This is a genomic window from Mesorhizobium sp. M6A.T.Ce.TU.016.01.1.1, assembly GCF_003997065.1.
Classification (GTDB): domain Bacteria; phylum Pseudomonadota; class Alphaproteobacteria; order Rhizobiales; family Rhizobiaceae; genus Mesorhizobium; species Mesorhizobium mediterraneum.
The window spans coordinates 477,085-534,755 of the sequence record NZ_RZTJ01000001.1 but is presented as its reverse complement, the minus strand read 5'-3'; the positions used below and the strand labels follow the sequence as shown (position 1 = coordinate 534,755).

Here is a 57,671-nt window from a genome sequence, read left to right as displayed (position 1 = left end):
CGGATCCGCCACGACAGTTTTGGCGGCTGCGAGGCCTCGATGGGCGCAGGAAGCCCGCTGCCGCACGGCCCGTCCGGATCGTTCAGCTCGACCGCAAGGGCTACCGTGGTTTATGGACCTGGGGGCAGCGAGGATCGTCGTGGCCCGCCCACATAGTCCCCAAGCCAAGGCACCAAGTTGAGTGGGAAGGGAAAAGACGACGGGATCTTTGGCTCCTAGTCAGGGCTGGAGCGTTGCGAGCACCTGCAATTGGTTGCTGAAGCTGATGCGTGCGGGTCCGTCGAGGCGTTCTCGCGCCAGCTAGGCCTGTCGGTGTAGCGGCTCGAACAGTGGTGGCAGAGGACCGAAGTGACGTTCGATGGGCGCTGAGAATCGGCAAGGCCAAGAAGATTCCGCGCCTCGGCCGCTTTGATCATTTTTCTTCGCCGCACAAGGCTCTTCCAATCGCACCCAACACGCCCATATCCTGACCAAGGTCGATCGCCTCGACCGCGGCGCCATCAATGTCAGCATCACGACCAAGGCGTAGGCCGAATGAGCAGAGGCGCGATGTGCGTGACGATCTTGCCATAGGAAAGAGCGTTTCAGCCACCGCCAGGAAATTCGCTAAAAGGTGGCGGACCACAATGCGCGTCAGACAAGAAGGTTCGCAACCCGTTCGGACTTGGCATGTCGAGGAAGGAGATAACGCAAGAAGTCCCGCCGCTGGGGCGTGCAAGCATGCTGGCCGGCATTTAACTTATGCTGGATACATGCCGCCGAGCGCTCCAGTGGCCGAGACCTTGCGATGCTAAAAACTTGGTAGTCGCCAATCGACGAGTTCGACTGCCAACGGCAAGTTGGTTGCGACGGCCACAGCCGCGACGAATGGGCCGGCTATGTCCAGATTTCGCAGGGTAATTTCTGGAACCCCAAGCGTCAGGCCGCTCATTGAAACCATCAGGCCATCCCCCGTGCACTTGAGGATGGCCTCCTTCGAGGTCCACAGCTGGTAAAACCCTGCAGCGTCGCGGATGGTGCCGCGCTCTGCAGGAGACTCGATGTGGCGGCTGAGCGCGACGTGGTCGAAGCAGGGATCCACCTCTTGGATGTCGGCGCCGCACTCAGGACCGCTCGTGGCTGCCACGAGGACTGCGGACCCGGAATGGCTGATCGACACCGAATGGCCGCCCCTGGGGTGCATGGCTCGTGGCTTGCCGTGCTCGGCTGAACCGCAGTGCCGACAGTGCGAGACGACGCTAACCTCATTGGGTTCGACGCTCGCGAGCTCCGCGACAAGAGTCTTTACCATCGCGCGTCCCGTGGCGAACCGGTTCCGGTCAGCGTCACGCCGGAATCTGGCGGCCCTCATCCGCTCCGACGCGTCGAGGAGGTCATCGTCCTGTTCGTTCGGCGACATCACCCGGATCACGCAAGTTATCATCCGATCACGTCGAAGCGATAGCTTAGCCCGACCAAACAGGCAGCCTTATCTAGGGTATATGCGGAGCTTGCCGTGTCTATCGCGCTCTTGCTTCGATGCGCTCTCATGTCATGCGACTGTGCCTTTATCCGGTGACCTTACTTCACCTCGCGGCCGTTTTCCATACGGTGTCGGCAATTTGATGGAAGACCTTCCGCCAACACCCATCCTCAAGACGCTTAAAAACAGATCTTCGGAGCGTCGCCTCCCAGGGTCGATCCTTGCCAAGCCATCGACATCGATCCAGCTTGTGGTCGCTAGTCCTTGTCGCTTTGCCGCGAGCGCCGCGTCGATACATGCTCCGTCCGCGATGCTGTTCATTTTGGTGGGGAAGGTCGTAAACAACCTTCAGCAACATACTCAGATACTCGACTATTGCTACGGCGTCAGAAATTGATGTTGCCGCTGCACCAGGTGTCGGGTGAGCGTTAGTGTTTCCAATTTCTCTAACTTTCGTGCGCCCACTCCACCATTATGGGAGCTAAGATTCCTTTAGATCCACGGTCTTTGATCTCGTTAAAAAGGCTGTCTCCTTCGGCTTTTGATAGCGAAGAATCAATTGCACCGCACTTCGCGCCATCGTGGTCATGCTTCGGAGTCTGAACATGCATGGCATGGCCCATGCCATGGGCGAGCTGAACGAGCAGGGAGCGCCAGCCTTTGCAGCCGCCCGTCCGATCCTGGCGCAGCTTCTGAAAGCGGAGTTCGCCGAGCGTGCGGTTCGCGCCACCGCCCATCAGCTCAAGGTGGCTCGCTTCCCGGCGTATCGTGACCTCAATGGCTTCGAGTCCGCCGGCAGCGAGGCCAACGAGGCGCTGGTGCGTCAATTGCACGAATGCACCTTCCTCGAAAAGGCGCACAACGTCGTGCTGATCGGAGGGCCCGGAACCGGCAACACCCATACGCCACTGCGCTCGGAGTGCAGGCAATCGAACATCATTCCAAACGGGCGCGCTTCTTCTCGACGGTGGACCTCGTCAACGCCCTGGAACAGGAGAAGCTGCACGACAAGCCGGGCCGGATCGCCAACAGCCTCGCCAGATGCGATCTGATCATTCTAGATGAGCTCGGCTATCTGCCGTTCAGTGCCTCGGGCGGGGCGCTGCCGTTCCATCTGCTCAGCAAACTCTACGAACAGACAAGTGTCGCGATTACGACCAATCTGAGCTTCGGCGAATGGGCGACCATCTTTGGCGACGCCAAGATGACCACGGCCCTTCTCGACCGGCTCACCCACCATTGCCACATCGTCGAGACCGGCCACGACAGCTTCCGCTTCAAGGAGAGCTCGATGACGAGTGACGTTGCCCCCGATCAGCCCTCGCTCATAACTGGACTCTGTTCTCCTTGTGCTCAGGTCCCATTCTCTGGACCGCCGGAAGGTAGAGTTTCCCGGCCATTTGACGTGAGACCCGATTTTGGACCGCCCGGCTGGAGGATTTTCCGGGCTAAAGCTCACGGCGGATGGGATGCGCCGGAGCCATTCATGAGCGATATCGGCGGCTTGTTGCCGATGGCGCTGTGAGGACGAACCTCGTTGTAGTCTCGACGCCAATGCTCCATCTTCCGGCGGGCGTCGTCAAGCGTCAGGAACCACTGGGCGTTCAGACATTCCGCCCGGAACTTGCCGTTGAAGGACTCGATGAACGAGTTGTCGGTCGGCTTGCCGGGCCGAGAGAAGTCGAGCACGACGTCCCTCTGGTAGGCCCACAGGTCGAGGTCGCGGGAGATGAACTCCGAGCCCTGGTCGACACGGATCGATTGCGGATAGCCGTGCTCCCGGCACACCCTTTCGAGCGTGGCGACGACGTCCTCGCCGCGATAGCTGAAGCGGGGATCGACGGCCGGCGAGAATCGCGACCAGGTGTCGATGATGGTGAGAACACGCAGCTTCCTGCCCGTCGCCAGCTGATCGTGCACGAAGTCCATCGCCCAGGTCTGGTTGCATCTCGTCGCCCCGGTTCGATCGTCCCTGAGCTTCGCCTTCACGCGCCGCTTCGGTGTCTTGTTGCGGAGCTGAAGCCCTAATTCGTTGCAAAGCCTGCGTGTTCGCTTCATGTTGATGGCCCAGCCCTCGCGAACCAGGAGAACGTGGACGCGCCGGTAGCCGTAGCGCACCCGCGTCTCGCAGATCTCCTTGATCCGCTGCTTTAATCCGGCCTGCTCGCCGCGCCTGGACTTGTAGGTGTAGAGGGAGCGGTCGACCCGCAGGGCTTGGCACGCCTTGCGAACCGACACCTTCCAGGCCTCCTGCACCTGATCGACAAGCTGGTGACGGCGGGCAGGACTCAGAGCTTTTTTTGCAGCACGTCTTGCAGCATGGCCTTATCCAACGACAGGTCGCCACGATCCGCTTCAGCTTGGCGTTCTCCTCCTCGAGCTGACGCAGCCGCTTCACCTCGGACGGCATCAGACCGGCATATCGCCCGCGCCAGTTGTACAACGTCGCCTCCGATATCCCGGCCTTCCGGCCGACCTCGCCCACCGCCGTGCCGTCCTCAGCCTGCTTCAAAACGAAGGCAATCTGCGCCTCCGAGAACTTCGACGCCTTCATGGAACTCTCCTTCTCCCCATCCAGGGATCATAAGTGGAAAATTCCAGCCAAGAACGGTCCGATTCAGCGGGGGCACGTCAGAGCCCCAAACCAACACGAAGAGGGCCTAGGAACCTTGACCTGACAATCGCAGACTGACCATCATCCCACCGGGTTACTTCTCAATGGAAAACCCGGGTCAGATCTGGACGGAAAACGACATAATATGTTTGGACACGCCGACATCCTGGAACATTTTGGCAACATCCCCTACGGCAATTTTCGCAGATCGCATTGGAGGTGGGGATAATGTTGAAAAGCCGGAAGTACTGCAAAAAGACCCCGAGCTTCATTTCCGTATGCGGGATGAATTCCTGGCTCTTGTTGCAAAGGGGCATTCTGTGATTGACGCCCGGAGCCTCGTTGTAAGGTCCGTTTTCAGGAAATCGAGCTTTAGTTCCGAATGGCCGAATGCAGGCGCGAAGCAGCCATTACCCGCGGTATGTCCGGTGGAATGTAGCGAGTGCGCCGCCACTAGTCCTTGCCGCTCATCAGCCCATCGAGGATGCGCCTGGCCGGGAGCTCGGGCCAGGCAGAAGAACGGCGCTGCGATTCGTTTTGCCGCGAACGCCCGGCCTCAAGTATCCGTTGTGAGATGGCCTCCTGCTGCTGGCGCAGGTGGTCGCTCAGCAGCTTGTTGCGTGTGATGTAGCCCGCGTTAACGCCCGGAATCGAGTGGTTCATCAGAAGGTGCACGTCAAGCTCGGCAACGCCTGCGGCCTGCGCGATTGTGCGGAAAGTCTGCCGCAGGTCATTCCCCCATTTCGACAGATCGCTGCGCTTTTCCTTGTGCTCGATGATGTGACCGCTTTCGCTCTCAGCTGGGAAGAGCCACTCACGCGATTGCTCGCCATAGAGGGCCCTACCGATGCGTATGACACGAACCAGACAGCGGATCATGGTCCGCGAAAGTGGTATGTCAAACGCCTTGACCTCACCACCCTTCGGCGTGGGTATGTGCAGGACACGAGCGCGAAAGTCGACATGCTCGACCCGGGCCTTCCTGATAGCTTCAGGGCGATGGCCCGAAAGCAGCATGAAGAGATGCAATTCTCGCCGAACCGGGTTCTTCAATGCCGTGAGCTGGACGAACCATTCCTCCAGATCCGAAAGCCCGAGCGCGGTGTTGCGCCGATGTTCGGCATTCCAGTCAATGGCCGAGACCGGGTTGTCCGCCGGGAGCGTGCGGGCGGCCTTGCGGGCATGATTGTAGACGGCGCGCAGCGTTCGCATGCACCCATTGGCGATGTATGCGCCGTTTTCCTTGGTCAGTTTCTCGTGCCGTGCCGTTACCAAGGCAGGATCATTGCCGAACTTGGAAAGCGGTTCGTCAAGCCAGTCAGCCAACAGCCGCTCGACATGATCGCGGTAGTTGTTGATCGTCCCTTCGCTCCTGCCCTTCTTCTTCATATGCCCGTCCCGGTAGCGCTCCCAGGCAATGCGCAGCGTGGGGTTCCCTATCGACGGCAGATCCACGACGGCGGCATCAGACTCCGGCTTATGCCTCGCTGGGCGAGGATCCACGCCACTGGCAATCTTCCCTAGAATGTCCTTTGCCTTCGCCCGAGCCGCTCGCGTCGTGAGGTCTCCGACTTCAGCAACCTTCATTCGGACGGAAAGGCGCTTTCCCGCCTTCCTCCGCTCACCCTGGACGACGAATGTCTTTCGACGTTTGCCGACAAGCACCATGAAACCCGGCAGATCGGTGTCCCGGGCAAAATACTGCCCTGAAGTCGCGGCCTGAAGGCTCGCGACGGCACGGTCGTTGAGGGAGAGACGAAGGTCTGTCATTACGATTAGTACGGCATTAGTACGGGGATTGCGCTGCGTTCGATCTGTTGGTATCTCTACGCTACGATAGCCGCGCAGCACGAAAAACGCAACCGGATTAGCCGCTTATGGGAAGTTGAGTCGTACGGCGGCGTGCAACGAGAAACAACAGGAAAGGCCGTCTGACAAATTCCTAATCTGTAGGTCACAGGTTCGATTCCTGTCGGGATCACCACCATTCTGACCAGCAACGAAACGCGCTGTTAACGCCGTTCGCGGGTGACAGGATGTAGGCCGCAGTTCGAAAGTGTAGCCTGCATTTCGCTGTCAGCCGCGGAGGCGGAAATGAAGTTGCTTCGGATTGCGCTCCTGTGCACGGCCATGATCGGCCTTGGAATGCCGCCCGTTCGAGCTGAGGATCAGCCGGCTCCGCCCAACGGCGAAGCAGCAACAGAGCAGCCGCCAGTTCATTGCGAGGGGCAAAACTGTCTCCCGCCGGCGGATAACCCTGTGCAGGAATGCACCGGACAAGATTGCATGCCAGCTCCGCCGACTGAACCGGGTGCGGAGATTGAGCAGGTCGAGTGAGCAGCATCAGCGGACGATCTCTCTTTTGGCAGGGATACGGCTCGTTGGTTCCCGCCCTTCCGGCCAGCAGCGCCACCACTGGCGTTCCAGCCTGTGCCAACCAAATCGACGCCTAGGCTGCACGTTCGCGAACAGCCGGAACCAACGGTGACGACAAGCGGTTTACCAATCGAAGGGACTACAATGGATGCAGGATAATGGAATTTCTGGATTTGGAATTGGCGAGAGCCCGACAGCGGCTCAGCCGAGCGGAGCTTTCCCTTAGGCGTGCGAATGAAATGCTGGATGAAGACTGCGGTGTCGGCATCAATATTGCGTTGTGCAGCAGGATACGGGCTGCGCAACGTCGCGTGGCCGAGGCCAGATCGCGGTTGATGAAGATCGATCCAACCAGCGCTGGCGGTTTTCGCACGGGTTGAACCATCCCGCCCGTCGACGCCGTGATAGGTCGGGGTTCATGCGGCATTACCTCCTGGCCGCTGCCCGTGCCCACTTCGCAAGCAAAGCTCGCGCTGAACAGCGTCATGAAACGCTCGCAGTTCGCGGTTGATGATATCCCGATCGAACCCGGCACGTTGCGTCTGTCCGCCCAAGGCGCAACCACCTGCTTCCAGTAGTTCGTCGCAGCGGCGCCGCGCTTGACCGAAAGTACCTCGGCAACACGTCGAACTTTGCCGACACGCTTCGCCATCGGGAAGGCGATCACCAGACAGGGCGGGTTCCAATCGAGAACTTCGAGCTGCTTCATGCAACCCTCCTCTTGCCCCCGCAGAGGCTCAAAGCCGCCCTCCGTCCCGCTTCGCAGTGCGTCACCGAAATACGTGTCGTCATAGGAAGGGGCCAGGTGCGCCCAGAAGGCTTCGTGCGCCTTCGTGGAAGTCGTTTGATGGGGGGGCTTTCAATCGGAACCTGCGCAGCACTGGCTCTTCCGCCGCTTCCAATCTGAAATTGCCGCTTTCCAGCAGGCCGGCGATCCACTCGAGGAACTTGCCAAGGGATTCCGCAAGCACCGCCTTCACGTCTTCGTCGCGCCCAAAGAGGATGACCTGGCCGACGCGACCGCTGGGCCAGGGATCGAAATCGAGACCAATATGATTGCCTGAGCCATCATGGGTCAGCGGTATCCAGCGCGGATTGATATAGGCCGGGTCAACCGCGTGTTCAGGCCACGCCCCTCCGGGAATTTCATAGCGATTGCCGCCGAAATCCGCGAGCACATCGACCCAGGCTTTCCATTGCGCCCCTGCCTGATGCAGCGGTAGCAGCGGATGCCCATAGATATGGCCCCGACGGTCGTCGTTTTCGCCGTCGTGCCATCGGTATAGGTCGCGATAGGCGCGCGGCATCTTGAGGCCGATCAGGCGCTCGAACGCATCCAGTTGCGCGTCCGTGGCCGGCGGATTGAACACATATTTGTCTGGCGGCAGATGGACAGCATACCAGGCATGAAGGCGCGCAAGCACCGGCGCGATATCTTCCTCCAGCAACGGCTTCGCCTGTCCCGGCGGCCGTTTGGGACGGCTGGTTTCGGCCATGGGGGATTTTGTCCTGATTTGCCGCATTGCGCACATGGTAGGAAGCAGCCCCGCAAGGCTCAGGGCTCCGAAGATAGACGCACCGATCAGCACATTGCGCCTGCTCCGATCCATCACGGACATTCCGGCGCGATTGATCGGCGCCGCCACACAAGCCAGAAGGCATCGCAGGTCTCGGCCCGAATTCGTTTGCCGCCATTCAAGACCGTCGTTTCCTAACGGTTAACGTGAAACGGTCTTTGGGCGTCATTGAACGGAACCTACTGCTCATCGACCTCAACACTGGCGTCTGACGCGAGCCGCTTGAGAACATAGACGCCCGAGATGTACAGCCAAGCAGTTGCGGCAATTCCTGTCTGGTCAGATCGCCGGACCGGAATGGGACATCAAGGTGACGTAGATCACGAATCCTATCGTGCAGATCGCTGCGAGCGAGATCGGCACGCCAAACGGCACGACGCCTTTGTGGTCCAGGCGCTGAACATACAGGCGAAAGACGCCCGCGGGCAGCATGAACGGGTTTTTGACGATCAACGCCGTGGCGAGAGCGAAAACCAGCAGCAGCACGGAAAACACCAGGAGCCCGCTGCCGCCGATCAGCAACGGTACCACCGCCATCAGCTTGACGTCGCCGGCCCCGATCTTGCGCAGGGCCCAGAACGGAAAGAGCGCAACAAACAGCAAAAGACCGGCGATTGCGCTCAGGCCCATGTCCCACCACGACCCGGATTGAACCGACAGGAGTTGCAGCGAGCCCAAACCCAGGCAAAGCAGCAGCAGCACATTCTGGTTGGATATCTTCTGGGTGGTGAAGTCGAGCCAGGCGATCCTTGCCAGCAAAGGAATGGCTAGCCCCTTCAGCAGCAGCGATGCGGCGAGCAACATGCTGTCGCCTTACCGCTCGAGATTCTTCACGCTGGACGACAGGAGCTTCAGATTGTTGGCCACGGTCGGATCGTTGGGCGCCAGCTCATAGGCCTTGAGGAAACTGCTGCGCGCGTCCTGCAGCTTGCCGCGCAGCAGATAGGAATAGCCGACATTGTTGTAATATTCGGGCGTCCCGCCGACCAGTCGGAAGGCCTGGCGATAGGCCAGGTCGGAGAGGTCGAAGCGGCGGATGCGATCGCTGGAGGCGGCCAGGCCCATCCAGGCACCACCATCATTGGGTGCCAGCTGCGTCGCCTTGTAGAACAGGGCGCCGGCATTGCCGTAGTTTTCCGCGCGGAACTGGTTCTTGGCTTCGGCAACAGCCTGGTCCGAGGCATAGTACTCGACGTCGCTGACCGTCTTCAGCCCGTCGAAGGCATCGCCAAAGGCTGTCACGTCACCTTTCGAGGGCTCGTTGGTGCGGACGACGCCGTTGGTATCAGCCGTCTGACAGCCGGAAAGCACGATCAGCAGCAGACTGGCTGCGGCTGCGAGGCGCATTGGCCCTGTCATTTCGTCCCCCAAAAGAGTTCTCCGACTCTGTATTTCGACCAAAGCACAGACGTGCCTAGAAGAAAACACCCCTCATGCGAATGATCACCGGTAACATGATGACCATCATCACCACCGGGAAGATGCACAGCCCCAACGGAATCATCATTTTGACCGGCAGCGAATTGGCGCGCTCTTCTGCGTTCAGAATTCTCTGGCTGCGCATTTCGTCGCTATAGACGCGCAAGGCGTCGGTCAGGCTGGTGCCGAGTTCTTCCGATTGCCTGAAAAGGACAGCCAGCGCCCGCGCCTCGTCAAGACCGATACGGTCAGCGAGTTCGCGCAGTGCCTCCCGTAGCGGCTTGCCGGCACGCAGCTGCAAATTCATGATCGCAAGCTGGATGCCGAGCCATTTATGGGTGCCGGCCAGTTCACCGCTAACACGCTCGACTGCCGCCTCAAGGCTCATACCTGCGTCGGCGCAGGTTATCATCATGTCCATGAAATCGGGAAAGCCGCGGCGATAGATTTCCTTCTGCGCATTCTCGAAGCGATCGAGCATGACGCTTGGAATCACGATGCAGGCGAGCCCGAACAAACCAGCTCCGGCAAAGGCTACGAAACCGGGCAAGGAAGGCGGGAGCACTCGGGTCAGGAGCGCATAGACAGCTAGAAAGCCGACACAGACCGCGCCAAGCCGCGACAAGGTGTAAATGAGTGGAGCGCTTGACTGGTAAAAGCCGGCGCGAAAGAGCTTCGCGTCCAAGGCGCTGGGTTCGTCCCGCTCCTTTTCGATCGATCGAAAATATGCGTCGACTGGCCGCTGCGCTGCGATCTTGGCAAGCTGCTCCTGTCCAATGAGCGAACGGCGATCGGCAATACCTTCGTTCATCAGGCTTTGTGCAACCAGCTTGCGCGTCTGCAGCGCCGGCAAGAAGACGAGCGCGCCGAACAGAAAAAGCGCCGCGGCCGCTAGGAAGACGGCGACGGAGACCAGAGTGCTGAGATCCTGAATAGCCGAAAACAACTTTATGCCTCACTCCCGTCAGAAATCGAAACTGACCATTCGATACATGATGAAGTCTCCCAACAACGCCCATAGCCCGAAAATCAAAAACACCGGCATGATCAGTGGGTCGTGCCACACTTTGCCGTAGTAGGCTGGGGCAGTAAGCTGAAGGATCAGGAACATCAGGAGCGGGAACAGTGAGATGATCCATGCGGACACCCGGCCCTCGGCCGAAAGCGCCTTGATCTTCAATCTGAGTTTCTGCCTTTCACGCAGCACCGACGAAAGATTGGAAAGGATCCCGGTCAAATTGCCGCCGGTCTTGGCCTGGATGGACAGCGATACCGACAATAGATGAAGCCCGTCGAAGCCGACACGCTGCGACAGCTTTCGCACGGCTTGTTCCATGCTGAGGCCAAAGGTAATCTCGTCGGAAACAATGCCGAATTCGGTGCCGAGCGGATCGGGCATTTCGCGCGCGACCAGACCAACCGCCACCGAAGCTGGATGCCCGGCGCGCAGCGATCGAACGATCATGTCGAGTGCGTCCGGGAGCTGTTTGGCGAATTTCTGGATCCGCTTGTTGCGAGCGCGGCGAAGAACCAGAAGCGGCAGCACAAGTCCGACCGCCAGAAAAACGATGAGCGACACCAAGGTCGAGAAGCCCAGAAGGAACGACAGCAGCAACGCCAGTGCCAGCCCTGCTAGAAGGAATGTCGAGGCGAAAGACAGCGGGTTCCCGGTAATGCCGGATTGGGTATAGAGCCTGTTCAGCCAGACTAGCCCAAAAAGAAAGTCACCCGACTCTGTCAACCCGCGTTCGCGCAGCAATCCTTGCAAGGTCCGTTCGGCCGGAACGTCATCAGTCAGCCGTCTCAGCCGATGGTTGATGGCGCCAGTCCGTGACCGGCTCTTGGCAAAGGAAAGATACATGGCCTCGGCGGCGAGAATAACCGATGCCGCCGCCAGCACGTAAATAAAGTAGAGCAAAGCCTGACCGGTCGGCATCAGAGGGCAACCTGCGGATTAAAAGCATCCTTGACGAAATGAAGGCCCAGCGTTGCTGCCTCCGGTGCAAAGCGTGGACGGATGCCGGTGGCGCGAAACTCTCCGATGATCTTGCCTTCCGGTGTCACCTCGCGACGGACGAAATTGTAGATTTCCTGGAGCTGGACGACGTTGCCTTCCATGCCGGTCAGCTCCGATATGGAGACGACTCGCCTGCCGCCGTCCGCAAGACGCTGCGTCTGCACGATGATGTCGATGGCCGACGCGATTTGCGCCCGAATGGACTCATGGGTCATCGGCATACCGGCCATGCCGACCATCTGTTCCAGGCGGGACAGCGCGTCGCGCGGCGTGTTGGCATGGATGGTGGTCATCGAGCCCTCGTGGCCGGTGTTCATGGCTTGCAGCATGTCGAAGGCTTCCTCGCCGCGAACCTCGCCGACGATAATGCGGTCGGGCCGCATGCGCAGCGCGTTCTTCAGCAGTTCGCGCTGACGAACCTCGCCCTTGCCCTCGACATTCGGGGGGCGCGTCTCCAGCCGGCCGACATGCGGCTGCTGCAATTGCAGTTCCGCGGCGTCCTCGATGGTGATCAGGCGCTCCCTGGCCGGGATGTAGCTTGACAAGGCATTGAGCAAAGTCGTCTTGCCGCTGCCGGTACCGCCCGAAACCAGGATCGATTTGCGCGCCTGCACCGCAATACGCAGCAGATCGATCATCGGTTGGCGGATCGAGTTGAGCACCATCAGGCGTTCGAGCGAATAGGGATTCTTGGAGAATTTGCGGATCGACACCAGTGGGCCATCCACCGAGATCGGCCGCACCGCGATGTTGACGCGCGAGCCGTCTTCCAGCCGCGCATCCACCATCGGCGCCGATTCATCGACGCGCCTGCCGATGGCCGAAACGATCTTGTTGATGACACGCAGCAGATGCGCCTCGTCGCGGAAGCGAATCGATGTCTCCTCAATCACGCCGCGCCGTTCGATGAAGACGCGCTTATGGGTGTTGATCAGGATGTCGGTTATGGAGTCGTCCTTGAGCAGCGGTTCGATCGGCCCCAGCCCAAGCATCTCATCGGCGGTCTCGCTGGTCAGGCGGTCGAGCTCACGCGCATTCAGCGGCACGGCGCGAGCGCGCACGAACTCGCGCACGATCGGCCGGATCTCGTTAAGAATTTCGTCCTTCGACGCGGTTTCAAGTGTGGCAAGATTGAACCGGTCGATCAGGTGACTGTGCAGTTCAACCTTGAGCGTCAGGAAATGGTCGCCGTCAGATTCGATGTCGGCTGCAGGGGAAAGCGCCGGCGCAGTAGGCAATACAGCAACCGGCTCAAGCTTTGGCTCGACCCGCGGTTCGCTTGGCCCCTTGGTGAATCGGCCCAACATGATGCTTTTTCCCGGTTTAATCCCCACGCTGAAACTAAGCGTTAACCACAGATGGCACAAGCGCCAGCCGCACACCATGCAATTTAATACTTCAGACATAGTTAAGATCACACATCAGAAAACGCGACGTTTATTTGGTCAGCGACGCTGCCCTAATGGAACACGAGGATCGCTTCTCAATGCCAAGTGCCTTTTTTGCCACAAAGGCGTCACGGAACCCACCTAAGGCCTTAGATATAAAGGAATATGCGGTATCGCTAATGCCGCCCCACCCGCGGCCAAATTGTGAACGAATGGTTAAGACGGGTTGAAAAACGAGCCGAATCAATGTTTTGGTCCGCTTCAGATCGGAAATATTCTTGCCAAACCATGTATAGGAAAGTTAAGAAACCCTTAATCCCGTTTGACTCTGATTTTCGTCGGGACTTAGATCGAGATGACGGGGGATGCTTGGGTATGGATTTCATCCTTGGCTCGTCTCGTCGGGTTCAAACCTCCAAAGGGAGAAATTGGCATGAAGAAGCTCATGACGATGACCCGGCAGTTCCGCGACGACGAAAACGGCGCTGCCATGGTCGAATATTCTATCCTCATCGGCATTATCGCCACAGCGTCGATCCTGGTTGTTCTCGGGATCGGAGTTTGGGTCACAGACTCGTTCACATCGCTTTGCGACAGTCTGATCGCCGTAGGTGATATCGCGGCCTGCGATGGTGACGGTGCTTGATCTCTGAATTTCAGGCCCGGGTCGTCTGACCCGGGCCTGAAAACCGATCGCGGCGGGCGAATTCCCGCATTATAGGCTTGGGGCTTGGGTCTATGCGCGCCAATACACTTATCATGATCGTGCTCGCTGGCGTGTTCGGCGTTCTGGCGGTGGTGCTCGCCAATATCTGGCTGGCCAGCCAGCGCAGCGCCATGGCGAAGGGAGATGTGCAACGCGACACGGTCGTCGTGGCTGCCGTCGCGTTGAAATTCGGCGACACGCTCACCGCCGACAAGCTGCGCGAGATCGCTTGGCCGGCAGGTGCGGTTCCAACGGGCGCCTTTAAGACGACCAAAGAAGCCCTGGCCGGCGACGGCACAAAACAGGCGCTGCAGGCGATCGGCACTAACGAGCCGGTTCTCGCAACCAAGATCACCGGTCCTGGCCAGCGCGCCACGCTTTCGGCGGTGCTCGGCGAAGGCATGAAGGCCGTCTCCATCAGGGTCAACGACGTGCTTGGCGTCGCCGGGTTTGTCTTTCCGGGCGATCGTGTCGATGTGCTGCTGACCCGCACCGCCCGCGGCGAAGGCGCGGACAGAAGTTTTGTCGACGTGTTGTTGCAGAGCATGAAGGTGCTCGCCGTCGACCAGGTTGCCGACGAGAGCAAGGACAGCCCGACAGTGGTGAAATCGGTCACGCTCGAAGCCAGCACCAGGGACGCACAGAAGCTGACTTTGGCCGCTGGCGCCGGCCAGTTGTCCCTGGCGCTTCGCCAGGCAGCCGCCAGCGAGGGCGAGACGACAGAACGCGTCACGCTTTCCGACCTGACCGGCGACACGCCGGCTGACGACGCCGCCAGGCAGGCCGAACTCGCCAAGCAGGCAATAGCCGAGGCTGAGGCTGCAGCCGAGCGCAAGCGCGCGGACGACAAGATCAATGGGCTGACCCAGGCCGTGGAACGGGTGGGAAGCAGGCTCGACCTGTTGAGCAAGGCAAAACCTGCTCCGGCAGTGGCCTCAGCGCCCCAGGTGCAAGAAGTGGTTAAGGAAGTGATCAAATTTGTGCAGCCGGAGCCGCCGGCGCGTGCGACAATCGGCGTGTTTAGGGGTGTAAAGCTCGAATCCTACGACGTGCCGCGACAAAAATAACGCTAGGGTATTGCCGAAACGAATCGGCAAGGGGGTAGTCTGAATGCGTATGTTCCGGGGACCACTGGCGGCTGCCGCGCTGGCCTGTTCGGTCATGCTACTGCCGATCGGCCCTGCTGCTCAGGCGGCCGACCGCCGGATCGACGTATCGAACCCCAGCGTCCACCGGATTTTCCTGCCGATGTCGCAGTCGGTAACGATCCAGGTGAACGCCACTCTCGGCGACATCGTCGTCGGCGACGAGAAGATCGCCGACGCCCAGCCAATGACCGACCGCACGCTCTATGTCATCGGCAAGAGCGCCGGCACCACCACCGTCAACCTCTTTTCAGAAGACAAGCGCTCGCTTGGCGTGATCCAGATCGAGGTCGGCGTCGACGTCAGCGACATGGCGCAAGCGATCCGGCAGGTCGCGCCCAGGTCGCGCATCGATATCGGTTCGATCAACGGCAAGATCAGGCTTGGCGGCCATGTCAAGGACGGCGCCACGCTGGCGGCGATCATGCAGGTCGCCCAGCAATATGGCCCCGATGCGATCATAAACGCGGTGACAGTCGACGACAGCCAGCAAGTAAACCTCGAAGTGCGGGTGCTGGAGGCTAAGCGCAATGCCGGCCGCGACCTTGGCGTCTCGATCAGGAGCACCAATGGCAGCGGCACGACCCGCACAGGCACGGGCATAGCCGCCGTCGACGAGGACAATGTGGTGCTGGGGCCGGGCAACCTGGTCAGCGGCATCCTGTCGAATACCAACCCATTCGGGGCGCTGATCGCCCGCGTCATTGACAGCAACATCAAGGTCGACCTGATCATCGAGGCGCTCGAGGCCAAGGGCGTGGTGCGCACGCTTGCCGAACCCAACCTCACCACTCTTTCCGGTGAGGTTGCCAGCTTCAATGCCGGCGGCGAAGTACCTATCCGCGTCGACGACGGTGATGGCGAGATCAGTATCGAATACAAACAGTTCGGCGTTAATCTGCTGTTCACGCCGGTCGTGCTCAGCGACGACAAGATCAACATCAGGCTGGCGCCGGAAGTCAGCGACCTGACCGGTTTCACCACCGCCGGCGACCCGATCTTCACCAACCGCAAGCTGTCGACCGTCGTCGAACTGCGCGACGGCCAGAGCTTCGCTGTCGGCGGACTTTTGTCCAGCAAGAACACCAAGATCCAGAGGCAGGTGCCGTGGCTCGGCCAGGTGCCGATCGTCGGGACGCTGTTCCGGAATTCGAGCAACCAGAAGGAAGAGACCGAACTGGTCGTGATCGTGACGCCGCGTATCGTGCGGCCGGTAAAGCCTGGCGAGCAGCTGGCGACGCCGTTCGACAAGACGCGGCCCGCCAACGACCCGGAGCTCTTCATCCTCGGTCAGCTCGAAGTGACCAAGGACATGGTGCGCAAATATGAACTGGGCGAAGGCGTCGTCGGCCCCTACGGCCACATGCTCGACCTGAAATCCAAGGACAAGATGATCTATGTCAAGAAATAGAACCTTGCTCCTGCTGTTGTGCGCCGGCGCGCTGACGGGCTGCGCTACCGACTACCTGAACAATTACGAGACGGTGACGTTGGCGGCGGGCGACACGCAGAAATACAATTCGCTGCTGCAGACGGTCGATCCGCTCAATCCGGCGTCGAAGAACACGGCGATCGAAGGCGACGGCGCGCGCGCTGCGGCTGTTGCCCAGAGTTACAAATTTCCACCGCCGCCGCCGCCACCACCGGCCATAACGGTCAATGTCGGCAACACCGGGGATTAAACAGAAGGGTGCAGGTTCAGCGTCAGGCAAAGCGACTGGCGTCAGGGGAGCAAGGGCCATGCTGCGGATTGTTCGCGCGTTCTGGCACGATCAAAGGGGAATAGCGCTGATACTGGTCAGCATCACGCTGCCGGCAATCATCGGCTTTTCCCTGCTGGCGATCGACATGAGCCGGGTCAACAATTTGCACAATGACTTGCAGAAGGGGGCGGACAGCTTTGCGCTGGCGGCGGCGGCCGAACTCGACGGAAGCAGCGGTTCCTGGGCGCGAGCAGAGCGCGCCATGGCGACGCTCGTAGACAATGAAAGCAATTTCTCCACGGCAGGCAGGTTCACTCTGACCTCCGATCAGCCGGGAGGCACGCAGCCCTGCAACAATGCTGGCCACATTTCCTGGTGCTTCCTCAAAGCGATCCCTGCCAACGACGGAACCAAGATTACAACCGCCAATCAGGCCAACTATCTTGCAGATGCCAACCAGGCTGTCGGAGAGGCGGAAACGCGGTTCATCCAGGTGACGGTCGTTCCCCAAGGGTTTGCCGCGATCTTCCCGGTCTCCTTCATAACACCCGGCGCAAGCGGCAGCTTCAACGTCGGGGCAGTCGCGGTAGCGGGCTTCACCTCCGGCGTCTGCGATTTCACACCGGTGTACATCTGTAACCCGTATGAAAATACGGCCGACAGTCTCTATGACGTTGTGGCCGACCCAACAAGACGCCGACGTCTGATTGAGTTGCGCCAGCAGGGCGGCAATTCGGCGCAGAACTCGCCTGGAAACTATGGATTCCTGCAGCCGCCGGGTGGTTCTGGCGGCGCAAACGCCATCAGGGATATGATCGCCAAGACAAAATCGCAGGCATGTTACAATTCACGCGGTGTACTCCTGCGCCCCGGCTTCATTGCGACGGTTCGTGATGCTCTGAACGTTCGATTTGACGTCTACGATGGACCGATGAACGGCAACAGAAACGATCCCGATTATGCGCCCGGTGAAAACGTGCGGAAGGGCTACGAAACCCAAGGCAATGCATGCAATGCCGATGCCGTCAGTCCGGCGCAGCCGACCAATTTCCAATCCTTGCCACGCGACAACTGCTTTGCAACCGGCTGCTCCATAGCCAACGGACGCGTCGGCGACGGGGATTGGAACTTCGACCAATATTGGAATACCAATTTCAACACCACGACAAACCCGGTGAGCGTCCCAAGGCCAATCGGAGCAGACGGTATAAACCCTGCCAGTAACGCAAATCAGCCAACCCGCTACGACGTCTATCGCTACGAGATTTCGCAGGGCATCGTAGACCACGCCTCGAATGGTGGCGAGCGCGGTACGCCAGCGTGCTCGGCGAACAGTGTCTCCGATCCCGACCGACGACTCATCTACGGCGCCATCTTGAACTGTCAGGCACTGGTAGCAGCCGGATTGATGACAGGAGGTAACTCCTCACCGCCCTTGCCGGTCGAGGCATTCGGCAGCTTCTTCATCACAGAAACGGTCGAAAGCGGCCCAGATCAGACCATTAGGGTCGAACTGGTCGACGTAACCGGCGGTGCCGGCCAGGGTACGCTAGACAACTTCCTTCGCGACGAAGCCCAGCTCTACCGGTGATGGCGATGATCGGGGCGCTGTACCATCATCTCCAAAGATTTCGACGCGAGCAGCGCGGCACGGCTCTCGTAGAAATGGCGCTGATCGCGCCGCTGATGCTGATCCTGTCGGCGGGCGTTTTCGAGTTTGGCAATCTGATCCACCAAAAGCTGCTGATGGAGGCCGGGCTTTCGGACGGCGCGCGCTTTGCCGCGCGATGCAACACTCAGTTGTATGCCAACGCCGGGCTGGTGATCGACTGCGACGACATCGCCACCAACATTGCAGTGTTCGGCAATGCGGCGGGAACTGGCAGCGCTCGCATCAGCGGCTGGCAGAAAGCGGATGTCACGGTGACCGTTGCCGATCCGGTCTCCAATCCACTCGATTGTCGCAACGCGGTGGATTCCGCCGGTGTCACCCAATATCGCTCCACCACCCCGCAGGTCTGCATCGTCAGGGCAGCGGGCACTTTGGCATACATTGACATCGGGATGCTGTCGATCATCGGCATAGGCCCGATCACCCTCAACGGCTCTCACGAGGAGAGGTTGATCCGGTTCTGATCATGATCAAGCGTTTCGCAAAATCGGAAGACGGCGCGGCGATGGTGGAGATGACCATTGTAATGACGCTGATGTTTACCCTTGTCCTCGGCTTCGTCGATTTCGGTTACGCCCTCTATCAGTGGAACGCCGCCACCAAGGCCGTGCAGCTCGGCGCACGTCTGGCCTCGATTTCCGATCCGGTTGCCACCGCGCTAACGACAGCCGCGCCGACGACGACACCGGGCGCTCCGGTCATTGCCGCGGCCTACGGACCATTCGCCTGCACCTATACTGCCGGCACAGGGGCCTGCACCAATGGCGGTGCGTTCGACGCCACCAACACCAATTTCAGCCGCATCTTTCGCGGCGATACGGCAAACACCAATGACGACGCCTGTCCGATAATCACCCCAGCCCAGCGACCCACCACGCGGCCTGGAATGTGTCATTTCTTTCCTGGCCTCAGGCGCGACAACGTCGTCATCACCTATTCCGCCACTGGCCTGGGCTACCAGACCCGGCTGGGCGGACCGGTGCCGACAATCACCGTCAGCCTTCAGAACCGGACCTTCCAGTTCTTCTTCCTGGGCGGCCTGCTCGGATTCGGAGACCTCACCATGCCCTCGATGCTCAGCACGGTCACGGGCGAAGACCTGAGAAGTACCTCGCCATGAACGCCATCAACACCAAGGTTCTCCCGACCAAACGAAAGCAGGTCGCCCTGTTCTCGTCGGATCCGCAATTCAAGCGCGAGGTGGCGACGCGGCTCGACGCGCTGGCCATCTACGATGTCAGGATTTCGGAGACGGGTGACTTCCTCAAGGGCCCGCCCGCCGAGACGCGCCCGGGCATCGTCATCCTCGACCTGGCCAATGGCGAGATGCTCGATAATACGGGGATAGTCGCGGCGCGCGCGTTGTGGGCGACCGTGCCGCTGATCGCGGTCTCTGGCGAATTGACGTCGGAACGGACGCGCGTTCTCGTGCGCATGAACGCTTCGGACTGGCTGCACAAGCCGCTCGACGCTAAGGAACTGCTGAACGCGGTCACCTTCCACGACACCGGCAACCAGGGCACCAAGAGCCGCATCATCACTTTCATCAGCGCCAGCGGCGGCGCCGGCGCCACGACGCTCGCTCTGTCGGCGGCAGAGTTCCTGGCGTCGAAATCCACCGAACGCGCGGCTTCGACCTGCCTCGTCGACCTCGATTTCCAGAGCGCCAATTGTGGCGCTTATCTCAACCTGTTCAACCAGTTCGACCTGGCCGGCATCATCGGCCAGCCAGAAAGGCTCGACGTCGAATTGATGGACGTCATCAAGCTCTCGCGCCCGTCCGGCCTGACACTCTATTCCTTCGAGAGGCCGCAACTGCCGTTTGAGCCGCAGGGCGGCGATTTCGTGTTCCGGCTGCTGGACCTCGTCGCCTACCGGTTCGACGACATCGTCATCGACCTGCCGAATATCGAAACCCCCTGGCAGAATTCCGTGCTTTCGACGAGCGACGAGATCTTCATCGTCTTCGAGCTCAACGTCGCCTCGCTGCGGCAGGGCAAACGGCTCTACACGAAGATCCGCGAGCTGCGCGGCAATTCGGTGAGCATCACGCTGGTCGCCAACAAGCATAAGCGCAAATGGTTCGGCAACCACTTTTCGCGCAGCGAACTCGAGAAGATCTTCAAGGCGCCGCACATCAAGTCGGTCGGCCTGGACAATGCGCTGCTGACCGACGCGCTGAACCGGGCCATCCTGCCTTCCGAAGTGGATGGGCGGGCGCGCTTCAACAAGGACCTGAAGCGGATGTTCAAAGAGCGGCTCGATGACCCAGCCCGGTAGATACCGCATCGTCCCGAGGCTTGCCGGCGCCTGCATCATCGGCCTGGCCTTGGGGATGCCGGCCTGGGAATTCGCCCATGCCCGATCCGCGCTGTCGGACCGGCCGCCGCTGCCGGCAATGGGCCCCAGCCTGCGCAAGGCGGTTGCTCTCCAAACCGCGGAACGGGCCGGCACGATCATCATCCGCAAGGACGAGAAGGCGCTTTATCTGGTGACCCGGCAGGGCCACGCGCTGCGCTACCAGATCAGCGTCGGACGAGACGGCTTTGGCTGGACTGGCATCGTCAAGGTCGGGGCGAAAACGGAATGGCCGGAATGGCGCCCGCCCAGGGAAATGCGCGCCCGCCAGCCGGAGCTGCCGGAAATGGTGCCCGCCGGTCCCTACAATCCACTCGGCGCCAGGGCACTCTATCTGCTGCGGGACGGGCGCGACACGCTCTACCGCATCCACGGCACCAACGATCCCAAGGGCATCGGCTTCGACGGAACATCGGGATGTTTCCGTCTTACCAACACCGATGTGATCGATCTCTTCAAGCGCGTCTCGGTCGGCGCAAAGGTGGTGGTCCAATGACGATGATCAGCGACCCGGATATACCGGCAATCGACATTGGGCCGGCAACCCACACTGAAGAGCAAGCTGCAGTTGGGAAACCGAGCAATGCAAGGATGCTCGGCGTTGTCGCCGTCGGCGCCTTGCTGATCACGGCGGTGAACATAGCGGCCGCGGTCTATTTCTACCGCGGCATCAACGATCTGCGCCTTGTCGAACGGCGGCTGGAACAGCTCGGATCATTCGAGCAACGGATCGCGGCCCGGCTCGATACGGTCAACAACGGCTTCCAAAGCCGGTTTGAAAAACTGGACAGTCAACTGCAGGGCAGCTTCAACGAAGTCAAAGGCAGCATTGCCCGGCTTGAACAGGAGCTGCCCCTGGACAGTGACGACGACATGTCGAGCATCGCGGAGCCTTCCGTGATCACGACCAGCACCATGGCGGAAGCAGCCACCGATCTCGAAGAAGCGACCGAACCCAGTATCGTCGAAGCGCCGCGCCCGCCCAAAAAGAGGATCGCGGCGCCGCCCCCTCCCCCAAACTCGTCCTACCAGCGCATCGTGCAGCCTGACGGCAAGGTCCATTACAAGAAAATCAACTAGTTCCTCTGCACAGAGGATTTGGTTCTTAGCCTGAAAGCGACCGTGGACGGTCGCTGTAGGCCAGCCTTCAGCCGCGTTCTCTGACGCTGGCGATTAGCCGTAAGCCCCCGCGCCTTCCTCATCCTAGGGCGAAGCAAGGAGCGAAGCGACGCGGCGCAGACCCTAGGATCCATGCCGTTACCTCTGCCGAACAATGCAACGGCTCAGAACGGCGCATGTATCCGCAACTGCGCTCGTTACCCTTCAGCCATGACCGGCTATGCCTATATGACCGCGAGCCAGAAGCGCGGCACGATCTACATCGGCGTCACCAATGATCTCGGCCGCCGCATGCCGGAGCACAAATCCGGCCAAGGCTCGCGCTTCACCAGCCGCTACGGCGTGCAGCGGCTGGTCTGGTACGAGGAACATTTCGACATTCGCGACGCCATCCAGCGCGAGAAGTCGCTGAAGCGCTGGCCGCGCCAATGGAAGATCGAGCTGATCGAGAAGACCAATCCAGAGTGGTTCGAGCTTTTTCGCGGAACGGGGTGGTAGGGTTCGGTTCTGGGCCGCTGCATTCTTCGGCTGATGTCACGGAATGGATCCCAGGGTCTGCGCCGCGTCGCTTCGCTCCTTGCTCCGCCCTAGGATGACGAAGTGGAGGGAAGGTTCGGCTAATCGAGAAGGCACCGGCGTGCCCCGGGTCCTACAAATCCCGCTGCAGAGCAATAAGCCGTACGGCGAGGGCTCGGGAACGCTGTCGCGCTTCGCCGAGAAACGCAACATGACAGTAGGCGCAGGCTGCAGTGCCCAGAAACAGTACCAGGCTGTTCTGCCAGGTGAAATCGAGGATCAGCGAGAATGGGTGGCCGCTGGGTGCGGTGAATGCCGCAATCGTGCTCGCCGTTTCAGAATGGCTGCTCGAAGCCATCATCAACCCGGCGAAAAGCAGAGCGGCGTGGTTGGCAAGGAAGAAGAACGCGGCCGATTTTCGCGTCCGGCAAGCCATCCAGCTGAGGATCGATGCGGCGGTCAGGATGGCGGCATCAAGGACCATTGAACCGCCCAGATAAAGGTCGACCTGCTGCCAGAACATCGTCGCCAAAGGGCGCAGTTCAAGCCAGATCCGCCACATGGCAGGGCTGGCCGGATAGCTTCCCAGCAGGAACGTCGCGGCTCGCTCCCCTGCCAGAATGAGAAGAATGAGAGCCGGAAAGGCAAAAAGCAGTAGCGGCTTGCGCGTCATGTTCCCTCGCCAATCGATAAGCAGAATAGGCTGCAAAGATTGCGCGAAGCTTAAGGAAGGCGGCGAACAGCATTGATCACAGGCGCAGGCGCAGCCCACAACCGTGGCGAGCCGCCCGTTTATGTGCCATTTTTGCTACATCCCCGAAACTTTATGGCCCAGACCCTATTTAAAGCCGGTGCTAAATCAATAAACACTCACGTATTCGAAGAATTTATCGGATAACTTGTCAAAGCTTCGGTGAGAAGGCTTGGCCGTTCAAAAAGTACCAGGCAAGAAGCGTGGGTGGGGTAGACCATGAATACGACAATCAAAGTGGCCATTGGCAAGCGCCTTGGCCTGCTCTTCACATTTTCGATGCTGGCTTGCGGGAGCGCTAGTGCCCTCACGCTCAAGGAAGCGATGGCCGTAGCCGTCGAGTCCAATCCGGAGATCGGCCAAGCGATCGAAAACCGCGAAGCAATCGAATTCGAACTGCGTCAAGCGAAAGGGCTCTATCTTCCCAGCATCGATCTCGAGGCATCTGCGGGAGCCCGTCGCCTCGACAATTCGTCCCGACGAGCGCTCTCCACAGAGGATGACGCGCTCTATCCGGCGGAAGCGGGTGTCGTGATATCGCAAACGCTCTATGACAGTGGAGCACGACGGGCCGAACTGAACCATCAGGCGTCGCGGGTCGATGGGGCTTCTTTCAGGGTACTGGAGCGATCTGAATTCATCGGGCTCTCCGTCGTTCAGGATTATCTTGAATACATGCTGCAGGCCTCGATCGTTTCAGAGGCGAAAAAGAACCTGGGCTTCCATCAGGGGATTCTCGGCGATATCCGGCAAGGCATCGCGGGTGGTGCGTTGAACGAGGCCGATCGGCAACAGGCCGAGGAGCGCCTCTTCGCCGCCAAGGCACGCATGCAGGAAGCCACCGAAGAGCTGGAACAGGCCAAAATACGGTTCTTCAAGACCGTCGGCAAGCCGCTGACGAACGCCTCAAGGCCAGGGAGTGTTGGCGGCGCGCTGCCAAGGTCGCTTGATGAGGCGCTGGGACTGGCGCGCGAGAACAATCCGCGCGTTCACATGGCCAGCAGCGATATAGATGCCGCTGCTTCACTGGTGGATGCAGCCCGGGCCAAATTCGGACCCGCTATCGTTGCGGAAGGCCGTGCGCGGGCCGGATATGATATTGATGGCGACGACGGCGACGCCAGCGACCTGCAAGCGCGGCTCGTGCTGCGCTGGAACCTCTATCGCGGAGGTATCGACAAGGCCAACGAACAAGAACAGATCCGCCGCACCAGCGAACAGCGACTTGGATTGCATCAGGTCCTGCGTGAAATCGAGGAAGCCGTCCGCACCTCGTGGGATCGCCGCTTCCGGCAAGCCGAACTTGCAAAGACGTTGAGACAGCAAGCCTCCGCAAGCGAAAGGCTCGTCGCCTCCTATCGCGAACAATTCAAGGTCGGACAGCGTTCGCTGCTCGACGTGCTTGATGCGCAAAATACGCGGTTCAACACAGCAACGCTGGCGGATACTGCCTCCTACGCATCGCTGTTCGCCGAGTATCGGCTGCTGGCGGCGACCGGGCAGCTGCTGAAAACGATGAACCTTCAGCCGGCAAAACAGGCGGCGGCTTATGCCAGGACCGAGTTTGCAACGCCGGAGACTGCTGACACCGAAACCTATGCGCGCACCCCGTCGGAACAGAAAAATGATCTGCCTTTCGACATCCTCGCCCCGGTCAGGAAGAAATAGCTCGGTTTAAGGATCGATCGAGAGTCCTTGCGGGCAGATCGTGAACCAGCAACCAAACATCCTCTCCCCCAAAGAGGCATTCAAGGCCTGCTTTTCGGCTGTTGCCGGATATCTCGGCAGGCCGAGCGCCGAAACGGTCCTGTTCGCCGGGATTCCGCTTTCAGAGACGCGAATAGAGGTGGATGACATCAGGCATCTTGCCGAACGGATCGGTCTCGAGGTCCAGGAATTCAGCCACCGGGATTTTCTGCGCGGTCGTGTCGATCTTCCTGCCATTCTCTTTCGCGTCAGCCAGTTGCCTGTTGCTCTGCTGGCGGAGATGCAAGACGGCGCATATACGACCGCCCCGCAGGAGGATGGCCGCACGATCATCGCCAAATCCGAGCTTGCCGCCAGTGTCATCAGTGGCGGCGTATCCTTTTCGATAACCTATGCCAATGCCGCCGAAGGGATGAACGTCGGTTCGGCAGCGAGGATAGAAAGGCGCCACTGGCTGACGGGAACGATGGGCGCCTTCTGGCACACCTATTCGAAGGTGGTCCTGTCGGCGATATTCATCAATCTGCTGGCCATCGCCTCGCCGATCTTCACCATGAACGTCTACGACAGAATCCTGCCGAATAAGGCAACATCAACGCTGTGGGTTCTGGCAATCGGCATCGGCGCCGTTATTCTGTTCGATCTGCTTCTGAAGACCGCCAGGGCATCTCTCATCGACTATGCCGGGCGCAAAGCAGATCTGCGAATATCATATCTTCTGTTCGAAAAAGTCCTCAACTCGTCTCTGTCAGCGCGCCCTGGCTCGACCGGTGAATACGCAAATCGCGTGACTCAATATGAATTCGTGAGGGAGTTCTTCACCTCCAACACTATCAGCGTCTTCATCGATACGGCTTTTGTGTTCGTCTTTCTTCTGGTCATCTATGCGATAGGCGGCTGGCTGGTGGTCATACCGGCATTGGCCTTCGTGGCGTCGGTCATCGTCGGGCTGATCACGCAGCGACGTATCGGCAAGCGAGTCGCCGCCTCGATGAACGAGGCTTCTCAGCGCCAGGCCTTGCTGGTCGAATCCATTTCGACGCTGGAGACGATCAAATCGCTGCGGGCCGAAGCGTATTTGCTGCGGAGATGGGGCGAGCACTCCAAGAACGCTGCCAACACGTCGGAAAAGATCAAGCAGCTTTCGGCCGCCGCCGGCAACATCACCCAGGCCATACAGCAGCTTGTGACCGTCGCCCTGGTCGTAGCCGGCGCCTATGCCTTCTCGGAAGGTCATATTTCTACGGGAGCAATAATAGGCACGGTCATGCTGGCGAGCCGCGCGGTGGCTCCGCTTGGCCAGATCGCCATCACGCTTTCGAGACTGCGGCAAGCCATGCTCTCGTTGAGAATCATCAATTCGATCATGGCTCAACCGGAAGACCGGCCGGACACGGTGGGCTTCGTCAATCGCCCCATCCGCAACGGTGCGATGGTGTTCAGGAATGTCGGGTTCGTCTATCCCGGATCGGAAAACGAGGTTCTGACCGGCCTCAATTTTTCGGTGAAACCGGGAGAACGGATCGGCATCATCGGCCGTATAGGGTCCGGCAAGACAACGATGGGTCGCCTGATCGGCAGGCTTTTCCTTCCGACCTCGGGAGAGCTTTTGCTCGACGGCATCGACATCCGCCAATACCACCCGTCGGAGGTTCGCGCTGCGGTAGGAATCGTCGCCCAGGCCGGCGATCTGTTTTCAGGCACCATCAAGGAAAATCTCCTGATGGCGTGCCCCGAAGCGACCGATGAGGAAATCATCGACGCCGCAAAGGCCGCCGGTGTCGACGAGTTCGTCTCTCGCCACCCGCGCGGCTATGACATGAATGTCGGCGAGCGGGGTACCAATCTCTCGGGGGGGCAGCGACAGACGGTGGCAATTGCGCGCCTGCTGCTGACCAAGCCGAAAATCGTCTTCCTGGACGAGCCGTCAGGCTCAATGGATCTCGCCTCGGAAAGACAGTTGATCAAACAGCTCAAAGTGGCCTTCGATGAAAACACGACGCTGATCGTGTCAACCCACCGCTACAGCATGCTTGAGCTGGCGGATCGGCTTATCGTTGTCGAACAAGGCAGGATAGTTGCAGACGGACCAAAGGAACAAGTCGTAAAGGCACTGCAGAAAAGTGGCTGATCAAAATAGATTATATTGAACGAGTTCAATATAATGGGGCGTGGGGAAATGCTTGCCAGAGAAGACCGTCCGCCGCTTTTCGCGTCGGCATCCATATTCATCATAGGAGCGCTCTTCGTCGTTTTCGTTGCTTGGGCAGCTTTTGCCGAAGTCGATGAAATCGCACGCGGCGACGGCAAGGTCATCCCGGCGTCCAAGACCCAAATCATCCAGGCCAGCGAAGCCGGCGTCGTCCAGGAAATCGCCGTCAAGATTGGGCAGGTCGTCAGGAAAAACGACCTGATCATTCGGCTCGACAACACGCTGAATACGTCCAGCCTTGGCGAGCAGCAGGCCAAGTCACGCGCGCTTGAAGTGCGGATCGCAAGGCTCAAATACGAACAAAGCGGCAATCTCACAGGGCCTTTCCTGTGCCCGACTGACATTCAGTCGATCGCTCCGCAAATCTGCGAGAATGAACAAAAGCTTCTCACAGCCCGGCGCGAAAACTTCGACAATAAATTGTCCGTTCTCAAATCGCGCCTCGACCAGCGCGAGAAGGAACTGGACGAAGCAGCCGCCAATTCCGACCGCCTGACAAGGAACCTAGCCGTTAGTGACCAAGAGGCAAAACTGGTTGGATCAATGGTCAAAAAGGGGCTGATGGCCAGGACAGAGCAAATCCGGGTTGAACGGGAGCAGACTGAACTCAACGGTCAGCTGAACCTGTCCGGCGAGACAGTCAAGAAGATCAGGTCAACGATCACTGAAGCTCAACTCCAGGTTGATGAGCTCGGCCTCCAGCTGCAGCAGGAAGCACTGGATGAACTGACGCAGGCGCTGGCCGAGCTTTCGGTCGTGGACGAAACCATTCGTGGGGCCACTGACAAGGTAGCGCGCACCGATATCCGTTCGCCGGTGGACGGCATCGTCAACACACTGGAGCTAAACACGGTTGGCGCCTTCGTCCAGCCTGGCTCGGTCGTGGCAGGCATCGTGCCCACCTCCGAAACCTTGCTGGTCGAAGCGCGCGTCTCGCCACGCGATGTCGCTTTCATTCGTCCCGACCAGGAGGCGCTGATAAAAGTCACCGCTTACGACTTCTCGATCTTCGGCGGCATCGAAGGCAAGGTCTCCAACATCACCGCCGACAGCCTGGTCGACGAGAAAACGGGTGAGCCCTTTTACCAGGTGCGTGTCGCGACGGACAAGTCCACCCTCGAACGGGACGGCAAGGCCTATTCGATCATCCCCGGCATGATCTGTTCAGTCGACATCAAGACAGGACGCAAGACGATCCTCAGTTACCTTTTGAAGCCGATCAACAAGGCGCGTCAGGAGGCGATGAGTGAGCGCTAGCGCCAACTCTCCTCCCAGCACCCATGATCGGTTGCTTCTGCCGATCACCAGAGAGGATTTCGGGCTGGAGTTCCGGGTTGTCGCGCGTGGCGGCATACGCCGCGGCATTCGTCTGGAAAAGGCTTTCTGGATGTCGCTGAAGCAGATGGCTGAAAACAGGAAATGCACGATCGGCATGCTGATCGACGAGATCGCCAAAAATCAAACCAAGACTGGTAATCTGACGTCGGCGATACGGGTGGCCTGCATACTCGGGCTGGCGGATGAAAACCTGATCCTGCGAAAGCTTGCATCGATCAGAACGATCAATGCCATATTGGTTGCCTGCCCCTCGCCCGCTTTTGCCTTGGCGTCATCGAAGAAGATCCTGACTTTCAATGCTCCGTTCCAGCAACTGGTCAAGCGTCAGTTGCCGACCGGACCGAACAACGATGCACGACAAGATCTCAAGCTGGCGCTGGATCTCAATGTCGCCGACATTTTTGCCCGACTCGATGCCAATGGCGAAGTTCCGATCGCCAGCGGCTTCGTCATCGGCGCCGGCGAACGTCGGTATCGGGGTCAATTGAATGCAGTGCGGGCGCCCGTACCCGAACCGGAGCTGCTGATGGCGTTCGTCAACGGCTAATGCATGTCGCGCAAAAGCTTGCCCTCGGGCTTGACCCGAGGGTGCGCAGCGGTTTTGCTATATGGATAAAAACAAGAACTTAAAGCGTGTCGCATGAATCCGTTCAAATGCAACGCGCTTTAGAGCTGCCGCTCCGGGCAAGTGCAGCTCAATCCTGACGATGCTTCGCGTCATTTTCACAGGGACATATCCGGCTCCGAACCTTCGCCAGGAGCAACCGTTGCGAAAGCGCCCTTGATGTCGGCTATTTGCGCGCCCCCTGGTTTTGCGCCATGGATCCACGCCCGGTCAGTGCTGAAGGAATACAGCGGCAGATAATCAGGGAGTTCGCTGTCTTTCAAAACAGTGTTGTTGAGACTGTCGAGGATGAATGTGCCGCTGTCCGTACTCACCGACAGTACGGCATGAAAGAATTTTCTGCGGCGATCCTGGAGAACAACAAGCGACATGCTCTGCGCCGGGATACCGGCCCGCAGCAGAGCCGCCATCTTGAGGATGGCAAAATCCTCACAGTCGCCAGCCCGCCGCTCGAGGATTTCCGAAGGCTTCGCCCAATAGTCGAGCCTGCTGTAAACTGCACTGTCTTTCTTGTAGGCAATCGCGCGGTTTATGCTGCTGTTGACGAAGGACAGCTTGTCGCTGAACCCCCGGTCTTTGACCGCGTTAACGATCTCGGCAAAAGCAGCGCTCTTGCGCTCGCACGCACTGTTCGCGAAGCAGCCGGCGATGGCCCTGTAGACAGGTGCCCAGCGCGCCGAGACGGGAGAGTTGCGCATCGACAAGGCAACCGATCCGAACACACCGGGGATTATCGCCGCCGTCTGCACAGGATCTATGCCGGCATCGCCTCGCGACGTCGAATGAGCCTCCCCGTAATCAGCAACGGCTGGCCCGTAGCTGCCGGGAAACATATCTGTGCGGTAAGCTTCAGCAGGCCGCCAAGGCTGAAATCTCGCCAGCGAAACGCCGCCGAGGCATGGCGGCGCCTGCAACTTTTCCAGCTGCTCACCGGCCGCAGCGACATCCGCCACAATGGCATTCGCGAGTGCTGGCTGCGACAGGCCGACAAGGCCGACCGCCAGCAAGAGCATTTTGAGCCCGGTTGCCAGGCCAGCCTTTTCTTTTTTCATAACGCCCACCTTTGACTGTGGACGCTACCAATCTTGTCTCAAATTATTGGAAAGGAAGGTGGATAACTTTGTCGCAAAGGGCTACTTCTATTTTGTATAAACTTTTATATATATTTATACTTATTTTTCGCGTCACTGTCGTAAGGATTGTCAGCAAATTGCTCTGCTGCGGCAACATATATAGGGTTATATAAATATGATTTACCATGCGTAAAAAATAGTGGCAAATGCATATTAGGATATATGGAATAGATTACCAGACTGTTGCAAAGCCGAGGTTACCGCTGTCTCTTCCAGAGAAATACCGGAGGGGTTTCAGCTATGGCGACCATTATCGAATTGGACAGTGTTTCAGGTTCCTCGGACGAACATTCTGCTTCCAATGAACACAGCGGCCTGGCATCGGCGGCAGGTATCCAGGTCGCGCAAGCAGCCTCGACCGAGCAACCGGCAGCAGCCGAGCCGGTGCCGGCGGATGTGGGCAACGGCGCAGCAGTGCAAACGGAAGCGCCGGCAGCGGCCAATGCACCAGCGGCTGCGGCGCTGCATGAATATGTGGCCGACGCCAGCAACACCGTGAGATTTCCGGCCAACGTCGCCATCGACAATATCCGAGTCGACGGCCGCCACCTTCTGCTCGAACAACCAGACGGCTCGGTGGTCGTCATCAAGGACGGTGCCCTGAACGTGCCGACCTTTATTCTCGGCGACATTGAGGTGCCGCGCGTCGCCTTGCTGGCGGCGCTTGAAGCAAGCCATGTCGACATTGCCTTCGGTGCCGACGGCTCGATCTCGGCGGGGCCGGGAAACGGGACGCCGGGCAGCGCCGGCGGAAACTTCGCGGTTCCAGTCGGTGGGATCGGCAATGGGTTCGATCTATCGGCATTGCTGCCGCCGACGGCCTTGCAGTTTGGCCGTTTGGAGCCGCGCGAACTGACGATTGGCGTCAGGGAGAAAGACTCCACCCCTTCGATTGATCCTGTAGCCTCGACCACGGTCTATGAGGTTGGCCTGCCGGCACGCAGCGGCGAGTCACAAGGCTCGAACGAGCCTGCGACCTCGGAGACGACCTCTGGCACGATCGGCTTCAGCTCGCCGGACGGCGTGTCGGAAGTCTCGCTAGGCGGCCATGTGCTGACCGGTGTGCCCCAGACCTTCACCGACGCGACCGGCTCGCTGACAGCGAGCTATGTCTATGATCCCGCGACCGGCCTCGGCACGATCAGCTATTCCTATACGCTCATCGACAACACCTCCGGCGACGCCACCAGCGTAAACCTCCCGGTCGCGGTGACGGACGCCGACGGCGATCCGGCAGCGCCAGGCAACCTGGCCATCAACATCGTCGACGACGCGCCGACGGCGATTGCCGACACGGACAGCATCGCGGCGGGTCAGTTCGGCCCCGCGACGGGTAATGTGCTTGCTGGCGGGACAGACGGCGTTGACGTCAACCTGACTGATGGGGCGGCCGACACGCAGGGCGCCGATGGTGCGACGGTGGTCGGGGTCACGAGCGGCACGACGAATTCCGATCTGGACGACGGCGGCACGCTTGGCGTGCAGATCCAGGGGACTTACGGCAAGCTGACGCTGAACGCCGACGGCACCTACAGCTATGCGCGCGATGCCGGCACGCCCGGCGGCGTCGACGACGTGTTCACCTACACCATCAAGGATGGCGACGGCGACCTGTCGCACACGACACTGACAATCTCGATCGGCGATGCACCGCCGGTGATCACCGACCTGACGCCCGAGGCCCGTGGCGGCGACGTGACGGTGAATGAAGAGGCGTTAAATGTCGGTACGCCGGGCGGGCCTGGGTCGAACCCGTCAAGCACGGCCGAGACCGGTACGGGCACTTTCACAATCTCCTCGCCCGACGGCATTGCCTCGCTGACGATCGGTGGTCAGACCTTCATCACCAACGGCGTGTTCACGGCGGGCTCGTTCACGACGCCGGAGGGCAACACGCTGGCTGTGACGGCCTACGATGCCGCGACAGGTCAGGTGAGCTACACCTACACGCTCCTCGACAATGAGGCACATCCCACCGCCCTCGGCGAGAACAGCCTGTTCGAGAACTTTGCAGTGGTGCTGACCGACCAGGACGGGCAGAGCGCCAACGATACACTCACCATCGACGTCGTCGACGACGTGCCGACGGCGAACGCCGACACCAACAGCGTCGCCGAGGGCGCCATCGCCACCGGCAACGTGCTGAGCGACGCCACCGACGACGTGTTCGGCGCCGACGGTGCGGCCGCCGGTGGCGGCGTTGTCGGCGTGGCCGCCGGCAGCAACACCGCCAGCCCGGTGAGCGGCGGGCTGGGCGCCGGCATCGCCGGCACCTACGGCACGCTGACGCTCAACGCCAACGGCTCCTACAGCTATGACGGCTTTGCCAACGCCGTGCCGGCCGGCGGCGCCACCGACACCTTCGTCTACACCATCATGGACGGCGACGGCGACCTGTCGACGACGACGCTGACCATCACCCTGTCGGACGTCAACAATGCGCCGGTTGCCGCAAACACCCAGAACTGGATGTCGAGCGATCCGGCACAGCAAACTTTGAGCACGCCGAGCTATCCCGACGGATATCCCTTGCTGGTGACTATCCCGACCGATGCGGATGGCGATAACCTCATTGTCACCGCGACGGGGACGATCCCCACAGGCACGTTCTATTTCGATGGCGTCACCTACGTCGCCCTGACGGCCGGCACTGTGCTCTACGATCCGGCCGGCGGCATCAACCTGCTGGACGACCTGGTCTACAGGCCGACCGCAACGGTAACCGACACCGTCAACGTCAATCTATCGCTGGACGTCTTCGACGGCACCGCCCACGTCACTCAGACTGTTGGCATCCACGAAGTCCCGCCGACCAGCTTGCCCAGCGATACCGCACAGGTGGGTAATGGTAACAGCCCGCTCACCTCCGGAAATGACCAGACCCAGAACCTGAGTCTGTCCCAAGCCACGGTAAGCGCCATAACGGCCGATCCTCATGGCTCGACAGTCGTAATCTACACCGACTTCCAGGAGTCTCCCTTCGTAACTCCGATCCCGCTAGGGGAGCGCAATCCAGGCGTCTTCGGAGATGGCAGTGCAGGATCGCATCGCGAACAGGAAGTTCAAGTCGAGATCAGGATCGGAGCGAACCGATTTGCAGTTGTTGAAGACGATTTGACTGCCGGAACATTCGAGCAGAGTTGGACCTACGACCCGGCCACCGGCCTGATGAAGGCGACCGTCGACTATGACCATATCTTCCTTCTCGACGGCGCCGGGGTCGCAACGACGACGACGCTCGCGGACTATCTGATCGCAAATCCACCGGCCGCCGGCGACACATGGACACTTTCCTATTTCGACAATGATGGCGGCAACTACCAGGCCCGCGCAGTCAGATTCGAATTCTTCTCCCATGATCCAGGCGATCCTGGAATAACGGTGAATGGCGATGCCACCTTGGCCGACCAGATCTATGGCACATCCGGTATCGACCACCTCAATGGCAATGGCGGCAATGACGTCATCATAGGCAGGGGAGGCAATGATTTCCTCAGCGGCGGCGGTGGCAGCGATCTTATCAGCGGTGGCGACGGCAACGATCTCCTCGTTGGAGGTTTCGGCCAAGACACAATGACTGGAGGAAACGGCGCTGATACGTTCAAACTCGACCAACTGGACATCAAGGATCTCATCTCCGACTACAGCGGCGCCGGCGGCCAGGGCGACGTGATCGACCTGACGTCGTTGTTCGACACAGCCCCGGGGGGAGCCAATATCGGCGAGTTCGTGAACTACGATGCGGGAACCGGCACGCTAAGCGTCGATGCCGACGGTACGGCCAACGGCACCAATTTCGTGGATGTGGCCACGCTAACGAACGTGCCGGTGTCCAGCACGATCACGCTTCTTTATGACGACGGAATAACCCAGCATACGACCACGGCCAATGCGGTTTAGGGGAATAGTGCAAGGGCTAGGTGCTATGCTATAGATTCGAATGGTAGAGGGGAATTCATCATGAAAAAGTCTGCAAGACTTCTGGCTGCCGGTGCAACACTGTTCCTGGCTGTTGAATCGACGGGGTATGCCGCCGACATCATCGAAGGTCCGTCGGTCGATTATTGTCGCGTCGTCGGCACGTCCAACCTGGTGCAGACCGACAACATCGTCGATCTCAAGAACCAGGTGGTGCAAATGATGGACGAGTCTGTCGCCGTCGCCAACAGCTCGGAATGGATCCATTCGTCACGGCCTGTCTTCGTCTGGGCCTCCGAGGCCAAGGTCGCCTGCGGCAAGGCTTACGGCTATTTGAAGACAAATTATCGCGACGAAGACTACCTGAATAAATGCGAGTGTTTCCACGACCGCATGGTCGAGTACATGAACTGACCAAAAAGGCGGCGACGCGCGGCTGGCTGACAATGATGGCCGACCGAACACTGCTGCGGGCGATCGTCGGAACGATCGCCTTGGCCGGTTTTGACCTGCTTGCCATGCATGCCGGCGCGGGTGCGTCGGAACAATCCACTAAAATACAAAATGCTTTGCCCGAACGGTTGCGGCCGACGCGCTGCGATGCCACCCAGGAATGGACGAGAGAAACGCTGAAGGCATTCGCGACCTGCCAGTCGTCGATCTACGGCCTGGAGCCGCGGCTCGCACACGCCGTGATGGAGATCGAAAGCGGGTTCGATCCCGAGGCGCGCGGTGCCGACGGGGAAGTCGGGTTGATGCAGGTCATGCCCGCGACAGCACGAATGCTTGGCTTTCAAGGCCCGCTCGAAGAGCTGAGTGCGCCGAAGACCAACATCGCGCTGGGCGTCAAATATCTCGCTCAGGCGAACAGGCTCGCCGACGGCGACCTGTGCACCACCGTCATGAAGTATCGCGCCGGGCACAACGAAAGCCGTTTCTCGGCACTTTCGGTCCGCTACTGCCAGCGCGCGCGCTCGATCCTGGCAAGGGAAGGGTTCGAGGTTGACGGGCCATTGCCGGTGGCAACATTCGGCTTTTCCACATTTTCAGCAGGAGGAGAAGACAGCGCCCCTGCCGCAGGAAAACGCGTGTGCGTGCGGCGGGTGTTCGTGCCTGGGCCGCGATACATGAAATGCGCCGACTATCGAAATGCAAGGCAAGCCAGACAGATCAGGACGCTCAGAGCCCGGCTTTTTGCAGGCTAAAGAACCACAAGACGGCGCAACTCAGCCGTGACATGACTGGAAGATCAGACCGGGAAGTGACCCGGCGGCACATAGGGTGGAAAATCATGGAAGCTGGCCGACAGGTCCTCTGGCTGCGGACGAGGGCAATCGCCTTTGCGCTCGCCGTGACATTGTCAGGTTGCCAGTCGAAAGGCAGCATTTCCGAAGTGCTCGATCCGGCTGCAATCGCCGCACCCGGAGTGCAGAATGACGCCGCAGTTGCGGGCCGATCCCAGGCGACGCAATCGATCGGCAGTGGTTCGACGAAGATCACGATGCTGCTGCCCTTGTCCGCCCCTGGAGCCACGGGGGAAACCGGCAGGAAGATGCTCGATGCCGCAAAACTCGCAATGGCGGATCTTGGCAATGGATTGCTCACACTGACGGTCGAGGACACGCAGGGCGACAGTGCACACGCCAGCGAATTGTCGATAAAGGCGATCACGACGGGAGCGAAAGTCGTCATCGGTCCGACCGAACTACCGGCGGCGCAGCATATCGCCAAATTGTCGGGACCGAAACGGCCGCCAGTGTTGGCACTTGCCAACAATTTCACAGGCGGTCCCGGCGTTTATGCCGTGCGCCTCAGCGAGGCAGACAGCGCGGCTGCGGGCGCCGCAGGCATCGCGGCGAAAGGCAGCAAGAAGTTCGTATTGATTGTCGCAGCTGGCTCGAACGGCAGTGCCGTTGAAAAGCGGGTCGCGAACAGCCTAAGCATCTATGGCGCAACGCTGGCGGTCACTATCCCGTACTCGGCAGGCGACGGCGGCACCAAAGCGGTCACCGACATGGGCTCACTCGTGGATGCTCCGGACGCCGTCATTGTCGCCAGCGGAGACGACAGCCCGCTGCAAATCCTTGCCGCCCTGAAATCCAAGGGTATCCCGGGAAGAACAATCGCTGTGGTGGGAACAAACCGCTGGCTGGAACGCCCCATCGAGCCGCTGTTTGAAGGGGCCTATATCGCCACGCTCGATCCGCGCGAAACCGGACCAATCGCCGACCGCTTCAAGACTACCTATAACTATCAGCCCGACGTCAATGTCGCCTACGCCTATGATATGGTTGCGCTGACTGCTGGGATCGCCAGCGCGGTTGGACCCGATGGCTTCAGCAAACAGGTACTCGAAAATCCGAGCGGGTTTCGCGGATCCACAGGTCTATTCCGGTTTCGCGCCGACGGATCCAGCCAGCGATCGATGCCGTTCTATCGAGTTGAAAAGGGTGCGCTCAAATTGGTTGCCAGATCGACGTCGGGTTTTTGACCCGGCGCGAACCCGCAGGACCTTATCGAGCTGATGGACAGGCCGAGCCGCATCCGCTTGGCTGTCGCGCTCGCAAGCCTGGAGCTTCTGGCCGGGCTCCTCCTGATCATTCAGGGCGGGGCTTTGCTTTCGGTCGACCGGCCTGTTCCTGCGCCGTCTCCTGATATTCGCGGCAAGCGGCCAACCCGACCGGGCGCAACCGTTCTCGACGCTCAATGGCGAGTGCCGGCACGCAAGATTGCTCAGGACCTCATCGCTCCGCCACAACTTGATTCTTCGGAAATCGAACGGATTGAGCCCCGTCCGCCACTCAGCGAACTCGGTCTCGCCGTGCCCCCGAAAACGCCGATGCCGCAAGACTGGCGGGAGGTCCTGCTCTACGCTCCGATTGCGAGTTCGTCCGCGATCTTCGAATCGATGGGACGGACGGTGGTCATCAGCGGGGTCCAGAGCATTGCCACGGACAAGACCTGTTCCTTTCATGACGTCGTCTGGCCTTGCGGCCAACGCGCGCGCGCAGCGTTCAACTCCTGGTTGCGCGGACGCGCGCTGAATTGCTTCGTGCCACCGGAAGTGGATCGTTTCGCTATCGCCGCCCCATGCAGGCTCGGCAGGCAGGATGTCGGCGCCTGGCTGGTCTCCAATGGCTGGGCCCTGTCATTGCCGAGCGGTATCTACGGCAAGGCGGAGGTGACAGCGATGGATACGGAGATGGGTATATTCGGCCCGCCTCGATAGTCAGCTCGCCTTTTGAGCCCTCAGGGAACCGTATTTGCCGAAACTGGAGCATGATCCCGAAAGTGGAATCCGGCTTCGGAAACGATCATGCTCAAACAAAAAGATAGAGCCCCATCCCGATTTTATCGGGGCAGGCTCTAGAGCAGCATGCTGATCAGGCGGTTGCCTGCGCTGCTGGTTGTTCAGCCTGCGCCGACACCTGGTTCGTTAACTGTTGTCTTCCATCTTCCTCGCGGGCAACTCCAGCTTCACATGTGGGTCAGCCAGAGCTCGTTCAGTCCGATCGATCAAATTGTATTGGCTTTTGAGACCGAATTTGTAACTTGCCGGCCTTATGCCAGCCTATCTGACAGGAGATCGGGTAGTGACAAAATCGATGGCGAACAGCTCTGCCCAAGCGTGGAAGAGTATCGCGTGGCTGACGCTTCTGGGGACCGCCGGGAGTTTGGGCTTTTCGCTAGGCCTCAACTATCTGCTCCTGTTCGCCGATGGGCTCACGCCGTTCGGACGCGGCGTTGTCACGGCAACGCTCGTCCCCCTCGTCATTGGGCTACCGCTTTTCCTGTTGATCGGCTGGGGTCGGGTTGAGATCCGCCGCTATCGGCAAGAGCTAAACAAGTCAGCGACCTACGATGGCCTGACGGGCTGCTTGAACGGAACGGTTTTTACTTCGATCATCGAACGCAGAGTAAAGAAGCCATCTGAGCGTGGCTCTCGTTCGGGCGCCTTCCTGGTCATCCATCCCGAACACCTTCGATCCATCAACCTGCGATTTGGTATTGAATGGGGCGACGAGGCCTTGCGGCTCATAGCCTCGACCATAAAGTCATCAGTGCGCGAGGAGGATCTGATCGGCCGCATAGGGATATCCATCTTTGGGGTATTTCTACCTGGTGCCACCGAAGAAGACGCCAAGGAGGTCGGTGAGCGTATCCGGGCGCGCGTCGCACAAGTCTATTTTGCGCCAAAAGGGGCGGAGGATGTCCTGAGCATAGGCGTCGGAGGGGTAGTCTTCGAGAATGAACTCGCGTTTGACGACATGTTCCGGTCCGCCGAGCAGCTGCTATCCAGAAATGGAACTGACTTCGAACTGTCTCGTCTGCCAAGTTGACGATCGCTTGCAGGGCGGCAACTTGCTCCGGCTGCGGTGTGAATGGCCTGCAGGACAGGCCAAGGCGAACGACGACGAGGACACACCCCGATCGCCCCAGGCGCAGCCATCCGCGAGAGTCGCCTCCACCAGCTTTTACACCCTTAGTTGGCAGCCGACAGACCGCCGGAATTAAACAACTTAAAACTGAAGGTTGCATGCCTCAGCCGCTACCCGACATGGTACTTGCGCCACCCCTAAAATAATGAGATGTTGGCTCGGGGTATTGAGTATCGAGTATTGGGTTGGGGGAGCCTCTCGGCTGTTGTCAGTTCCGGGACGCTTTGAAAAAACAGATGAACGTTCTGCAGGTCCTGGTGGGGATACTCACTACGTCGTGCCTTGTTTCGATCTCGACGTATTGGGCAACGGGTTCAATCGGCTGGGCGATCATTAGCCCGATAGTTTTGCAGGTCGGGTATTTTGTCTACATGCTCTGGACGGTCTACGGCGCAGAAGCCGCAGAAGCTGATCCGGGACCCGAGAGCGTTGGCCCGCTCGACCGCAAAGATGGTATCTGGCTCTAGCGCATGATCCACGAACCGAAGGTCGGCGTCGCCGAAAATCGGAGTGGTTTTTTGCCAGGGCCCAAGGCCGGGTGATGCGGCAGATCAAAGTGCCGCAGCGCCGTTGCGTGCAGGAGGATAGGCGAGGGGTTAGTGGCTTCGGACTTGCATGGCCATTGAACTGTGATGCCCCGCTGGCATGCTGTAAGAGCGGTAGCTGTCGCCCCAGTTCCTCAATGACGTGGTCGGGATCACCATAGTTTCAAAGTCTTGGTGAACCTCAGCCGTGAGCGAGCCCGTCGCGCAACCCACGCCAATCACATACGCCGGCCGGTTTTCGCGTCGAACAGGTGGGCGCAGGCGCGATCGATCTCGATCCGCACCTGCGCGCCGTGCTTGAGCGGAAGCCGCTCGCGGAACAGGCAGGAAATTTCCTCACCGGCGCAGTCGACCTTGGCGAAGATTTCCGAACCCGTGGCTTCCAGAAGCGTGACCGTGCCTGGCATTCCCCCGGCGGTTGCGCGGATATGTTCGGGGCGGATGCCGTAGACAAGTTCGCGTCCTGCAGCATCGGCCGGGTGGGCGCCTTCCGGCAGCGGCAGGATCAGCCCACCGGCGCTGCGGAACACGCCTTCCTCGATGCGGCCGGCAATGAAGTTCATGGCGGGCGAGCCGATAAAGCCGGCAACGAAGAGATTGGCCGGCTGGTCGTAGAGGTCGAGCGGCGCGCCGATCTGCTCGACCAGGCCGGCATGCAGCACGACGATCTTGTCGGCCATGGTCATCGCTTCGATCTGGTCATGCGTGACATAGATGGTGGTGGTGCCCAGCCGCTGGTGCAGCGCCTTGATCTCGCCGCGCATCTGGACGCGCAGCTTGGCGTCGAGATTGGAAAGCGGCTCATCGAACAGGAAGACCTGGGGGTCGCGCACGATGGCGCGGCCCATGGCGACGCGCTGGCGCTGGCCGCCGGAGAGCTGACGCGGATAGCGCTCAAGCAGCTTTTCCAGCCCAAGGATGTTGGCCGCATTCCTGACGCGGCCGGCGGTATCGGCCGGATCGGCTTTCTTGATCTTCAGGGCAAAGCCCATATTGTCGGCCACCGTCATATGTGGATAGAGCGCATAGTTCTGGAACACCATGGCGATGTTCCGGTCCCGCGCCCGCAGGTTGTTGACCATACGTTCGCCGATGGCGATCTTCCCGCCCGAGATCGTTTCAAGTCCGGCGATCATGCGCAGCAGCGTCGACTTTCCGCATCCCGACGGGCCGACCAGGATGACGAATTCGCCGTCGGCGATGTCGACGCTGACGTCGTGAATGATCTTGGTGGCTCCGAAAGCCTTCTGCACGTTGTTGATTGTTACCGATGCCATTGGATTTCTCCGGGAAAAGAGTGATGTCGAGCTATGCGGCTTCAGCCGCCCTTGACCGCGCCGGCGGTCAGCCCGGCGACGATTTGCTTTTGCGCGAACATGGTCAGGACCAGGACCGGCAGCGTCACCACCAGTGCGGCGGCGGCGAGCGGCCCCCAGCTCACCTGCTCATAGGAGAGCATGTTGTAGACGGCGACCGGCAGCGTGCGGGTCTCACGGCTGGCGAGCACCACGCCGAAAACGAAATTGTTCCACGAAAAGATGACGGACAGGATGAAGGCGACAACGATGCCCGGTTTGGCGATGGGAAGAGCGACCAGCCGGAACACTTGCCAGGAGCTGGCGCCGTCGATGTTAGCCGCCTCTTCCAGCTCCATCGGCGTGGTCTCGAAATAGCCGATCATCACCCAGACCACGATCGGCACCGTCACCACCAGGTGGATGATGATCTGCGGCCAGAGCGTGCCGAGGATCCCAATCCACTGGAACAGCAGAAACAACGGGATGAGATAGGATAGCCCGGGCGTCATGCGGGCGATCATGATGACGACCGCCGATTTTTCGGCCTTGAGCCGCGCTATGCCATAGCCGGCCGGTACGCCGATCAGCAGCGCCAGAAGTGTCGCCGTGCCGGTCACCAGAACCGAATTCCAGAGATAGAGCAGGAAATTGTTCTCCTCGAACACCTTTACATAGTTCGACCAGGCGAAACGTTCGGGGATCAGGATCGGCGGATAGGCGCCGTTGTCGATCTCGAATTTCAGCGAAAGCGAGATCATCCAGAGGAAGAACAGGATCGCCGGCGAGACAATGACCAGAGCCGCGAAAAACAGCCCGATCTGGTTGAGCAGACGTGAGCTCATCTATTTGCCCTCCGCGTCGATCCACTGCGAGCGCTGGCGCAGCATCAGGAGGATGAAGGACAGCGCCACGATGACGATGAAGAACACCACGGCCATCGCCGAGCCATAGCCAATGTCGTAGTAGGAGAAGGCGGTGTTGTAGAGGTAGATGTTGATGGTTTCCGACGCCGTGCCCGGCCCGCCCTGAGTCATTGCAAAGATGATGTCGAAGCTCTTCAGCGCATCGATGGTGCGAATGATCAACGCGATCATCAGGAACGGCGCGATCATCGGCAGAGTGAGGTAGCGGAACTGCTGCCAGGCATTGGCACCATCGATCTCGGCGCTCTCGAAGGGCTCGCGCGGTACCGAGGCCAGCCCGCCCAGCACGATCAGCATCACCAGCGGCGTCCACTGCCAGGTCTCGACCGCAACCAGCGAAGGGATGACTGTTTTGGCATTAAATATCCATTCCTGCGCCGGGATGCCGACCAGCGATAGCAGGTAGTTGAGCACGCCGAGCTGGGGATGGAACATCATGGTCCAGACCAGCGCGACGGCAACGGGCGTTGCCATCATCGGCATAACGAAGACGCCACGCAGCAGCCCGCGCAGCGGAAACCTGGCGTCGAAGATCAGGGCGGCGACAGTGCCCAGGAACATTGGCGCTGCCACCGACAGGGAGGTATAGGTCAACGTATGAACCAGGGATTCCCAGAATCGCGGGTCGCTGGCCAGACGGAGATAGTTTTCCATCCCGGCAAAGCTCCGCGACTGGCCGAGCGTCCAGCGGTTGACGCTCATCCAGAGCGTGAAAGCCCAGGGAAAGACTATCACGGCGCCAACGACGACGAGCGCCGGAACGACGAAGGGCCAGTAGTTGGGAGCCAGCCGGATCGTCTGGCTCCCTTCAATGGCTTGCGTCGCTACCCCGGTGCGTTCAGGGGCGATGGCAGACATCAGCCCTGCTCGCTCCTGTCGAGCACCGGCTGGAACTGCTCGGTGGCCTTCTTCAGCTCTTCGGCAGGATCAGCACCAGCAATCATGTTGGTCAACGCCACGCCGTAGATGTCGCGAAACTCGGTGACCGGGATGATCACCGGCAGCGCCAGCCGGCTGATATTGCCCGAGCCGACGACGGCATCGAGCCAGCTTGCCGGCATGGTGACGCCTTCGCGCACCTTGGGGTCTTCCAGTATCGACTTGCGGAAAGGCACGCCGGCGCCGGCCTGAAGCAGGCGCGCGCCCATGGCCGGCGAAACCGCCCACTGACAGAACAGATAGGCAGCTTCCTTCTTTTCGCTGGAGGCGGTCACGCCGAGGCCGTCACCAAACGTCCCGGAGGCATGCGCTTTGGGACCCTTGGGCATCACGCCATAGCCGACCTTGCCGACCACCCGCGACTTTTCGGGATTTTCCATCGGCGGAGCAAAACCCACGCCATCGAACCACATGCCGATCTTGCCCTGCAGGAAGGCGGACTGCGCTTCAGCCCAATTGAAGCCGGTGACGCCAGGAGGGGCGGATTTGGTCATCAGCCTCTGGTAGAGGGCAGCGGCCTCGATCGCCTCGGGCGTTTCGGTGCGCAGCTTTCCCTTGTCGTCGAGCGGCGTCATGTCGTAGCCGAGCATCAGCGATGTCCACACCGGCGTGTTGGCATTCTTGAGGCCGCGGGCGACGAACCCGAACGTGTTGGTCGACGGATCGGTCAGCGCTTCGGCGGCGGCGACCATCTGCTCAAACGTTTCAGGGTATTTGAGGCCCTTGGCCTCGAACAGCTCCTTGTTCCAGTAGACGATCCAGTAGTCCACCGAGAAGGGCAGCGAACGCAGCACGCCCTGACTGTCCTTGGCGAAAAGCATGCCGGCTTCGGCGAAATCGCCTTCGACCAGCCCAGGATCGGTCAAGGTCGGGTCGGCGAGATAGCCGGCGATATCGGCCAGCCAGCCACCCTTTTCGAACTGGCGCTTCTGCACGTGATAGCTCAGATGCACGACATCGAAGCTCGGTTTGCCGGAGCTGAGCTCGATCACGGTCTTCTGCCGCTGCTGCTGTTCCGGCGTCGCCTCGGCATTGACCTTGATGCCGGTCAGCTCCTCGAATTCGGCGATATATTTCAGGATGGTGTCGCTGCGCGGGCTTTTGACCAGATTGACGTCGAGCGTCGTGCCGGCAAAACGCTTCCAGTCGACGCTGGCGGAAAAGCTCGGGCGAAGGCCCGCCAGGCCCGCGGCGGCGAGCGCCGTGGTTCCTGCAAGGACTTGCCTTCTTGTTGGCTTGAACGGATTGGACGACATTTCTTCCTCCCTTGGGTTGCTGTCGTTGTGGATTGCGTCGCGGCAGCCGCGAACCATACGTCCTCAGATCTGGAGCGCCAACCGGCGCGCATTGTCGATATGCCGGCTGATCGCCTCGACAGCCTTTTGTGGGTCGCGGCTCTCGAGCGCTTCGATCACTGTCAGGTGCTCATGCATCACCGGCACGACGCGCCCATCGATACGGAAGCGCTCTTGGTGGATCAGGCGGATCTTTACCGAATTGACCAGATACGCCTTGGCGATGATCTCGTTGCCTAGCGCATCGATGAAGGTGTCGTGCATCGCCCAATCGATGTTCTGGGCCTTGGCTTCCATTTCCGCCGTCGGCGGCTGCGACAACGCTTGAGCCAGCATGTCCTCATGTTCGCGCCGCAGGCGGGCGAGTTCGGCGTCGGAGGCGTTGACGGTGAATAGCGCCACCGCTTCGCGCTCCATGAACAGGCGGAACTGAAAAGCCTCGCGGATCAGGCTGATATCAATATGGGCGATCTGCATGCCGCGCTGCGGGATGGTCATCAGAAGCCCCTCGGCTTCGAGCCGCGGCACGATCTCGCGGATGGCGCCAAGCGGCAACCCGGTAAAGGCAACCAGTTCGCGCTGCGACACGAACTGTCCCGGCCGCAGATCACGAGCCAGCAAATGCCGCGTGAAGCTGGCATAGGCTTTTTCCCTGAGGGTGGCCGGTTCGCTGCTGTCGTCCATTTCAGCGGTTTCTTCCTTGCCGGTCAGGCCGGCTCTGTCGCAAACAGCCTGTCATAGGCAGCAGTAAGCTGTTGCCGCCCCTGCGCAGCGATCGGCTCGAGCGGCGGACGGACCGCCAGCCAGCGCTCGTCGCCGGTCTTGCACGCCACCATGACCTTCACCGCCGGGGTGACCGGATATTTGAGCAATTCGAGCACGAAGCTCTCGACGCGGGCGTCGTCGCGCCCGTCCTCGGCCATGGCGCGGATTTCACCGGTGACGAAATTGGCCATGCCGGAAATGGCGCCTTGCCCGCCCTGGCGCACACTTCTCGCCAAATGCCGCTCGTCGCCGATTAGAATCACCAGGTCGCCATGGGCCTTTAGCAACGCCTCGCTATAGCTCCAGTCGCCACCCGAATCCTTTACACCGGCGATCACGCCGGGGAAGGCCGCACGCAGCCGACCGATCAAGCTAAGCGGGAGCGGCACCATGGTGACAGAAGGGATGTTGTAAAGCAGGACACCGCGAGCCAGCGGGCCGAGCGCGGCGAAGACGGCGGAAAACCATCCGAACAGCCCGTCCTCGCCGACATTCTTGAAGTAGCTCGGCGGGGCCAGCAGTATGTTGCGGACGCCGAGCTGCAAGGCGTGCCGCGCCTGTTCGGCGGCGTCTTCGGCCGCATCGACCAGCACGCCGGCGACGAGCTGATGCGCCGCAATGCCGGCGGCAAGCATGGCTTCGGTGACAATCCGCCGCTCTCCAGTCCCCACCGAGGCGCCTTCCCCCGTGGTGCCGAAGAGCGTTGCGCTGCTGCATCCGGCGCCAAGGCAAGCCCGGGCTTGCGCGACCATGGGAGAGATGGCGATTTGCCCGGACGCATCAAAAGGCGTGGTGAGGGCAACCGAAAGACCAAAGCGCGAAGCCACTGCTATTTTCTCCAGATGTCGATCTGCAAGCACGGCTAACACGCTAACATGTTAGTTGTAAATTGCAGCAGTGTCTTTTTCGAAACGCTGGCGATATCGAGAGTCGGACATGAACAGAGAGGTTTCGCGCGTGACGCTTTTCGGCGGTGCGACCAGGCACACCGCCCAGGGCCGATCCGCCCTACTGTCCCGTCGCGCCTGCGTAGATGTCGAGGACACGGGTGATGCTGCCGATCAGAAGGTCGTGCGCGAAAGGTTTGATCCGGCCTGCCGCAACCTCGGCGTCGAGCTGCCCCAGATACTGGCTGACAAGAGGCCGGGGAATGTCCTTTTCGCCCAGCACATCCAATAGCTTTTGCGTGGCGCGCTGCGCGTCCGGCGTCGGCCAGTAGTAGCGGATGCGGTCGCTGAACGAGAAATGCCGCTGCACGCGCTGCTCTTCCGGCGTGGCCGGATAGTATTTCTGCCAATTGTCCGGCGACGCCAGCATGATGCGCTCCATCGCGACAGGCAGGCTTTCACGCGAAGGGTCAGGCGCGAGCACATCGGCGATGTGGCTGAGCCCGTACAGCGCCTCGCGAAGCGCGAAGGTCAGCCAGGGGCCGACCTTGAGGATGGCAAAACCATCGCGCACGAGAGCGTTGAGCGCTTCGGTCGGCTGGTAGTCGGTCGAATGCGCCTCAAAAACGAATTGCGGCACGCGGTCGAGCACCGCCACCAATTCAGTCGCCTTGGCCGGCGCATAGGGCACGATCTCGGCGTTGCCGAACTCGACACCAGGCTGGACGACGACGCCGATCGCACGGCCAAAAGCGTCGTCGAGGCCGGCGCGGGAAAACGCTCGGGCGTGTACCTCTACGGTGCGCAAAGCATCGTCGGGCGCCGTCACATGCAGGTGGTCGAGCGCCTCCAGCGCACCGCCCGGCACCGGCACTTCGGTGCCGATGACGTAGACCGGTCTTTCGCCGCCTGCCCGCTCGACCGCCGCCTCGGCGATTGCGGCAAGTTCGGCCGCCCGCGCGGCGATGGTCTCGTCGGCAAGCACGGCAGGATCGTCGGCGCAGGCCATGCTCGTATCCAGATGCATCTTGGTGAAGCCGGCGCTCGCATAGGCATCGATCATCGCCGCGGCGTTCTTCATGGCGGCGGCAGCAGCCATGTGTTTCCACGGATTGGGTCCAAGATGATCGCCGCCAAGGATCAGGCGATCGACCGGGAAACCCGCTTTCTTCGCATGCGCCTCGACGAAGCTGCGGAAGTCGGGCGGCGTCATCCCGGTGTAGCCACCCTCGTGGTTGACCTGGTTGCAGGTGGCCTCGATCAGAACATCCGCATGCCGCGCCGCGCCATGACGCAAGGCGGCCTCGATCACCAGCGGATGCGCCGAGCAGACCGAGGCGATGCCGCTTCTCGCGCCTGCAGCGCGCCTGGCCGCAATGTTTGCAAACCTCTGCGTCGCGGCACTCACTGCATGTTCTTCCCTGTGGCGATGAAGGCTTCGACCGCTTCAAGCGGGAAAATGCCCTCCATCGGTCCCTTGCGGGTGACAGCGAGCGCACCGCAGGCATTGGCAATCCGCATTGCGTCTGCGGGAGCCGCCCCGCGCAACCAGAACGAGACGAAAGCAGCACCGAAGCAATCGCCCGCGCCGGTCGGATCGACCTCGTCGACGGCAAAGCCGGGTGAGGCGACCGTGCCGTGGCGATCATGATAGGTGGCGCCCGCGGCGCCTTTCTTCAGGACGATGCAGGACAGGCCACGGTTCAGCAATTCGTCGACCGCGCCCTTCTCGTCCTTGGCGGATGAAAACAGGAAGAGCTCCTCACCGCTCGGCAGGAAGATATCGGCTCGCGCCAGCACATGGTCGAGCGCCGTGCGCATGCCGGAAGCCTGCATGATCTCGCGGCGGATGTTCGGATCGAAGGACACGGTTCCACCCCCGGCCTTGACAGTCTCGATCGCCGATAGCGCCACCGCGATGGCGCGGTCGGAAAACAGCGACGAGCCCATGACATGGACGTGATCGGCACTGGCGAGCAGCTTCGTTGCCGCCGTGTCGGTCTCGATCAGGCCGGAGGCGCTGTTGGCGATGTTGAAGACGAAATGCCGGCTGGCGTCGGCCCGGTAGGTGACGAAGGCCGTGCCCGTCGCCTGCCCCGTGTGAACCGCGATCGCCGACACGTCCGCACCAAGCGCGCGCAGCCGTTCGATGTTCAGCCTGCCGAAATCGTCGTCGCCGACGGCGCCGATGAGACCGGCCGGCTGGCCGAGCGCCGCCGCCTGACCGATGAAGATCGCGGGCGCTCCGGACGGATAGGGCCCAAGCAGCGGACCAGGCTCGAGAAAGCTCTGGCCGATCCGCTCGGCCATGATCTCGACGAGTATCTCGCCGGCACTGACCAGCTTCTTCATCTCGCGGAATCCCTCCCGGCATTTCGTCCCGGCCTCGCTTCGGATGAACCGCGCGAGCACTTTCCGGGTGATACGAATTTCGAATTCGCCCACTGGAAGTGAATACGGCTTGTGCTTTTTCGCGTCAATTAATAAATTTACGCATGGAAACTGTTGGAATTGTCTGTAAAGTTTCGACTTGCGGTTGCACGCCAGCGCACCGTATGTAGGGAACCGGGCAGCGGTGAGGAACGGCGCGAGGGAATAATGCCGATGACACACAAGACGATGGAGGATTTCGCCCGCTCTTGCGGCGTCTCCAGGCCAACGCTGTCGAAATATTTCGATGATCCGACCAGTGTCAAGCCGGCGACACGGCAGCGGATCGAGGTTGCGCTGCGCGCGTCCGACTACCAGCCCAATCTCTTTGCGCGCAACCTGAACCGAAAGCGGACCCGCAGCATCGGCATCGTGGTGCCGACGGTCGCCGATCCCTTCTATTCCGAGATGGTCAGCCGCATCGAACTCAGGCTGCGCGATGAGGGCTACTGGCCGATCGTGATCTCCTCGCATGGCTCGCGCGAGCTCGAAGTGGAAGCGACACGAACCATTCTTTCGCTGAAAGTTTCCGGCGCGTTGATTGCGCCGCTTGGGCTGCGTTCGGACCACCGCACGCTGGAGAAGCTTACACAGGCGATCCCAATCGTCTATTTCGATACCTATCTCGAAGGCAGCACGCCGTTCGTCGGCAACAACAATGCCCAGAGCGTCTCGACGATCGTCGAGTATCTCACCCGCTCCGGCGACGCGCCGGTCTATTTCGACATCCCGCATGTCAACCACAACTCGCCAGAGCGAGTGAACAGCTATGTCGCCACCATGCAGCGGCTCGGCCATGAGCCAGTCATCATCGGCAATACCGAAGACTATACTTGGGATTTCGAGCGGATCGGCTACGAGCAGATGGAAAAGATGCTCGGCAATGGTGGCCTGCCGGGAAAGACCATCCTGTGCGCCAACGACCGTCTCGCCTTCGGCGTGATGGCTGCCGCCTATTCGCAAGGCCGCAAAGTTGGTCGCAGAGGCGATTGCGACCTGCGGGTCGCGGCCCATGATGATCATCCGCTAAGCCGCTATACCTGTCCTGCCCTCACCACCATGGCGCAGGATTTCGCGTCCATGGCGGGACGCAGCGTCGAGACGCTGCTGACCTTGCTGGACGAGGACGACGCGGCAGTTGCCCCCAAGGTCAGTCTCGACGCGACTCTGGTCATGCGTCAGTCGGCCTGAGCGTTCCAAAGGCAGGATCGAAGCCGCGCCATGCGGCAACCGCTGCGCCAACCGCTTGCCTCGCCGCCGGGCCGTGGCGGCCCATCGAGACGAAGCCGTGTATCTGGCCGGGCCAGCGCCGCAGCACGACCCGCACGCCGTCATCCACCAGACGCTTGGCATAAGCCTCGCCTTCGTCGGCGAGGATGTCATGACCGGCGATTGCGACAAAAGCCGGCGCTATGCCGGCAAGGCTTGCGGCCTTGAGCGGCGACACGCGCCAGTCGTCGATATCGCCGGCATCCCTGATATAGTGTTCGCGGAACCAGGCCATGGTCGCCGATGTCAGACCGTAGCCCTCGGCAAAGCGGCGATAGCTGTCTGCCGCCTGCGAGGCGTCCGTGTTCGGATAGAACAGCAGTTGCGCGGTCGGCGGGTTCTTGTCGCCGCGCGCAAGCAGGCAAAGCACGGTGGCGAGATTGCCGCCGGCGCTGTCGCCGGCGACAGCGATCCTTCCTGCATCGATGCCGAGATCGCCCGCGCCGTTCTGCATGAAAGAAAGTGCAGCGCGGCAGTCGTCGATCGCCGCCGGGAATTTGTGCTCCGGCGCCAGCCGGTAGTCGGGCGAGACGACGGCGCACGCCGCCATATTGGCAAACCACCGGCAGATCTCGTCATGCGACTCGAGATTGCCGATCACCCAGCCGCCGCCATGCAGATAGAGCAGCGCCGGGGCAGCGGCCCCGACCGCGCCCTGTCCGCGATAGATCCTGAGCGTCAACGAGCCGCAAGGGCCGGCGATGGTGCGCTCGGTCAGTGAGCCGACCGGCTCGCGCTCGCCCTGGAGTGCCGGAAAGTCCTGCTCATAGGCGCGGCGCGCCTCTTCAGGCGTGCCGCTTTCGAACGGCGGGGCTGCCGCTTCTCGCCCAAGGTCGAGCACATGCCGGGCCTCTGGATCGAGCAGGGGCGAAAGCGAGGTCGTCATCGTAAGTGCCCTCCGATATCAGGCAAGCAGGCTGGCCGCTTCGTCCTCCTGGAGGAGCGGTGGCTGATCGACCGTTGCGTTGACGGCGACGGACTCGCGGCTCTCTCCCGAAGCGAGGATCGCCTCCATGATCTCCAGCACATGCAGCGCAAGGTCGCCGGACGCCCGCGGCCTTCTTCCTGATATCAGCGCGCGCGAAAGATCGGCAACGCCGAGCATGCGGTAATTCGCGCGGTCGGGCGCGGCGAAGGGCCAATTGCGCGCGCCGTAGAGTTCGCTGTCACTGGGAAAATCGGCCCAGTCGGCCCCACGTTCCGACAGCGAGACGGTGCCGCCGAACGTATCCGGATCGGGCAGCCTGAGCGAGCCTTCGGTCCCGTGCAACTCGATCGGATGATTGGAGTGCCTGAAGACGTCCCACGAGGCACCGAAGGTGACGGTGGCGCCCGAGCGAAACTCCAGCAGCGACAGGACGTTGGTCGGCGTGCCGACCTTGAAGCTGGTGTTCCTGTAGGGGCCTTCGGCGGTGATCAACCGCTCTTCCTGGCCCCGCGTTGCCATCGCCATCACGCGAGCCACCGGCCCGAGCAGATTGACCAGCATCGTCAGGTAATAGGGGCCCATGTCGAAGACCGGTCCGCCGCCGGGCTGGTAGTAGAATTGCGGATTGGGATGCCAGTGCTCCATGCCACGCCCCATCATGAAGGCAGTGCCGGTCACCGCGCGGCCGATCGCGCCGTCGTCCATGAGGCGGCGTGCCCGCCGTCCGGCGGCGCCGAGGAAGGTGTCCGGAGCCGAGCCCAGCAGCAGCCCGCGCTCCGTCGCCTCGGTGACAAGGCGGCGGCCGTCTCTAGCCGAGGTCGCCAGCGGTTTTTCGGTGAAGACGTGCTTTCCCGCCGAAAGCGCCGAAAACGAGATGTCGAAATGCGCCGCCGGGATGGTCAGATTGAGGACGAGATCGATTTCGGGATCGGCCAGAAGCGCATCGACGCTGACTGCCCGGATGCCATATTCGCTGGCACGCAGGGCCGCCATATCGGGCGATATATCGGCGCAGGCGCGCAGTTCCACCTCACCGAACAGAGCCGCATTGCGCAAATAAGTCATCGAGATGTTGCCGCACCCGACTACGCCGATGCCGAGCTTAGCTCCTGATTGTCCTCGCATTTTTTTTCCACCTCCCAACGCCGTGAATCATTGCACCGGCAACGGATCACATTCGAAAGCCGCTTTACAGCATTTTAAATATTGACGCGCGTAAAATTTTTCTGGAACATGCGCAAATGCTGACTGGGGAGGCTGCCAGCGCAAGGAGGAGAGAAAATGACTGACATCAAAAAAGGGCCGGTCTCCGGCTCGAAGCCGGTTGCGCATGTGACGATCGCCGACCGCCGGCAGTTTCTCATTGGCAGCGCCGGACTGCTGGGCGCGGCAACACTTGGGCTGAGCACCGGGCTGGGCGTTCGCCGGGCTCGCGCACAGTCGCGCGCCGAAATCAGTTTCGCCAGTGCCGCCTTCTTCGGCAAGGAGACTTTCGGCGACCTGATCAAGGCCTTCAACGAATCGCAGGACCGCATTCTGGTCAAGAACATCGAGCTGCCACCGCCGAGCTCATCGACGGAAGTCTACCAGGGCCTTGTCCAGCAGCTCGCCCGGCGTACTGGCACGCCCGACGTCTTCAGCCAGGACGTGATCTGGATCGCCGGCTTCGCCGCTGCCGGCTGGGCGCTGCCGCTCGACCAGTATTTTCCCGCGGACAAGCGCAGCGCCTACTTCTCCGGAACCCTCAACGCCTGTACCTATGACGGCAAGCTGACCGCCCTTCCCTGGTTCATGGATTCGGGCATGTTCTATTACCGCAAGGACGTGCTGGAAAAGCATGGCGGCAAGGTGCCGGAAAACTGGGCCGACATGGCGACCATCGCCGCCGCCGCGCAGAAGGCCGGCGACGTCGATTTCGGCTATCTCTGGCAAGGCAAGCAGGCCGAGGTTCTGGTCTGCGACGCCGTCGAGATCATCACCTCCAACAACGGCGCGATCCTGGCGCCCGACGGCAAGTCGTCGCTGATCAACCAGAAGGCGGCGGTCGACGCGATCCAGTTCCTGCACGACACCGTCAACGGGACCAAGATCAGCCCGCAGGACGTCCTGTCCTGGGACGAGGAGCCGTCACGCCAGCCTTTCACCTCGGGCAAGGCGATGTTCATGCGCAACTGGTCCTATGTCTATCCGATCGCCCAGGACGCCAAGGCCTCCCAGGTGGTGGACAAGGTCGGTGTCGCACCGCTACCGGCCTTCCCCGGCGGCAAGAGCTCGGCCTGTCTCGGCGGCTATCAGCTCGGGGTCAACGCCAACTCCAAGCAGCGCGAAGCCGCGATCGAGTTGCTGACATGGCTGTCGTCGACCGAAACCCAGCACCGCATCGCCCTAAACTTCGGCCTCGCACCGACGCGCCCGGCGCTGTTTCAGGACGAGAAGATCAAGACCGAACAGCCGTTCATGGCGAGCCTCGAAAAAGTATTCACCGGCGCCACGGCCCGTCCGATCACACCCGAATATGCGAAGGTGACGCTGGCCTTGCAGTCGGGCATCTCCAAGGCGCTGGTGTCGGGCAATGTCCAGGCCGAGATGGACGCGCTGGCGGCGCAAATCGACCAGATCGTCGGCTGAACCCATGACCGCTGCGGCCACTGTTTCTGGCATTGGCCGGCCGCGGCTTGGCAAGGCGCTTCCCAGCGCGCTCTGGGCCTTGCTCCTGCTGACGCCGGCCTTCGTGTCCCTGGCGTCGGTTTCCTTCTACCCGATCATCAACGGGCTCTATCTCTCGCTCACCAACACCTCGCTGATCACCCAGGAGAACGAATTCTCCGGTTTCGCCAATTATGTGCAGCTCTGGGGCGACGCGCAGTTCTGGAACGCCTGGTGGCACACGATGTGGTTTACCGCGGCATCCACGATACTGGAGACCGTCATCGGGCTCGGCATGGCGCTCATCCTGTGCGAGGCTTTTAAAGGCCGCGGGCTCGTCCGCGCGGCCATGCTGGTTCCCTGGGCGATGCCGACCGTCGTCACCTCGAAAATGTTCGGCTGGCTGTTCGACGGCCAGAACGGCATCATCAATTACATTCTCCTGCATGCCGGGCTGATCGACCAGAAGGTCAACTGGTACGGCTCTCCCGACACCGCGATGACCACCATCATCATCGCCGACGTCTGGAAGACGACGCCGTTCATGGCGCTGCTGCTTTTGACCGGGCTGCAGACGGTGCCCAATTCGCTGATCGAGGCAGCGCGCATGGATGGTGCCAAGGGCTGGATCACCTTCTGGTACATCCGCCTGCCGCTCTTGATGCCGACCTTGCTGATCGCCGGCCTGTTCCGCGCGCTCGACGCCTTTCGCGTCTTTGACCTCGTTTATGTGCTGACCGGCGGCGGTCCGGCCGATTCGACCGAGACGCTGTCGACTCTGTCCTACAAGGTGCTCTTCTCGACGCTGCAATTCGGCTATGGCTCAGCCGTTTCGACGGCCATGTTCGTCACCGAGGGCATCATCGCACTGGCGTTTTGCCTCTATCTCATCAGGCAGATCAGGAGGGCGCAATGAACGACACACGCTCGCCGCTGCAGACCATCGCCATTTATCTTGGCGCTCTGCTGATCCTGGTCTGGTCCGGCGGCCCGTTCATCTGGCAATTCTCGACCTCGTTCCAGCTCGACAAGGCGCTGACCTCGGGCTCGCCATCGCTGATCCCCGCGCCCTTCACGCTTGAGCACTACTACAACGCCTTCATCGAGAAGCAGCTGCACCGCTATGTCTGGAATTCGCTGGTGGTCTCGCTGGCCACGACATTCCTGTGCCTCTTCGTCGGATCGCTGGCTGCCTTCGCGCTATCGCGGCTGAACGTCAAGGGCCGCTTCGGCATCCTGATGGTCATCCTTTCGGTGTCGATGTTCCCGCAGATCGCGCTGGTCGGGCCGCTCTATCTGGTGGCTACCAATCTCGGCCTGCTCGATACCTATACTGCGCTGATCATAACCTACCTCGCGCTCGGGCTGCCGCTCGTCACCTGGGTGCTGTTCGGCTATTTCGAGACGCTGCCGCGCGAGATCGACGAAGCGGCGCGCATGGACGGCGTCAGCGTTCCCGGCCTGCTCTGGCACATCATCCTGCCGATGTCGCTGCCGAGCCTGGTGACCACGGGCCTGCTTGCCTTCATCACCGCCTGGAACGAATTCCTGTTCGCCCTCGCCTTCACCTCCAACATCGATCGCCAGACGATCCCCGTCGGCATCGCCAACTTCACCAACCTCTATTACGTGCCCTGGGGCGACATCGCCGCAGCTTCGGCCGTTGTCACCGTTCCTTTGATCGTGCTGGTGCTGTTCTTCCAGCGGCACATCATCGAAGGGCTGACCCAAGGTGGCATCAAAGAATGAGCGGCATCAAGGAATGAAAGGATGAACGTGAAAGACCTGAAAGTCGGATGCCAGACCTTTACCTGGGAAATGCTCGGTGACCGGTTTTCCGGTGGCCCCGACGATCTCTTGAAGGCGATCGCCGATGGCGGTTATGCCGGCATCGAGATCACCGACACGATGATCGGCCGCTATGTCGACAGGCCGGCGGAATTCGCCACGGCACTGAAGTCGGCCGGCCTCACCCTGGTTTCCTTCGCCTTCGGCTCGGAAAGCGGCTTCACGCTGAAGGAGAAGATCGGCACCGACCTCGAGACCGCCAACCGCTGGATCGACTTCGCCGCCGCCTTTCCAGGCGCGCTGGTTTCGATGGGCTCGGCCACCGTCGTGTCCGACGGCCCGCGCGACGACAAATTCGCCATCGCGGCCGACCTCTACAACAAGGCCGGCGAACTCGGGCGCAGGGCCGGCGTCAATGTCGCCGTCCATCCGAGTTCCCATCACAACACGCTGCTCTTTGACCGTGCCGATTATGACCGGATTTTCGGGCTGGTCGATCCGTTGCTCGTCGGCTGGGTGCCCGACACCGGCCACATATTGCGCGGCCATGAAGACATGATCGACACGCTCACCACCTACCGGGACCGCATCCGCTACGTCCACCTGAAGGACGTCGATGCCGGCGGCACATGGGCGATGCTCGGCAAGGGCGTCTGCGATACCGCGGCAGTGATCGACATCGCAAGTGCGGCACCGCGCTTCAACGGTTGGCTGGTGCTGGAAGAGGAATCCGAGACTGCCGCCGCCGATCCAGCGGCCGCCGTCAAGACCAACCGCCAGACCATGCGCGGCTACGGCGCGTGAGGAAGAGACCATGATCCGGAAGCAAGACCGTCGCCTTCGTGTCGGTGTGCTCGGCTGCGGGCCGATCGCGCAATTCGCCCATCTCGAATCCTGCGTGAAGGCCAGTAATGCCGACCTCTATGCGATCTGCGATGCCGCCCCCGATCTCTTGGCGCGCATGGGCGCGACCTATGAACCCGAAAAGATGTATGGCGATTACGATGAGATGCTCGCCGACCCGCAACTGGAGGCGGTGATCGTCGCGACCTCGGACGCCTATCATGTTCCGATGTCGATCAAGGCGCTCGAGGCCGGCAAGCACGTGCTGTGCGAGAAGCCGATTGGCGTCTCGGTCGAGGAAGGCGAGATGCTCGCCGATGCGGTCAGGCGCTCCGGCAAGGTGCTGCAGGTCGGCCATATGAAGCGCTTCGATCCGGCGCTGGAGGCGGCGCGCGATTTCGTCCGCGACGAGATGGGCGAAATCCTGGCGCTGAAGGCCTGGTATTGCGATTCCACCCATCGCTACACCAACACTGATGCGGTCCAGCCGCTTTCCGTCACCAGCAAGCTGGCAAGGAAACCTGGCGGCAATCCGAAAGCCGATCTCAGGCAGTATTTCATGCTCGCGCACGGCTCGCACCTCGTCGACACGGCGAGCTTCCTGTGCGGCGAGATCGTCGCCGTGCGTGCCCGCCTCAACGAGCGTTTCGGCGCCTATTGCTGGTTCGTCGAAACGGAGTTCGCCAACGGCGCGCTTGGCCATCTCGATCTCACCGTGGCCGTCCGCATGGACTGGCACGAGGGTTTTCAGCTCTATGGCGAGAACGGCTCAGTGATCGCGAAGACCTTCAATCCCTGGTATTTCCGGGCGAGCGAGGTTGATATTTTTCACGAGAAGGATGCGACATCACGAAAGCCGCTGGGCGCCGACGGGCATTTCTTCAGGCGCCAGCTCGAAGGCCTCGCCGAGACAGTCCTTGACAACAAGCCGATGCGCGGCGCCAACGTCGAGGACGGCCTTGCCTCGATCCGCGCCATGGTGGCAATCGCCCGTTCGGTCGAGAGCGGCGAGCGCGTCGAGATCGCCAGCGTGACGGGAGCGGTCTGATGCAGATCGGGGTGTTCGCCAAGACCTTCCCGGGGCGTGAGCCGGCCAGTGTGCTGGCGGCGGTGCGCGACGCGGGATTTGCCGTCACCCAGTTCAACCTGACCTGCGCCGGCCTGCCCTCGATGCCGGATGCGGTCCCTGACGACGCCATCAGCGCCATCGCGGCCGCGTCGAATGCTTGCGGTGTCGCCTTGGTGGCGCTCTCGGGCACCTACAACATGGCCCATCCGGACAGGACTGTGCGCGACGACGGCCTGCGCCGGCTTGGCGTGATCATCGAGGCCGCGGCAGATCTTTCCGTTCCCTTGGTCACGCTGTGCACAGGAACCCGCAACCCGGACGACCAGTGGGCGCACCATCCCGACAATCCCGATCCCTCGGCATGGGCCGACATGGCGGGCGAAATGGAAAAGGCGCTTGATCTCGCCGAACGTCACGGTGTCGACCTCGGCATCGAACCCGAACAGGCCAACATCGTCACCTCGGCGGGAGACGCGATGCGCCTCATTGCAGCGATGGGCTCTAAACGGCTGCGCATCGTGCTCGATCCGGCAAACCTGTTCGAGCAGGCCAGCCCCGCCGAAGCACGCGCCATCGTGGCCGCTGCGGTCGAGACCACGGCCGGCCATGTCGCCATGTCCCATGCCAAGGACCGTTTCGCCGACGGACGCTTCGCCACCGCCGGGCAAGGTGTCGTCAATTTCCCGGATTTTGTCGCCCGACTGAAGGCATCAGGCTTTGACGGGCCGCTGGTGACACATGGGCTTTCGGCTGAGGAAGCGCCCGAAGTCGCCCGTTTCCTCAAGGGGCTGGTGTGATGACCCGCCCGACTACCTTGCTTCGCGACGACGCCGCGCTGCGGGTTTCCGACACAGGCGACGGGCTGGCGGTCGTGTTCCAGCACGGGCTGGGCGGTGGCGAGGCGCAGGTCGCCCAAGCTTTCCCTTCCGGGTCGGGGTCGCGGCGCATCACGCTGGAATGCCGCGGACACGGCGCCTCTGGACTGGGCACCAGCCGTCCGTTTTCCCTGGAGATGTTCGCGGACGATGTTGTTGCCGCCGCCGATCAGGCCGGCCTCGATCGTTTCGTTGCGGGCGGCATTTCCATGGGCGCCGCGATCGCCTTGCGCCTTGCCTGCCGCCATCCGGACCGCGTCGCCGGCCTGCTGCTCGTGCGCCCGGCCTGGATTTTCGACAGCGCGCCGGCGAACCTGCGGCCGATCGCCGAGGTTGCCGGCCTCATCCTCGACCTCGGCCCCGAGAAGGCCAGGACGATCTTCACGCAATCGAAAACCGCCGCGCGCCTGAAGCGCGAAGCACCCGACAACCTTGCCTCGCTGTTCGGCTATTTCGACCGGCCGGATGCTGCGCCATTCGCGCAGGTCCTCGCCGACATTGCCGCCGACGGCCCAGGTGTTTCGGCGAACAACGCCGCTGCCCTTGGCATCCCCACGCTGGTCATCGGCAACGCCATGGATGCGGTGCATCCGCTGCCGGCTGCGCGCACGCTTGCCGCGGCGATTCCCGGTGCAACCTTTGCGGAAATCTCACCCAAGGCGCTCGACAGCGTCCGGCATTTCGCCGAGCTGCAGGCTGAGATCACGACCTTCCTTCACGCTCACTTCAACTTCCGGAGCCTCGTTCCGTCATGACCATCAAATCCCTGTCCGGCCCCGCTGCCATCGCCGCCTTGCCACGCAACCGGCTGCTCGGCGAGTTTTCGCTGTGGTCGGCCGATCTTGCTAATATGGAGCGCGACCTGAAGCGCATAGAACCTCATGTCGACCTGCATCATATCGACGTCGCAGACGCCCGCTTCACCCCCGGCTTCCTGTTCTTTCCTGATCTGGTGTCGCGGATCGCCGGGCTGACG

52 protein-coding genes and 2 pseudogenes (1 of these 54 running past the window's edge) are annotated in these 57,671 nt (G+C 60.9%); 32 read left to right on the top strand and 22 right to left on the bottom strand.

Features of this window, described 5'->3' with window-relative positions; translation table 11 throughout:
* Positions 1–790: 790 nt before the first annotated feature.
* Positions 791–1,411, bottom strand: a complete 621-nt coding sequence (locus tag EOC94_RS02745; RefSeq protein ID WP_185928132.1) for a 4'-phosphopantetheinyl transferase superfamily protein — start codon at positions 1,409–1,411, stop codon at positions 791–793.
* A gap of 638 nt (positions 1,412–2,049) precedes the next feature.
* On the opposite strand from EOC94_RS02745, the pseudogene istB reads away from it, so the two are divergent.
* Positions 2,050–2,753: pseudogene (gene istB, locus EOC94_RS02740) on the top strand (IS21-like element helper ATPase IstB); the annotation flags it as partial.
* A gap of 164 nt (positions 2,754–2,917) precedes the next feature.
* On the opposite strand, the pseudogene EOC94_RS02735 reads toward istB, so the two are convergent.
* The 9 genes and pseudogenes from EOC94_RS02735 to EOC94_RS02690 form a co-directional block, all read right to left on the bottom strand.
* Positions 2,918–4,016 (bottom strand): annotated as a pseudogene (locus EOC94_RS02735) (IS3 family transposase).
* Between the two features lie 513 nt (positions 4,017–4,529).
* Entirely contained in the window at positions 4,530–5,846 is a 1,317-nt protein-coding gene (locus tag EOC94_RS02730) for an integrase family protein (RefSeq protein ID WP_127288491.1), read from the bottom strand.
* Positions 5,847–6,591: 745 nt separating this feature from the next.
* Entirely contained in the window at positions 6,592–7,161 is a 570-nt protein-coding gene (locus EOC94_RS33975) for a DUF6074 family protein (RefSeq protein WP_185928131.1), read from the bottom strand.
* Positions 7,162–7,240: 79 nt separating this feature from the next.
* A complete protein-coding gene (locus EOC94_RS02715; protein WP_185928130.1) occupies positions 7,241–7,948 on the bottom strand; it encodes an SMI1/KNR4 family protein in 708 nt (235 codons plus the stop codon).
* Between the two features lie 360 nt (positions 7,949–8,308).
* Positions 8,309–8,833 carry a prepilin peptidase gene (locus tag EOC94_RS02710; protein WP_127288488.1) on the bottom strand — a complete coding sequence of 175 codons (525 nt, stop codon included), beginning with the start codon at positions 8,831–8,833 and terminating at the stop codon, positions 8,309–8,311.
* A 9-nt stretch (positions 8,834–8,842) separates the two neighbouring features.
* Positions 8,843–9,376, bottom strand: coding sequence for a tetratricopeptide repeat protein (locus EOC94_RS02705; RefSeq protein WP_127288487.1), 534 nt, complete (start codon positions 9,374–9,376; stop codon positions 8,843–8,845).
* Positions 9,377–9,443: 67 nt separating this feature from the next.
* A complete protein-coding gene (locus tag EOC94_RS02700; protein WP_127288486.1) occupies positions 9,444–10,394 on the bottom strand; it encodes a type II secretion system F family protein in 951 nt (316 codons plus the stop codon).
* Between the two features lie 18 nt (positions 10,395–10,412).
* Positions 10,413–11,384: a type II secretion system F family protein gene (locus EOC94_RS02695; RefSeq protein WP_127288485.1), complete on the bottom strand. Its 972-nt coding sequence runs from the start codon at positions 11,382–11,384 to the stop codon at positions 10,413–10,415.
* Positions 11,384–12,772, bottom strand: coding sequence for a CpaF family protein (locus EOC94_RS02690; RefSeq protein ID WP_127288484.1), 1,389 nt, complete (start codon positions 12,770–12,772; stop codon positions 11,384–11,386). Before EOC94_RS02690 ends, EOC94_RS02695 begins: the two co-directional genes overlap by 1 nt.
* Before the next feature lie 514 nt (positions 12,773–13,286).
* Between EOC94_RS02690 and EOC94_RS02685 the strand changes: the two genes are divergently transcribed.
* From EOC94_RS02685 to EOC94_RS02635, 11 genes are all read left to right on the top strand, one after another.
* A complete protein-coding gene (locus tag EOC94_RS02685; RefSeq protein WP_127288483.1) occupies positions 13,287–13,499 on the top strand; it encodes a Flp family type IVb pilin in 213 nt (70 codons plus the stop codon).
* Positions 13,500–13,591: 92 nt separating this feature from the next.
* A complete protein-coding gene (gene cpaB, locus EOC94_RS02680; protein ID WP_127288482.1) occupies positions 13,592–14,626 on the top strand; it encodes a Flp pilus assembly protein CpaB in 1,035 nt (344 codons plus the stop codon).
* A 43-nt stretch (positions 14,627–14,669) separates the two neighbouring features.
* Complete coding sequence (locus EOC94_RS02675) at positions 14,670–16,115, top strand: type II and III secretion system protein family protein (protein WP_127288481.1); 1,446 nt, start codon at positions 14,670–14,672, stop codon at positions 16,113–16,115.
* Positions 16,102–16,386 carry a hypothetical protein gene (locus tag EOC94_RS02670; protein WP_127288480.1) on the top strand — a complete coding sequence of 95 codons (285 nt, stop codon included), beginning with the start codon at positions 16,102–16,104 and terminating at the stop codon, positions 16,384–16,386. The genes EOC94_RS02675 and EOC94_RS02670 overlap by 14 nt, the downstream gene beginning before the upstream one ends.
* A 58-nt stretch (positions 16,387–16,444) precedes the next feature.
* Positions 16,445–17,998: a pilus assembly protein TadG-related protein gene (locus EOC94_RS02665; RefSeq protein ID WP_127288479.1), complete on the top strand. Its 1,554-nt coding sequence runs from the start codon at positions 16,445–16,447 to the stop codon at positions 17,996–17,998.
* Positions 17,998–18,543, top strand: a complete 546-nt coding sequence (locus EOC94_RS02660) for a TadE/TadG family type IV pilus assembly protein (protein WP_127288597.1) — start codon at positions 17,998–18,000, stop codon at positions 18,541–18,543. The genes EOC94_RS02665 and EOC94_RS02660 overlap by 1 nt, the downstream gene beginning before the upstream one ends.
* A 2-nt stretch (positions 18,544–18,545) precedes the next feature.
* Positions 18,546–19,199: a TadE/TadG family type IV pilus assembly protein gene (locus EOC94_RS02655; protein WP_127288478.1), complete on the top strand. Its 654-nt coding sequence runs from the start codon at positions 18,546–18,548 to the stop codon at positions 19,197–19,199.
* The gene (locus tag EOC94_RS02650) at positions 19,196–20,359 is read left to right on the top strand and encodes an AAA family ATPase (RefSeq protein ID WP_127288477.1); all 1,164 of its coding nucleotides are present in this window, start codon (positions 19,196–19,198) and stop codon (positions 20,357–20,359) included. Before EOC94_RS02655 ends, EOC94_RS02650 begins: the two co-directional genes overlap by 4 nt.
* Complete coding sequence (locus tag EOC94_RS02645; protein WP_095485891.1) at positions 20,343–20,933, top strand: L,D-transpeptidase; 591 nt, start codon at positions 20,343–20,345, stop codon at positions 20,931–20,933. Before EOC94_RS02650 ends, EOC94_RS02645 begins: the two co-directional genes overlap by 17 nt.
* Positions 20,930–21,517: a hypothetical protein gene (locus EOC94_RS02640; protein ID WP_126104686.1), complete on the top strand. Its 588-nt coding sequence runs from the start codon at positions 20,930–20,932 to the stop codon at positions 21,515–21,517. The genes EOC94_RS02645 and EOC94_RS02640 overlap by 4 nt, the downstream gene beginning before the upstream one ends.
* Before the next feature lie 249 nt (positions 21,518–21,766).
* On the top strand, positions 21,767–22,054 hold the full coding sequence (locus EOC94_RS02635) for a GIY-YIG nuclease family protein (protein ID WP_065009969.1): 288 nt from the start codon (positions 21,767–21,769) through the stop codon (positions 22,052–22,054).
* Positions 22,055–22,205: 151 nt separating this feature from the next.
* Here EOC94_RS02635 and EOC94_RS02630 read toward each other — a convergent pair whose 3' ends face one another.
* Positions 22,206–22,745, bottom strand: coding sequence for a hypothetical protein (locus EOC94_RS02630; protein WP_127288476.1), 540 nt, complete (start codon positions 22,743–22,745; stop codon positions 22,206–22,208).
* A 297-nt stretch (positions 22,746–23,042) separates the two neighbouring features.
* Here EOC94_RS02630 and EOC94_RS02625 point away from each other — a divergent pair, with 297 nt between their 5' ends.
* Genes EOC94_RS02625 through EOC94_RS02610 form a run of 4 tightly spaced genes read left to right on the top strand, consistent with a single transcriptional unit; the run spans position 23,043 to position 28,627 of the window.
* Positions 23,043–24,491, top strand: coding sequence for a TolC family protein (locus tag EOC94_RS02625; protein ID WP_126104684.1), 1,449 nt, complete (start codon positions 23,043–23,045; stop codon positions 24,489–24,491).
* Between the two features lie 40 nt (positions 24,492–24,531).
* Positions 24,532–26,661: a type I secretion system permease/ATPase gene (locus EOC94_RS02620; RefSeq protein ID WP_127288475.1), complete on the top strand. Its 2,130-nt coding sequence runs from the start codon at positions 24,532–24,534 to the stop codon at positions 26,659–26,661.
* A gap of 48 nt (positions 26,662–26,709) precedes the next feature.
* The gene (locus EOC94_RS02615; RefSeq protein ID WP_127288474.1) at positions 26,710–27,999 is read left to right on the top strand and encodes an HlyD family type I secretion periplasmic adaptor subunit; all 1,290 of its coding nucleotides are present in this window, start codon (positions 26,710–26,712) and stop codon (positions 27,997–27,999) included.
* Positions 27,989–28,627, top strand: a complete 639-nt coding sequence (locus EOC94_RS02610) for a ribbon-helix-helix domain-containing protein (RefSeq protein ID WP_095485885.1) — start codon at positions 27,989–27,991, stop codon at positions 28,625–28,627. The genes EOC94_RS02615 and EOC94_RS02610 overlap by 11 nt, the downstream gene beginning before the upstream one ends.
* A 176-nt stretch (positions 28,628–28,803) precedes the next feature.
* Here the strand turns inward: EOC94_RS02610 and EOC94_RS02605 are convergent, their stop codons facing one another.
* Positions 28,804–29,757 carry a transglutaminase-like cysteine peptidase gene (locus EOC94_RS02605; protein WP_127288473.1) on the bottom strand — a complete coding sequence of 318 codons (954 nt, stop codon included), beginning with the start codon at positions 29,755–29,757 and terminating at the stop codon, positions 28,804–28,806.
* A gap of 321 nt (positions 29,758–30,078) precedes the next feature.
* Here EOC94_RS02605 and EOC94_RS02600 point away from each other — a divergent pair, with 321 nt between their 5' ends.
* The 7 genes from EOC94_RS02600 to EOC94_RS02570 all read left to right on the top strand — a co-directional run bounded on the left by EOC94_RS02600 (position 30,079) and on the right by EOC94_RS02570 (position 38,662).
* Positions 30,079–33,738, top strand: coding sequence for a VCBS domain-containing protein (locus EOC94_RS02600; protein WP_127288472.1), 3,660 nt, complete (start codon positions 30,079–30,081; stop codon positions 33,736–33,738).
* Positions 33,739–33,798: 60 nt separating this feature from the next.
* Entirely contained in the window at positions 33,799–34,170 is a 372-nt protein-coding gene (locus EOC94_RS02595) for a hypothetical protein (RefSeq protein WP_127288471.1), read from the top strand.
* 32 nt (positions 34,171–34,202) lie between these two features.
* Positions 34,203–34,961, top strand: a complete 759-nt coding sequence (locus EOC94_RS02590; protein ID WP_095487039.1) for a transglycosylase SLT domain-containing protein — start codon at positions 34,203–34,205, stop codon at positions 34,959–34,961.
* 86 nt (positions 34,962–35,047) lie between these two features.
* Positions 35,048–36,247, top strand: coding sequence for an ABC transporter substrate-binding protein (locus tag EOC94_RS02585; protein ID WP_095487041.1), 1,200 nt, complete (start codon positions 35,048–35,050; stop codon positions 36,245–36,247).
* Between the two features lie 57 nt (positions 36,248–36,304).
* Positions 36,305–36,985, top strand: a complete 681-nt coding sequence (locus EOC94_RS02580; protein ID WP_245465471.1) for a thermonuclease family protein — start codon at positions 36,305–36,307, stop codon at positions 36,983–36,985.
* Between the two features lie 364 nt (positions 36,986–37,349).
* Positions 37,350–38,096: a GGDEF domain-containing protein gene (locus EOC94_RS02575; RefSeq protein WP_245329974.1), complete on the top strand. Its 747-nt coding sequence runs from the start codon at positions 37,350–37,352 to the stop codon at positions 38,094–38,096.
* Between the two features lie 335 nt (positions 38,097–38,431).
* Positions 38,432–38,662 (top strand): hypothetical protein, encoded by a 231-nt coding sequence (locus EOC94_RS02570; RefSeq protein ID WP_095487047.1) that lies wholly within the window; start codon positions 38,432–38,434, stop codon positions 38,660–38,662.
* 296 nt (positions 38,663–38,958) lie between these two features.
* Here the strand turns inward: EOC94_RS02570 and ugpC are convergent, their stop codons facing one another.
* The 8 genes from ugpC to EOC94_RS02530 form a co-directional block, all read right to left on the bottom strand.
* Entirely contained in the window at positions 38,959–40,017 is a 1,059-nt protein-coding gene (gene ugpC, locus EOC94_RS02565) for a sn-glycerol-3-phosphate ABC transporter ATP-binding protein UgpC (RefSeq protein ID WP_127288470.1), read from the bottom strand.
* A 41-nt stretch (positions 40,018–40,058) separates the two neighbouring features.
* Positions 40,059–40,880 (bottom strand): carbohydrate ABC transporter permease, encoded by an 822-nt coding sequence (locus EOC94_RS02560; RefSeq protein WP_023797160.1) that lies wholly within the window; start codon positions 40,878–40,880, stop codon positions 40,059–40,061.
* Positions 40,881–41,819, bottom strand: coding sequence for a sugar ABC transporter permease (locus EOC94_RS02555; RefSeq protein ID WP_095487051.1), 939 nt, complete (start codon positions 41,817–41,819; stop codon positions 40,881–40,883).
* Positions 41,819–43,156, bottom strand: a complete 1,338-nt coding sequence (locus EOC94_RS02550) for a sugar ABC transporter substrate-binding protein (protein ID WP_127288469.1) — start codon at positions 43,154–43,156, stop codon at positions 41,819–41,821. The genes EOC94_RS02555 and EOC94_RS02550 overlap by 1 nt, the downstream gene beginning before the upstream one ends.
* Before the next feature lie 63 nt (positions 43,157–43,219).
* Positions 43,220–43,879 carry a GntR family transcriptional regulator gene (locus EOC94_RS02545; RefSeq protein ID WP_095487053.1) on the bottom strand — a complete coding sequence of 220 codons (660 nt, stop codon included), beginning with the start codon at positions 43,877–43,879 and terminating at the stop codon, positions 43,220–43,222.
* A gap of 23 nt (positions 43,880–43,902) precedes the next feature.
* Positions 43,903–44,787, bottom strand: coding sequence for a dihydrodipicolinate synthase family protein (locus EOC94_RS02540; protein WP_095487055.1), 885 nt, complete (start codon positions 44,785–44,787; stop codon positions 43,903–43,905).
* A gap of 181 nt (positions 44,788–44,968) precedes the next feature.
* The gene (locus tag EOC94_RS02535) at positions 44,969–46,255 is read right to left on the bottom strand and encodes a D-tagatose-bisphosphate aldolase, class II, non-catalytic subunit (protein ID WP_095487057.1); all 1,287 of its coding nucleotides are present in this window, start codon (positions 46,253–46,255) and stop codon (positions 44,969–44,971) included.
* The gene (locus EOC94_RS02530; RefSeq protein ID WP_127288468.1) at positions 46,252–47,199 is read right to left on the bottom strand and encodes a sugar kinase; all 948 of its coding nucleotides are present in this window, start codon (positions 47,197–47,199) and stop codon (positions 46,252–46,254) included. The genes EOC94_RS02535 and EOC94_RS02530 overlap by 4 nt, the downstream gene beginning before the upstream one ends.
* Positions 47,200–47,442: 243 nt before the next feature.
* On the opposite strand from EOC94_RS02530, the gene EOC94_RS02525 reads away from it, so the two are divergent.
* Complete coding sequence (locus EOC94_RS02525; protein WP_095487647.1) at positions 47,443–48,468, top strand: LacI family DNA-binding transcriptional regulator; 1,026 nt, start codon at positions 47,443–47,445, stop codon at positions 48,466–48,468.
* Here EOC94_RS02525 and EOC94_RS02520 read toward each other — a convergent pair.
* Complete coding sequence (locus EOC94_RS02520) at positions 48,449–49,432, bottom strand: alpha/beta hydrolase (protein WP_127288467.1); 984 nt, start codon at positions 49,430–49,432, stop codon at positions 48,449–48,451. The genes EOC94_RS02525 and EOC94_RS02520 overlap by 20 nt on opposite strands.
* 18 nt (positions 49,433–49,450) lie before the next feature.
* A complete protein-coding gene (locus tag EOC94_RS02515; protein ID WP_127206102.1) occupies positions 49,451–50,599 on the bottom strand; it encodes a Gfo/Idh/MocA family oxidoreductase in 1,149 nt (382 codons plus the stop codon).
* Between the two features lie 156 nt (positions 50,600–50,755).
* Between EOC94_RS02515 and EOC94_RS02510 the strand changes: the two genes are divergently transcribed.
* The 8 genes in view from EOC94_RS02510 to EOC94_RS02475 are tightly spaced (at most 21 nt apart) and all read left to right on the top strand, a layout consistent with a single transcriptional unit that may run on beyond the window.
* Positions 50,756–52,102 (top strand): ABC transporter substrate-binding protein, encoded by a 1,347-nt coding sequence (locus EOC94_RS02510; RefSeq protein ID WP_127288466.1) that lies wholly within the window; start codon positions 50,756–50,758, stop codon positions 52,100–52,102.
* 4 nt (positions 52,103–52,106) lie between these two features.
* Positions 52,107–53,036, top strand: a complete 930-nt coding sequence (locus tag EOC94_RS02505) for a sugar ABC transporter permease (protein WP_095487064.1) — start codon at positions 52,107–52,109, stop codon at positions 53,034–53,036.
* Positions 53,033–53,869: a carbohydrate ABC transporter permease gene (locus tag EOC94_RS02500; RefSeq protein WP_095487066.1), complete on the top strand. Its 837-nt coding sequence runs from the start codon at positions 53,033–53,035 to the stop codon at positions 53,867–53,869. Before EOC94_RS02505 ends, EOC94_RS02500 begins: the two co-directional genes overlap by 4 nt.
* A 21-nt stretch (positions 53,870–53,890) precedes the next feature.
* Positions 53,891–54,712, top strand: a complete 822-nt coding sequence (locus EOC94_RS02495; protein WP_127288465.1) for a sugar phosphate isomerase/epimerase — start codon at positions 53,891–53,893, stop codon at positions 54,710–54,712.
* Between the two features lie 10 nt (positions 54,713–54,722).
* Complete coding sequence (locus tag EOC94_RS02490) at positions 54,723–55,799, top strand: Gfo/Idh/MocA family oxidoreductase (RefSeq protein ID WP_127288464.1); 1,077 nt, start codon at positions 54,723–54,725, stop codon at positions 55,797–55,799.
* Positions 55,799–56,617 carry a sugar phosphate isomerase/epimerase gene (locus EOC94_RS02485; protein WP_127288463.1) on the top strand — a complete coding sequence of 273 codons (819 nt, stop codon included), beginning with the start codon at positions 55,799–55,801 and terminating at the stop codon, positions 56,615–56,617. Before EOC94_RS02490 ends, EOC94_RS02485 begins: the two co-directional genes overlap by 1 nt.
* Positions 56,617–57,450: an alpha/beta hydrolase gene (locus EOC94_RS02480; protein WP_127288462.1), complete on the top strand. Its 834-nt coding sequence runs from the start codon at positions 56,617–56,619 to the stop codon at positions 57,448–57,450. Before EOC94_RS02485 ends, EOC94_RS02480 begins: the two co-directional genes overlap by 1 nt.
* Positions 57,447–57,671, top strand: the 5' portion of a protein-coding gene (locus EOC94_RS02475; protein ID WP_127288461.1) for a ribulose-phosphate 3-epimerase. Its footprint extends 498 nt past the window's final position; the window shows 225 of its 723 coding nt (coding positions 1–225); it begins with the start codon at positions 57,447–57,449; its stop codon lies beyond the right edge, outside the window. Before EOC94_RS02480 ends, EOC94_RS02475 begins: the two co-directional genes overlap by 4 nt.

What these genes read in the sequence shown, in the direction of transcription:
- EOC94_RS02730 (WP_127288491.1), bottom strand. Translation starts at nt 5,846, where the DNA reads ATGACAGACCTTCGTCTCTCCCTCAACGACCGTGCCGTCGCGAGCCTT.
- EOC94_RS33975 (WP_185928131.1), bottom strand. Translation starts at nt 7,161, where the DNA reads ATGAAGCAGCTCGAAGTTCTCGATTGGAACCCGCCCTGTCTGGTGATC.
- EOC94_RS02715 (WP_185928130.1), bottom strand. Translation starts at nt 7,948, where the DNA reads ATGGCCGAAACCAGCCGTCCCAAACGGCCGCCGGGACAGGCGAAGCCG.
- EOC94_RS02710 (WP_127288488.1), bottom strand. Translation starts at nt 8,833, where the DNA reads ATGTTGCTCGCCGCATCGCTGCTGCTGAAGGGGCTAGCCATTCCTTTG.
- EOC94_RS02705 (WP_127288487.1), bottom strand. Translation starts at nt 9,376, where the DNA reads ATGCGCCTCGCAGCCGCAGCCAGTCTGCTGCTGATCGTGCTTTCCGGC.
- EOC94_RS02695 (WP_127288485.1), bottom strand. Translation starts at nt 11,384, where the DNA reads ATGCCGACCGGTCAGGCTTTGCTCTACTTTATTTACGTGCTGGCGGCG.
- EOC94_RS02690 (WP_127288484.1), bottom strand. Translation starts at nt 12,772, where the DNA reads ATGTTGGGCCGATTCACCAAGGGGCCAAGCGAACCGCGGGTCGAGCCA.
- EOC94_RS02685 (WP_127288483.1), top strand. Translation starts at nt 13,287, where the DNA reads ATGAAGAAGCTCATGACGATGACCCGGCAGTTCCGCGACGACGAAAAC.
- cpaB (WP_127288482.1), top strand. Translation starts at nt 13,592, where the DNA reads ATGCGCGCCAATACACTTATCATGATCGTGCTCGCTGGCGTGTTCGGC.
- EOC94_RS02675 (WP_127288481.1), top strand. Translation starts at nt 14,670, where the DNA reads ATGCGTATGTTCCGGGGACCACTGGCGGCTGCCGCGCTGGCCTGTTCG.
- EOC94_RS02670 (WP_127288480.1), top strand. Translation starts at nt 16,102, where the DNA reads ATGTCAAGAAATAGAACCTTGCTCCTGCTGTTGTGCGCCGGCGCGCTG.
- EOC94_RS02665 (WP_127288479.1), top strand. Translation starts at nt 16,445, where the DNA reads ATGCTGCGGATTGTTCGCGCGTTCTGGCACGATCAAAGGGGAATAGCG.
- EOC94_RS02660 (WP_127288597.1), top strand. Translation starts at nt 17,998, where the DNA reads ATGGCGATGATCGGGGCGCTGTACCATCATCTCCAAAGATTTCGACGC.
- EOC94_RS02655 (WP_127288478.1), top strand. Translation starts at nt 18,546, where the DNA reads ATGATCAAGCGTTTCGCAAAATCGGAAGACGGCGCGGCGATGGTGGAG.
- EOC94_RS02650 (WP_127288477.1), top strand. Translation starts at nt 19,196, where the DNA reads ATGAACGCCATCAACACCAAGGTTCTCCCGACCAAACGAAAGCAGGTC.
- EOC94_RS02645 (WP_095485891.1), top strand. Translation starts at nt 20,343, where the DNA reads ATGACCCAGCCCGGTAGATACCGCATCGTCCCGAGGCTTGCCGGCGCC.
- EOC94_RS02640 (WP_126104686.1), top strand. Translation starts at nt 20,930, where the DNA reads ATGACGATGATCAGCGACCCGGATATACCGGCAATCGACATTGGGCCG.
- EOC94_RS02635 (WP_065009969.1), top strand. Translation starts at nt 21,767, where the DNA reads ATGACCGGCTATGCCTATATGACCGCGAGCCAGAAGCGCGGCACGATC.
- EOC94_RS02630 (WP_127288476.1), bottom strand. Translation starts at nt 22,745, where the DNA reads ATGACGCGCAAGCCGCTACTGCTTTTTGCCTTTCCGGCTCTCATTCTT.
- EOC94_RS02625 (WP_126104684.1), top strand. Translation starts at nt 23,043, where the DNA reads ATGAATACGACAATCAAAGTGGCCATTGGCAAGCGCCTTGGCCTGCTC.
- EOC94_RS02615 (WP_127288474.1), top strand. Translation starts at nt 26,710, where the DNA reads ATGCTTGCCAGAGAAGACCGTCCGCCGCTTTTCGCGTCGGCATCCATA.
- EOC94_RS02605 (WP_127288473.1), bottom strand. Translation starts at nt 29,757, where the DNA reads ATGAAAAAAGAAAAGGCTGGCCTGGCAACCGGGCTCAAAATGCTCTTG.
- EOC94_RS02600 (WP_127288472.1), top strand. Translation starts at nt 30,079, where the DNA reads ATGGCGACCATTATCGAATTGGACAGTGTTTCAGGTTCCTCGGACGAA.
- EOC94_RS02595 (WP_127288471.1), top strand. Translation starts at nt 33,799, where the DNA reads ATGAAAAAGTCTGCAAGACTTCTGGCTGCCGGTGCAACACTGTTCCTG.
- EOC94_RS02590 (WP_095487039.1), top strand. Translation starts at nt 34,203, where the DNA reads ATGATGGCCGACCGAACACTGCTGCGGGCGATCGTCGGAACGATCGCC.
- EOC94_RS02585 (WP_095487041.1), top strand. Translation starts at nt 35,048, where the DNA reads ATGGAAGCTGGCCGACAGGTCCTCTGGCTGCGGACGAGGGCAATCGCC.
- EOC94_RS02570 (WP_095487047.1), top strand. Translation starts at nt 38,432, where the DNA reads ATGAACGTTCTGCAGGTCCTGGTGGGGATACTCACTACGTCGTGCCTT.
- ugpC (WP_127288470.1), bottom strand. Translation starts at nt 40,017, where the DNA reads ATGGCATCGGTAACAATCAACAACGTGCAGAAGGCTTTCGGAGCCACC.
- EOC94_RS02560 (WP_023797160.1), bottom strand. Translation starts at nt 40,880, where the DNA reads ATGAGCTCACGTCTGCTCAACCAGATCGGGCTGTTTTTCGCGGCTCTG.
- EOC94_RS02555 (WP_095487051.1), bottom strand. Translation starts at nt 41,819, where the DNA reads ATGTCTGCCATCGCCCCTGAACGCACCGGGGTAGCGACGCAAGCCATT.
- EOC94_RS02550 (WP_127288469.1), bottom strand. Translation starts at nt 43,156, where the DNA reads ATGTCGTCCAATCCGTTCAAGCCAACAAGAAGGCAAGTCCTTGCAGGA.
- EOC94_RS02545 (WP_095487053.1), bottom strand. Translation starts at nt 43,879, where the DNA reads ATGGACGACAGCAGCGAACCGGCCACCCTCAGGGAAAAAGCCTATGCC.
- EOC94_RS02530 (WP_127288468.1), bottom strand. Translation starts at nt 47,199, where the DNA reads ATGAAGAAGCTGGTCAGTGCCGGCGAGATACTCGTCGAGATCATGGCC.
- EOC94_RS02520 (WP_127288467.1), bottom strand. Translation starts at nt 49,432, where the DNA reads ATGACGACCTCGCTTTCGCCCCTGCTCGATCCAGAGGCCCGGCATGTG.
- EOC94_RS02515 (WP_127206102.1), bottom strand. Translation starts at nt 50,599, where the DNA reads ATGCGAGGACAATCAGGAGCTAAGCTCGGCATCGGCGTAGTCGGGTGC.
- EOC94_RS02510 (WP_127288466.1), top strand. Translation starts at nt 50,756, where the DNA reads ATGACTGACATCAAAAAAGGGCCGGTCTCCGGCTCGAAGCCGGTTGCG.
- EOC94_RS02505 (WP_095487064.1), top strand. Translation starts at nt 52,107, where the DNA reads ATGACCGCTGCGGCCACTGTTTCTGGCATTGGCCGGCCGCGGCTTGGC.
- EOC94_RS02500 (WP_095487066.1), top strand. Translation starts at nt 53,033, where the DNA reads ATGAACGACACACGCTCGCCGCTGCAGACCATCGCCATTTATCTTGGC.
- EOC94_RS02495 (WP_127288465.1), top strand. Translation starts at nt 53,891, where the DNA reads ATGAACGTGAAAGACCTGAAAGTCGGATGCCAGACCTTTACCTGGGAA.
- EOC94_RS02490 (WP_127288464.1), top strand. Translation starts at nt 54,723, where the DNA reads ATGATCCGGAAGCAAGACCGTCGCCTTCGTGTCGGTGTGCTCGGCTGC.
- EOC94_RS02485 (WP_127288463.1), top strand. Translation starts at nt 55,799, where the DNA reads ATGCAGATCGGGGTGTTCGCCAAGACCTTCCCGGGGCGTGAGCCGGCC.
- EOC94_RS02480 (WP_127288462.1), top strand. Translation starts at nt 56,617, where the DNA reads ATGACCCGCCCGACTACCTTGCTTCGCGACGACGCCGCGCTGCGGGTT.